The 45194-nt window shown below is 62.2% G+C and carries 46 protein-coding genes and 1 tRNA gene; 30 read left to right on the top strand and 17 right to left on the bottom strand.

Annotation, left to right across the window (positions count from 1 at the left end; translation table 11 throughout):
* Positions 1-117 precede the first annotated feature (117 nt).
* The 4 genes from MOD31_RS13575 (at position 118) to MOD31_RS13560 (ending at position 5960) form a co-directional block, all read left to right on the top strand.
* Positions 118-2136, top strand: a complete 2019-nt coding sequence (locus tag MOD31_RS13575) for a penicillin-binding transpeptidase domain-containing protein (protein WP_374206991.1) — start codon at positions 118-120, stop codon at positions 2134-2136.
* A 34-nt stretch (positions 2137-2170) separates the two neighbouring features.
* Positions 2171-3853, top strand: a complete 1683-nt coding sequence (locus tag MOD31_RS13570; protein WP_024818822.1) for an ABC-F family ATP-binding cassette domain-containing protein — start codon at positions 2171-2173, stop codon at positions 3851-3853.
* A 155-nt stretch (positions 3854-4008) separates the two neighbouring features.
* A complete protein-coding gene (locus MOD31_RS13565) occupies positions 4009-4776 on the top strand; it encodes a DeoR/GlpR family DNA-binding transcription regulator (RefSeq protein ID WP_142937327.1) in 768 nt (255 codons plus the stop codon).
* A complete protein-coding gene (locus MOD31_RS13560; protein WP_142937328.1) occupies positions 4773-5960 on the top strand; it encodes an MFS transporter in 1188 nt (395 codons plus the stop codon). The genes MOD31_RS13565 and MOD31_RS13560 overlap by 4 nt, the downstream gene beginning before the upstream one ends.
* Here MOD31_RS13560 and MOD31_RS13555 read toward each other — a convergent pair.
* Positions 5905-6609: a phosphatase PAP2 family protein gene (locus MOD31_RS13555; protein WP_166841981.1), complete on the bottom strand. Its 705-nt coding sequence runs from the start codon at positions 6607-6609 to the stop codon at positions 5905-5907. The genes MOD31_RS13560 and MOD31_RS13555 overlap by 56 nt on opposite strands.
* A 55-nt stretch (positions 6610-6664) precedes the next feature.
* Here MOD31_RS13555 and MOD31_RS13550 point away from each other — a divergent pair, with 55 nt between their 5' ends.
* From MOD31_RS13550 to MOD31_RS13515, 8 genes are all read left to right on the top strand, one after another.
* Positions 6665-8167, top strand: coding sequence for a bifunctional phosphatase PAP2/diacylglycerol kinase family protein (locus MOD31_RS13550; protein ID WP_250820907.1), 1503 nt, complete (start codon positions 6665-6667; stop codon positions 8165-8167).
* A 148-nt stretch (positions 8168-8315) separates the two neighbouring features.
* Positions 8316-9260 carry an ABC transporter ATP-binding protein gene (locus MOD31_RS13545; protein WP_142937331.1) on the top strand — a complete coding sequence of 315 codons (945 nt, stop codon included), beginning with the start codon at positions 8316-8318 and terminating at the stop codon, positions 9258-9260.
* Positions 9261-9262: 2 nt separating this feature from the next.
* Complete coding sequence (locus tag MOD31_RS13540; protein WP_142937332.1) at positions 9263-10114, top strand: ABC transporter permease; 852 nt, start codon at positions 9263-9265, stop codon at positions 10112-10114.
* A 26-nt stretch (positions 10115-10140) separates the two neighbouring features.
* The gene (locus MOD31_RS13535; protein ID WP_142937333.1) at positions 10141-11430 is read left to right on the top strand and encodes a histidine kinase; all 1290 of its coding nucleotides are present in this window, start codon (positions 10141-10143) and stop codon (positions 11428-11430) included.
* Positions 11427-12119, top strand: coding sequence for a response regulator transcription factor (locus tag MOD31_RS13530; RefSeq protein ID WP_250820906.1), 693 nt, complete (start codon positions 11427-11429; stop codon positions 12117-12119). Before MOD31_RS13535 ends, MOD31_RS13530 begins: the two co-directional genes overlap by 4 nt.
* 180 nt (positions 12120-12299) lie before the next feature.
* Positions 12300-13187 (top strand): intradiol ring-cleavage dioxygenase, encoded by an 888-nt coding sequence (locus MOD31_RS13525; RefSeq protein WP_142937335.1) that lies wholly within the window; start codon positions 12300-12302, stop codon positions 13185-13187.
* A gap of 38 nt (positions 13188-13225) precedes the next feature.
* Positions 13226-14533, top strand: a complete 1308-nt coding sequence (locus MOD31_RS13520; protein ID WP_250820905.1) for a M18 family aminopeptidase — start codon at positions 13226-13228, stop codon at positions 14531-14533.
* A gap of 222 nt (positions 14534-14755) precedes the next feature.
* A complete protein-coding gene (locus tag MOD31_RS13515) occupies positions 14756-16162 on the top strand; it encodes an amino acid permease (RefSeq protein WP_142937337.1) in 1407 nt (468 codons plus the stop codon).
* A gap of 86 nt (positions 16163-16248) precedes the next feature.
* On the opposite strand, the gene MOD31_RS13510 is transcribed toward MOD31_RS13515, so the two are convergent.
* Together MOD31_RS13510 and MOD31_RS13505 are read right to left on the bottom strand one after the other, a co-directional pair.
* Entirely contained in the window at positions 16249-16908 is a 660-nt protein-coding gene (locus MOD31_RS13510; RefSeq protein ID WP_250820904.1) for a DUF1345 domain-containing protein, read from the bottom strand.
* Positions 16909-16934: 26 nt separating this feature from the next.
* On the bottom strand, positions 16935-17105 hold the full coding sequence (locus MOD31_RS13505) for a hypothetical protein (RefSeq protein WP_165450151.1): 171 nt from the start codon (positions 17103-17105) through the stop codon (positions 16935-16937).
* A gap of 130 nt (positions 17106-17235) precedes the next feature.
* Between MOD31_RS13505 and MOD31_RS13500 the strand changes: the two genes are divergently transcribed.
* A tRNA-Leu gene (locus MOD31_RS13500) sits at positions 17236-17318 on the top strand.
* A gap of 106 nt (positions 17319-17424) precedes the next feature.
* On the opposite strand, the gene MOD31_RS13495 is transcribed toward MOD31_RS13500, so the two are convergent.
* A complete protein-coding gene (locus tag MOD31_RS13495) occupies positions 17425-17763 on the bottom strand; it encodes a YnfA family protein (protein ID WP_250820903.1) in 339 nt (112 codons plus the stop codon).
* A gap of 232 nt (positions 17764-17995) precedes the next feature.
* On the opposite strand from MOD31_RS13495, the gene rpsF reads away from it, so the two are divergent.
* The 4 genes from rpsF to rplI all read left to right on the top strand — a co-directional run bounded on the left by rpsF (position 17996) and on the right by rplI (position 19770).
* Positions 17996-18301 (top strand): 30S ribosomal protein S6, encoded by a 306-nt coding sequence (gene rpsF, locus MOD31_RS13490; RefSeq protein WP_011776755.1) that lies wholly within the window; start codon positions 17996-17998, stop codon positions 18299-18301.
* A 49-nt stretch (positions 18302-18350) separates the two neighbouring features.
* Entirely contained in the window at positions 18351-18932 is a 582-nt protein-coding gene (locus MOD31_RS13485; RefSeq protein ID WP_011776754.1) for a single-stranded DNA-binding protein, read from the top strand.
* 128 nt (positions 18933-19060) lie between these two features.
* The gene (rpsR, locus tag MOD31_RS13480; protein ID WP_003800144.1) at positions 19061-19300 is read left to right on the top strand and encodes a 30S ribosomal protein S18; all 240 of its coding nucleotides are present in this window, start codon (positions 19061-19063) and stop codon (positions 19298-19300) included.
* A 17-nt stretch (positions 19301-19317) separates the two neighbouring features.
* Positions 19318-19770 carry a 50S ribosomal protein L9 gene (gene rplI, locus MOD31_RS13475; protein WP_142937339.1) on the top strand — a complete coding sequence of 151 codons (453 nt, stop codon included), beginning with the start codon at positions 19318-19320 and terminating at the stop codon, positions 19768-19770.
* 77 nt (positions 19771-19847) lie between these two features.
* Here rplI and MOD31_RS13470 read toward each other — a convergent pair whose 3' ends face one another.
* A complete protein-coding gene (locus MOD31_RS13470) occupies positions 19848-20270 on the bottom strand; it encodes a DUF1801 domain-containing protein (RefSeq protein ID WP_250820902.1) in 423 nt (140 codons plus the stop codon).
* Positions 20271-20342: 72 nt separating this feature from the next.
* Here MOD31_RS13470 and MOD31_RS13465 point away from each other — a divergent pair, with 72 nt between their 5' ends.
* Entirely contained in the window at positions 20343-21194 is an 852-nt protein-coding gene (locus MOD31_RS13465; protein ID WP_250820901.1) for a PhzF family phenazine biosynthesis protein, read from the top strand.
* A 6-nt stretch (positions 21195-21200) separates the two neighbouring features.
* Here MOD31_RS13465 and MOD31_RS13460 read toward each other — a convergent pair whose 3' ends face one another.
* The 3 genes from MOD31_RS13460 to MOD31_RS13450 form a co-directional block, all read right to left on the bottom strand.
* Complete coding sequence (locus MOD31_RS13460) at positions 21201-22748, bottom strand: DUF6297 family protein (RefSeq protein WP_250820900.1); 1548 nt, start codon at positions 22746-22748, stop codon at positions 21201-21203.
* A complete protein-coding gene (locus MOD31_RS13455; RefSeq protein ID WP_250820899.1) occupies positions 22735-23412 on the bottom strand; it encodes an ABC transporter ATP-binding protein in 678 nt (225 codons plus the stop codon). Before MOD31_RS13455 ends, MOD31_RS13460 begins: the two co-directional genes overlap by 14 nt.
* Positions 23413-23497: 85 nt before the next feature.
* A complete protein-coding gene (locus MOD31_RS13450; RefSeq protein ID WP_274595828.1) occupies positions 23498-24589 on the bottom strand; it encodes an acyltransferase in 1092 nt (363 codons plus the stop codon).
* Between the two features lie 316 nt (positions 24590-24905).
* Here MOD31_RS13450 and MOD31_RS13445 point away from each other — a divergent pair, with 316 nt between their 5' ends.
* Complete coding sequence (locus MOD31_RS13445; RefSeq protein ID WP_142937347.1) at positions 24906-25805, top strand: diacylglycerol kinase family protein; 900 nt, start codon at positions 24906-24908, stop codon at positions 25803-25805.
* A gap of 6 nt (positions 25806-25811) precedes the next feature.
* Here the strand turns inward: MOD31_RS13445 and MOD31_RS13440 are convergent, their stop codons facing one another.
* Entirely contained in the window at positions 25812-26699 is an 888-nt protein-coding gene (locus tag MOD31_RS13440; protein ID WP_250820898.1) for a hypothetical protein, read from the bottom strand.
* 616 nt (positions 26700-27315) lie between these two features.
* Between MOD31_RS13440 and MOD31_RS13435 the strand changes: the two genes are divergently transcribed.
* Entirely contained in the window at positions 27316-27609 is a 294-nt protein-coding gene (locus MOD31_RS13435) for a DUF4287 domain-containing protein (protein WP_250820897.1), read from the top strand.
* A gap of 76 nt (positions 27610-27685) precedes the next feature.
* The gene (locus MOD31_RS13430; protein WP_250820896.1) at positions 27686-28129 is read left to right on the top strand and encodes an SRPBCC family protein; all 444 of its coding nucleotides are present in this window, start codon (positions 27686-27688) and stop codon (positions 28127-28129) included.
* Positions 28130-28131: 2 nt separating this feature from the next.
* On the opposite strand, the gene MOD31_RS13425 is transcribed toward MOD31_RS13430, so the two are convergent.
* Both MOD31_RS13425 and MOD31_RS13420 read right to left on the bottom strand, forming a co-directional pair.
* Positions 28132-29094, bottom strand: coding sequence for a hydroxymethylglutaryl-CoA lyase (locus MOD31_RS13425; RefSeq protein ID WP_250820895.1), 963 nt, complete (start codon positions 29092-29094; stop codon positions 28132-28134).
* Positions 29091-30341: a CaiB/BaiF CoA-transferase family protein gene (locus tag MOD31_RS13420; RefSeq protein WP_142937352.1), complete on the bottom strand. Its 1251-nt coding sequence runs from the start codon at positions 30339-30341 to the stop codon at positions 29091-29093. Before MOD31_RS13420 ends, MOD31_RS13425 begins: the two co-directional genes overlap by 4 nt.
* Positions 30342-30584: 243 nt before the next feature.
* Here MOD31_RS13420 and MOD31_RS13415 point away from each other — a divergent pair, with 243 nt between their 5' ends.
* The 4 genes from MOD31_RS13415 (at position 30585) to MOD31_RS13400 (ending at position 33804) form a co-directional block, all read left to right on the top strand.
* Positions 30585-31661: an alpha/beta hydrolase gene (locus tag MOD31_RS13415; protein ID WP_223941296.1), complete on the top strand. Its 1077-nt coding sequence runs from the start codon at positions 30585-30587 to the stop codon at positions 31659-31661.
* Between the two features lie 58 nt (positions 31662-31719).
* Complete coding sequence (locus MOD31_RS13410) at positions 31720-32676, top strand: alpha/beta hydrolase (protein WP_250820894.1); 957 nt, start codon at positions 31720-31722, stop codon at positions 32674-32676.
* 95 nt (positions 32677-32771) lie between these two features.
* Complete coding sequence (locus MOD31_RS13405) at positions 32772-33398, top strand: FMN reductase (protein ID WP_166842003.1); 627 nt, start codon at positions 32772-32774, stop codon at positions 33396-33398.
* A gap of 49 nt (positions 33399-33447) precedes the next feature.
* On the top strand, positions 33448-33804 hold the full coding sequence (locus MOD31_RS13400) for a zf-TFIIB domain-containing protein (protein ID WP_250820893.1): 357 nt from the start codon (positions 33448-33450) through the stop codon (positions 33802-33804).
* A gap of 3 nt (positions 33805-33807) precedes the next feature.
* Here the strand turns inward: MOD31_RS13400 and MOD31_RS13395 are convergent, their stop codons facing one another.
* Both MOD31_RS13395 and MOD31_RS13390 read right to left on the bottom strand, forming a co-directional pair.
* On the bottom strand, positions 33808-34383 hold the full coding sequence (locus MOD31_RS13395; RefSeq protein ID WP_166841964.1) for a hypothetical protein: 576 nt from the start codon (positions 34381-34383) through the stop codon (positions 33808-33810).
* Between the two features lie 7 nt (positions 34384-34390).
* On the bottom strand, positions 34391-34864 hold the full coding sequence (locus MOD31_RS13390; protein ID WP_142937382.1) for a hypothetical protein: 474 nt from the start codon (positions 34862-34864) through the stop codon (positions 34391-34393).
* Between the two features lie 591 nt (positions 34865-35455).
* On the opposite strand from MOD31_RS13390, the gene dnaB reads away from it, so the two are divergent.
* Positions 35456-36844: a replicative DNA helicase gene (gene dnaB / locus MOD31_RS13385; protein ID WP_017197290.1), complete on the top strand. Its 1389-nt coding sequence runs from the start codon at positions 35456-35458 to the stop codon at positions 36842-36844.
* Between the two features lie 29 nt (positions 36845-36873).
* Here the strand turns inward: dnaB and MOD31_RS13380 are convergent, their stop codons facing one another.
* The 4 genes from MOD31_RS13380 to MOD31_RS13365 are packed head-to-tail and all read right to left on the bottom strand — an operon-like array spanning position 36874 to position 40756.
* Positions 36874-37332, bottom strand: coding sequence for a ribose-5-phosphate isomerase (locus MOD31_RS13380; RefSeq protein ID WP_166841963.1), 459 nt, complete (start codon positions 37330-37332; stop codon positions 36874-36876).
* A 9-nt stretch (positions 37333-37341) separates the two neighbouring features.
* A complete protein-coding gene (locus MOD31_RS13375) occupies positions 37342-39078 on the bottom strand; it encodes a dihydroxyacetone kinase family protein (RefSeq protein ID WP_250820892.1) in 1737 nt (578 codons plus the stop codon).
* Positions 39079-39117: 39 nt separating this feature from the next.
* Positions 39118-39891, bottom strand: coding sequence for an SDR family NAD(P)-dependent oxidoreductase (locus MOD31_RS13370; RefSeq protein WP_250820891.1), 774 nt, complete (start codon positions 39889-39891; stop codon positions 39118-39120).
* 22 nt (positions 39892-39913) lie between these two features.
* Complete coding sequence (locus MOD31_RS13365; RefSeq protein ID WP_166842002.1) at positions 39914-40756, bottom strand: sugar phosphate isomerase/epimerase; 843 nt, start codon at positions 40754-40756, stop codon at positions 39914-39916.
* A 206-nt stretch (positions 40757-40962) separates the two neighbouring features.
* Between MOD31_RS13365 and MOD31_RS13360 the strand changes: the two genes are divergently transcribed.
* The 4 genes from MOD31_RS13360 (at position 40963) to MOD31_RS13345 (ending at position 45053) form a co-directional block, all read left to right on the top strand.
* Entirely contained in the window at positions 40963-42300 is a 1338-nt protein-coding gene (locus tag MOD31_RS13360; protein WP_250820890.1) for an MFS transporter, read from the top strand.
* Positions 42301-42362: 62 nt separating this feature from the next.
* Entirely contained in the window at positions 42363-43256 is an 894-nt protein-coding gene (locus MOD31_RS13355; protein ID WP_166841959.1) for a transketolase, read from the top strand.
* Positions 43253-44272 carry a transketolase family protein gene (locus tag MOD31_RS13350; protein WP_250820889.1) on the top strand — a complete coding sequence of 340 codons (1020 nt, stop codon included), beginning with the start codon at positions 43253-43255 and terminating at the stop codon, positions 44270-44272. The genes MOD31_RS13355 and MOD31_RS13350 overlap by 4 nt, the downstream gene beginning before the upstream one ends.
* 124 nt (positions 44273-44396) lie before the next feature.
* Positions 44397-45053 carry a GntR family transcriptional regulator gene (locus MOD31_RS13345; protein ID WP_223941290.1) on the top strand — a complete coding sequence of 219 codons (657 nt, stop codon included), beginning with the start codon at positions 44397-44399 and terminating at the stop codon, positions 45051-45053.
* The last annotated feature ends 141 nt before the right edge of the window (positions 45054-45194 follow it).

Here is a 45194-nt window from a genome sequence, read left to right as displayed (position 1 = left end):
GTGCGCTTCGTAGCCTGACGTGCAGACCGCCGTCGCCCGCTGCCTCCGTCCGGGGCAGCTGGCGACGGCCGTCCGTCTAACGGGCACAACAAGAAAGTGTCAGGGGAACGGGGCATAATGTCGCAAATGGGGAAACTGAAAAAACATCGTCTTGTTCTTGGTCTCGTAACGCTCGTGATGGCCGGCTCGCTAACCGCCTGTGATGACGGCCGCGCCGGTGCGGAAGGGGCAGCGAAGCAGCTCGCTTCCTCTCTGTCAGCGCTCGACGTCGGTTCGCTCACCGTGGAGGGCAAGGACGCCGCCGCGGCCAACGAACAACTCAAAGCCGTGTTCGAGGGACTCGACGCCAAACCGGCAGTAGAGTCAGGCGACGTTAAGCTCGACGGCGACACCGCAACGTTCCCCCTCAAGTACAGCTGGAACATCGGCTCGGCAAAGTGGGAGTACAGCTCCGAAGCCACACTGAAGAAGGCCGGTGACAAGTGGGCTGTCCAATGGGCACCTGCACTCCTCGCCCCGGAACTTTCCGAGGGTGAAACCTTGTCCGTCAAGACTGTTCCCGCCCAGCGTGGCCAGATCCTGGGTGCTGGAGATGCCCCCATTGTTGAGGACCGTCCCGTCTTCCGCGTGGGCATCGACAAAACAAAGGTTCCGGCGGAGCAAGCCGACGCTTCCGCGCGTGCCATGGCTGCACTCCTCGGGCTGGACCCTGAAGAGTACGCCAAGCAGGTTGCTGCCTCAGGTCCGCAGGCTTTCGTGGAGGGCCTTGTGCTGCGCGCCTACACGGCGGAAATCACTGAAGCTAAAATCGAGGCCATTCCCGGCGGATCGAGCATCCTGGACTCCATGGCTTTGGCTCCCACCCGGACTTTCGCGCGGGCATTGCTCGGCAGCGTTGGTCAAGCCAGTGCTGAACAGATTGAAAACTCCAATGGTGCGCTGCGCGCCGGAGACACCACGGGCACTGGCGGTCTGCAGCAGAAGTACGACTCGTTGCTGCGCGGTAAAGATGGCGTGGAAGTCCTGGCAACTCCCGAGGTTAAGTCCGAAGGTGAGACCCCGGGCACCAAAGTGTTCTTCTCGTCCCTCCCGTCCCCGGGCACCACGCTGAAAACCACGCTGGACCTGAAACTCCAGCAGCTGGCGGAGGAAACGTTGGCCGGTGTTGGGCCCGCGTCGGCCATTGTTGCCCTTAAGCCATCCACCGGCGCTGTACTAGCCGCAGCGTCCGGACCAGGCAGCAACGGCTACAACACGGCCATGCTTGGCCAATATGCGCCGGGTTCCACCTTCAAGATTGTTGATTCCCTGGCCATGTTCCGCAACGGCGCCACCCCCGATTCCAAGGTTGAATGCCCCTCAACGCTGACCGTGGACGGCCGCACGTTCAAGAACGCCGAAGGGTATCCGGAAAGCTCCCTCGGCTCGGTGGCCCTCCGCGACGCTTTTGCGCACTCCTGCAATACGGCCTTCATCAACGCCCGGGATGCCGTCAGCCAGGACCAGCTCGAATCCGCAGCTCAGGCTCTGGGCGTGGCGGTTGAAGCTCCCAAACTGGGGGCAGACGCGTTTTTGGGTTCTGTTCCGGGCGCTGCCGAAGGTACCGAGCACGCTGCTTCCATGATCGGCCAGGGCAAGGTGCTCTTTTCCCCGCTCTCAGCCGCGGTCATGGCAGCTTCCGTCGCCAACGGTGCGCCCGTCTCTCCGCAGCTCGTGCTGAACGCTGATGCCGCACAGGGCTCGGAGGCCACTCAGAACCCCAGCGCCGGTGCCACGCCCACCGAAAGTGGTGCCGCGTCGCCGTCGTCCGCGTCCGCTTCCGCTTCAGTGAGCGCCGTTCCTGTGTCACCGGCGTCCACCAAGCCGATCACCAAGGAAGAAGCCGCTGCACTGTCCGACATGATGCGGGCTGTAGTGACCTCAGGCCACGCTGGCTTCCTCGCCGAAGTTCCCGGTACGCCGGTCGGGGCCAAAACAGGCACCGCGGAATTCGGCAATGACAACCCGCCAAAGACCCATGCGTGGATCGTGGCGACGCATGGGGATCTGGCGGTTGCCGTGTTCGTGGAAGAGGGTGGCTTGGGTGCCACTACCAGCGGACCCCTGCTGAAGTCGTTCCTCACCGCAGCCGGCTGACACCGGAGGGGGACCGTCGTGGGAGGATTGAAACGTGGCCCATATTGACGTTTCAGGCATCGACTACTTCCTCTCCGACGGCACCCAGCTGCTCAACGGGGTGACCTTCAAGGTCCCCGATGGCACCAAGACGGCGCTTATCGGGCCCAACGGAACGGGCAAGACCACCCTGTTCAAGATCATTTCGGGAGATCTCACCCCCGACGAAGGTGTGGTGGGCCGCTCCGGAAACATGGGCATCATGCGGCAGTTCGTGGGCCAGGTGCGGGACGAATCCACTGTCCGGGATCTCCTCGTTTCCACGGCGCAGGCCAGCCTCGCGGCCGCTGCCAAGGCTGTGGAGGACGCCGAGCTGGCCATGATGGAGCACGACGACGAGCCCACGCAGATGAAGTATGCGCAGGCGATCGTGGACTGGGGAGACGCCGGCGGATACGACGTCGAGACCGTCTGGGACGAGGTCTGCATGGCAGCCCTCGGTATTTCCTTCGACAAGGCACAGTTCCGCCGCGCCTCCACGTTGTCAGGTGGCGAGCAGAAGCGCCTGGTGCTTGAAGCGCTGTTTGCCGGCCCTGACGAACTCCTGCTCCTCGACGAACCGGACAACTACCTTGACGTCCCTGGCAAGCGTTGGCTTGAGGGCAAGCTCAACGAGTCCAAGAAGACCGTCCTGTTCATCAGCCACGACCGCGAGCTGCTCAACAATGCTGCGGGTCGCATCGTGACGCTGGAGCCAGGCATTAATGGTGCCAGCGCGTGGATCCATGGTGGTGGTTTCGGCTCCTACGTTGAGGCGCGGGCGGACCGAAACGCCCGTTTCGAGGAACTCCGTAAGCGCTGGGATGAGGAGCATATAAAGCTCAAAGAACTCGTCAACATGTACAAGAACAAGGCCGCTTTCCGTTCCGATATGGCTAACCGGTACCAAGCAGCGCAAACCCGTCTGGCCAAGTTCCTGGAAGCCGGCCCACCCGAGGCCTTGCCGATCGAGCAGAACGTCAAGATGCGCCTCAAGGGTGGGCGAACAGCCAAGCGTGCCGTCGTGGCCGAGAAGCTGGAACTGACCGGTCTCATGAAGCCGTTCTCCACAGAGATCTGGTTCGGCGACCGCGTTGGTGTTCTTGGTTCCAACGGTTCGGGCAAGAGCCACTTCCTGCGCCTCCTGGCTACCGGCGGCACCGATCCGGAGCGTGAGCACCTGCCGGTGTCCGAGGTAGTGATTGCTGAAGTGCCGCATCAAGGCACCGTGAAGCTGGGTGCGCGCATCCGGCCAGGGTTCTTCGCACAGACGCATGTCCGGCCTGATCTGTTGGGACGGACGCTGCTCGAGATCCTGCACCGTGGCGACGAGCATCGTTCCGGACTCGCCCGTGAGGCCGCCGCCGGTGCCTTGGATTCGTACGGCTTGGCCGGTCAGTCCGAGCAGAAGTACGAGTCCTTGTCCGGTGGTCAGCAGGCACGGTTCCAGATCCTGCTCCTGCAACTCTCCGGCGCCACGTTGTTGCTGCTGGACGAGCCTACGGACAACCTTGACCTTCATTCGGGCGAGGCTCTGGAACGGGCCATCGACGCTTTCGAGGGCACTGTCCTTGCTGTCACGCACGACCGCTGGTTCGCAAAGTCCTTTGACCGTTTCATGATCTTCGGTTCCGACGGCAAGGTCTACGAGTCGGAGGAACCCGTGTGGGATGAGAAGCGGGTGGAGCGCGCCCGCTAAGCCCGAATGCTCTCTCACATAACAGCCGCTTTCGGCGAACGCTCTTGCACCTGCTGCGAGAGCGTTTCGCTTTAAGCCATGGGATGTGAGAGATGGATAGTGCTCAAATGATCATGCTATGTGATTATTTGAGCAAATGTTGCTACGGTTGAAGCATGGGAACTGCTGACCGCCACCGGCTCATTGGCGAGCTGTTGCGCACCCGCGAGCAAGCAACAGTGGAAGAGCTCGTCCAAGCAACAGGAGCTTCCGGCGCCACCGTCCGCCGCGACTTGGAAATCCTCGCCGCCAACGGAGTCCTGAAGCGCGTCCACGGCGGTGCACGCAGCCTGTTGGCGCGCGGAGACAACCCAGGTTACGGGCAACGCGAATTGGAACACCACGAAGCCAAGGTCCGTATTGCAAAGGTGGTGGACCAGCTGATCAGGGACCGCGAATACGTGTGGCTGGACAGCGGATCCACGGCAACGGAAATCGCGCGCCGCCTGGGTAACCGTGAAATCACGGTAATGCCCATGTCACTGCATGGCGTCGAGGCCCTCACTCACACCAAGGACGGCCGCGCGCCGGAGCTCATTCTTCCCGGCGGCCGTCTCATCCCGGGGGAACAGTCGTTCCGGGGACCCATGACCGAAGCCAACATTCGCTCACTGAGGTTCGACACCGCCGTCGTAACTCCCTGCGCACTTAACCTCAAGGACGGCCTGCTGGCCCACGATCTTGATGATGCCGCGGTGAAACGTGCCGGACTGGAATCCGCGGCGCGGGTCATCGCGGCATCCGCAGGCAGCAAGTGGAATGCCAGCGCAGTAGCTCTCGTGGCAGCCATGGAGGCTGTGGACGTCATCGTGACAGACCAAGAACCATCCCCCGACGATCTTGCCCGGCTCAACAAACTCTCCGTGGAAGTTGTGATTGCATGACCACCAACACCAGAAGCACCACCAACGTCAACGCCGCGGCCGTGGCGACGTTCCTGATCTTCGGCATGAACGGATTGGTCTTCGCCAGCTGGGCTGCGCGCATCCCTGCTGTGACGGAGGCGCTCAGCCTGACGTCCGGCCAGATGGGCACGCTATTGCTCTGCACCGCTGTGGGTTCTCTACTGGCGCTGCCATCGGCCGGATGGGTAGTGGGCAGGATCGGTACAGCCAACACGGTCCGGGTGGCCGGCATCGTGGCTGGCGCCGCAGGTGCAGCCATTGCCTTCTCACTGATGACCGCTTCCGTTCCGGGTACGGCGGTAGCCCTGTTCTTCTTCGGCATTGGCATCGGGCTATGGGACGTGGCTCAGAACATCGAAGGCGCTGACGTCGAGCACCGGCTCAAGCGCACCATCATGCCCCAATTCCACGCTGCCTTCAGTGGTGGGGCGTTCCTGGGCGCCCTGATCGGTGCCGGACTCTCCCAACTGGGTGTGGGCCTGCCGGAGCACTTGTTGGTTATCGCGGCGATCGCCATCGCCTTGGCGCTGACAGTTCCCAAGTACTTCCTGCCGCACGAGGTGGAAGAAATTCACGACGGCGGCGCGGTGGCTGAGAAGGGTCCCACAGCTTGGCGGGATGGCAGGACGCTGCTCATCGGTGTGGTGGTCCTCGGTGCCACGCTCACCGAAGGTGCGGGCAATGACTGGATCGCGAAGGCTGCGGTGGACGGCCTCGGAGCCTCGGAGTCCACCGGTGCGTTGCTCTTTGCGCTCTTTGTCCTGGCTATGACCGTCATGCGGTTCTTCGGCGGCAAGGCGATCGACAAGTTTGGACGAGTGAACGTCCTCCGGGCCAGCATGGCAGCAGCCGCCGCAGGGCTCGCACTGTTTGTCTTCGCAGGCAATGTGGTCCTGGCCGGCGTTGGTGCGGCACTGTGGGGCGTTGGAGCGGCCTTGGCCTTCCCCATGGGGATGTCGGCCGCAGCGGACGACCCCAAGCATGCAGCCGCCCGGGTATCCGTGGTTTCCACCATAGGCTACGTAGCCTTCCTGGCTGGTCCGCCACTGCTGGGCTACCTCGGCGACCACACCGGAATCCATATGGCTTTGCTTGCCATCGGTGCGCCTATTTTGCTTGCTCTGCTTCTTGCCGGCGTTGCGAAGCCTTTGCCGACCAAATAGTGCGCCCGTCTGCCAGCTCATTCTCCTTAATGCATGTGTCTCGGAAGTACCACCACATGAGGAGCACAGTGCCGGCGGCAAGGCACGCCCCGCCCAGGACATCACTGAGCCAGTGGGCCGAGAGGTAAGTGCGGCTCATCATCATGGCGATCACGCCAAGGGCGGCGATCACTGCCATCCACCAGCGTCCGATCAGCAACGTGGTCACCAGGAGGAACGCCGTGGTTGCAGATACATGCCCTGAGGGGTATGAACCTGTATCGGTGAGAACCCTGGCCCCCTCTGGCCGGTCCCTGCCCACCACGGCTTTCGCCAGCTGCGTCAGCGCCAGTACGGAAAGGCCGCTTGCAGCCGCGAAGATGGCTGCTTTGGGTCGGCGCCATATCAGGAGCGACGCAGCCAGCACCGCGTGGAAGAAAAGCATCCCGGCATACCCTGCCCAATTGAGGACTGCGTTCACCTGATCCCAGAACGGGGAGTGCAGGCTGAAGGCGTAGGATTGCCAGCCGGTGTCCGCACGGTTGAAGGCCGGCTCGCCTGGCCCTGCCATGATCAACACCCCGGGAACTGCAAAGGCGCACAGCAGGAGTACTCCGGGGGTGACCAGCTGCCAGCCGGGGCGCGGACGTGGATGGAGTACACGAATCATCCATTCATGGTAGCCATGGCAGATGGGTGGCACCGGCAGGCGTTAGTGTGAAGGCATGCGAGGCTTCTTGGGCAAAGGCCCCAAACGGGTTGCGAGGTTTGACCATTTCCTGGTGCGGGCAGTGTCCCGGCAACCCCAGGGCGATCACGATGTCTTTTTCCGGAGACTCTCCGCTGCGGCCACCAAAGGGAAGTTGTGGTTCGGAATAGCCGGAGTCATGGCCGCCTTTCCCGGAAAACCGCGCAGGGCGGCCCTTCACGGGGTGCTCGCGCTAGGTGTCGCGTCAGCGGTCACCAACCTCATCTTCAAGCGGCTGCTCCCTCGGGCCCGCCCCCTCCCGACGCACCTGCCGCTGTTCCGCTTCGTGAACCCGCAACCCACCAGTTCCTCCATGCCCTCGGGTCATTCCGCGTCCGCCGTGGCATTTGCTGTGGGCGCTGGGATTGTCTCCCCCGGCCTGGGTCTGGCCTTTGCTCCGATTGCTGCGGGAGTGGCCTACTCACGCGTGCACACGGGCGCCCACTGGCCCTCCGATGTGGTGTTCGGTTCCGCACTGGGCGCCGGAGCAGCCGTCCTGACCCGTAAGTGGTGGCCTGCCAGACCTGCTGAACCGACACCTCGCCGAACGCCTGCGAAGGCGCCGGCAATATCTGATGGCGACGGGCTGGGTATAGCGGTCAATGCCCTGGGTGGGTCCTACACCCCTGAAACCGCGGAACTTTTGCGGGGCATATTCCCTAAGGCACATATACGTGAAATTTCCGAGGGTGAAGACGTAGCGGCTGAAATCGAGGCGGTCGCAACCCGACCAGGCATCGTCGCCTTGGGCGTTTGGGGCGGCGACGGAACGGTGGGCACCGCGGCGGCTGCCGCCGTCGAACATTCACTGCCGCTCCTGGTCCTGCCAGGGGGAACCCTCAACCACTTCGCCCGCGACCTCGGTACCAGCTCCATAGACGATGCAATCGACGCCGTGACCCGAGGGCAGGCGGCTTCCGTCGATTTGGGCCATGTGGTGGTCCAGCGGGGCCTTCCCGAGGCGCCCGAGACCACCGAGTTGGCCATGCTGAATACTGCCAGCTTTGGCGTCTATCCGAATCTGGTGCGTCGCCGGGAGAGATTGCAGCCCGCTATGGGTAAGCCGTTGGCCGGCGTGGTGGCATCGCTCCGCACCTTCGGAGTGAACTCCCCCACCACACTCCTGGTTGATGGGGTGAAGCACAAGCTCTGGATTCTCTACATGGGCAGGGGCAGGTTCTACCCCAGCGACCATGCACCACTACGCAGGCCGGTACTGGATGACGGTGTTTTCGATCTGCGCATGATCACTGCGGACGAGCCGTTTGCCCGTGCAAGGCTGCTCTGGGCAGTCGTGACGGGTACGGTTGCCGCCTCCAAGGTCACCCACCTGACCGAGGCCACTACCGTTACCGTGGAAGCGATTGGGCAACCCTTGGTTCTGGCGGTTGACGGGGAGCCGAAGCCTGGCGTCCGCAAAGCCACCTTCACGGTGAAGCCGGGCGAGCTTACCGTCTACTCGCCGCTGTCGGAGGCCTAACGCGCGGGGGCATCATCCGCGAGGACTACCCTGACTGAACCCTGAATCATCCCTGAGACAGGCGATTTGTGTTCCTTCCGTGAGTAGCGTTGTAGCTACATTCGAAACTCACTTGCACGCACATGTGCTCCGAGGAGGGAACGCTTCCATGATCGAAGCAAAAGGCCTGACCAAGGTCTACGGCGAGAAGACCGCCGTGGGCGGCGTCAGTTTCACTGTCCAGGCCGGACGGGTGACGGGCTTCCTGGGTCCGAACGGTGCCGGCAAGTCAACCACCATGCGCATGATCATGGGGCTGGACGCTCCGACGTCGGGCTCTGTAACCGTCAACGGTGAGCCCTTCGCGCAACACAAGGCGCCGCTGCGGGAGATCGGTGCCCTGTTGGACGCCAAGGCTGTTCACACGAGCCGCACCGCATACAACCACCTGCTTGCCATGGCAGCAACGCACAGCATCCCCAAGAGCCGTGTCCGGGAAGTCATCGAGATGACCGGACTGGGAGACGTCGCCAAGAAGAAGGTCAAGGGATTCTCACTCGGAATGGGTCAGCGCCTTGGCATCGCCGCAGCGCTGCTGGGTGACCCGCAGACCATCATCCTCGATGAGCCGGTGAACGGTCTTGATCCTGAAGGCGTGGTGTGGGTTCGCAACCTCGTCAAGTACCTGGCTTCCGAAGGCCGCACGGTGTTCTTGTCCAGCCACCTCATGAGCGAAATGGCGCTGACTGCAGACCACCTGATCGTGATCGGCCGCGGCAGGATCATCGCCGACGCACCCATCGCCGAAATTATCACCGGCAAGGGCCATGCACGGACCCGCGTCCGCACGGACCAGCCTGAACGCCTCATGCAGCTCCTGGCCGGCACCGGCGTATCCGTGGAGGTCCACGAACGCGAACTGCTGGAAGTTTCAGGGCTTGATCCCCGCGGCATCGCCCGTACGGCTTTGGACAACCAAGTGATGGTCTACGAGCTCACACCGCTCCAGGCAAGCCTGGAAGAGGCTTACATGGAACTGACCAAGGACGAGGTCGAATACCACTCGCACATCACCACCGGGGCCTCGGTTCCCGCCCAGGCCGGAGGGAAATAGACATGAGCACCACCACTGTGGACCGCAAGTCCATCCGCAACTCCGTCGGTCCCGGACCGGCATTCCACCGCGTACTCAACTCCGAATTCATTAAGTTCCGCACGCTGATGTCCACGCTGATCCTCCTGGCTTCCACTGCCTTGGTGATGGTGGGCTTCGCGGCCCTCTCAGCATGGGGAACAGGACAGTTTGCAGAGCAGGTGGCCAACGACCCTGAGGCCGCTGCCGCCATGGCAGCGCAGGGTGGGGACCTCGCGGTGAGCATACCCACCTCGGGAATCTCGTTTGCCCAGCTCATCCTCGGGTCCTTGGGCGTCCTGCTCATGAGCTCCGAGTTCACCACCGGAATGGCACGCTCCACCTTTGCCGCCGTTCCCAAAAGGCTTTCGCCCTTCCTGGCAAAGCTGATTGTGGTGATGGTCAGCTCGTTCCTCCTGACCGCCGTGTCCATCTACATCGCCGGGCTGGTGTCGCTCCCTATCGTGGATAACTACGACCTCAAGCTGGATCTGGGCAGCTCACAGTCGGTCAAGCTCCTGGTGGTCAACAGCATCTACGTGGCAGCTGTAGCGGCCATTGGCATGGCCCTTGGAACGATCGTGCGGAACTCTGCCGGCGGCATCATGAGCTTGGTTGGACTGCTGTTTGTGGCACCCATCGCTTTCCAGCTCATCCCCGGTGATTTCTTCAAGGAAGCCAACAAGTACCTGCCCACCAGCACCATTAGTCCGTTGACCGCCGTCGAGCATGTTCCTGAAACGCTGGAAGCCTGGCAGGCAGGCTTGGTCCTGGGAGCTTGGGTAATTGTCCCGGTTGCGCTGGCCATGATTTTGCTCAAGAAGCGGGACGTCTAGGACGGAGTGCCGTCTAGGCTCGATTCATGACTGAAGCTCCACAGATGAAGGACGTATCGGCCACCACGGCCGATGCGTCCTTCGCTGAAATTGCCCAGCGACGCAGAGGCCGGATCCGGCGCTACTTCTTCAAGCGTCCCCGCGCCATGGATGCCGTGGTGATCCTCTGCTACGTTCTCCTGGCGCTGCCCACCATCATTCCGTCGGCCGTCGACGGTAAATGGCTCGTGGTGGTAATTCTGCTGTTGATCGCCTCGGCGTTGTTCTTCAGGCGACGGTTCCCGCTGCAGGTGGTTCTGGCAGTCGCGCTTCTTGAAATAGCGGCCACCATCCTGAACCCATGGGGCTCGAACGTTTCCGCTGGCCTGTGGTTCGCACTGTACGCGGTGGCGGCGCTCCGGAGGCGTGCGCTGACCCTGGTGGTGTTCGCCGCGGCCAGCCTCCCGTTGAGCCTTTTGTACTTGTTCATGTGGACCAGCCCCAGCCAGATGGACAATTTGCAGGACGTCCCGGAGAACTTCCACCTCATCAACAACATCGCCACCGCCGTGACCATCATGCTCTCCAACCTCCTCGCCACGGGCATCGGCATCTCGGTACGCCAGCGCAGGGAGCATGAGGCGGAGATCGCGGCCTGGGCTGCGCGGACAACGCAGCTGGGCAAGGTCACCGAACGGAACAGGATCGCCCGCGAAATGCACGACGTCGTTGCGCACTCGCTGACGGTAATGATCAGTCTCTCGGACGGCGCCGCCGTGGTGGTCAAGAAGGATCCGCAGCGGGCCGGCGACGTCCTCGGCGAACTGTCGCGCACGGGAAGGGCCGCCTTGGCAGATATGCGCCGGGTGCTCGGTGTCCTGCGCGACGATTCCGGGCGGCCAGCACCGCTGACACCCCTTGAATCCGGGCAGAACCTGGCGAAGCTCTTGGACGGTTTCCGAACTGCCGGACTGCCGCTGCACTATGCCCATACGGGACCTGGCCTCCCGGCTGACCCGGCTTTCGAACTGACGGTCTACAGGATTGTGCAGGAGTCGCTGACCAACGTTTTGAGGTACGGGCGCTCGCTCAGCCGGGTTGATGTCCAAGTGGCTCGCGACGGCGATTTGGTCACCATAGACGTGCTCGACGACGGCCGGGGAACCCGCGAAGGTGGCAGCGAGTCCGTGGGCAGCCTGGGGACAGGACAAGGCATTGCCGGAATGAATGAACGCGCCGGAATCTATGCTGGAATCGTTACTGCCGGTCCGGGAAAAAGGGGAGGCTGGGCGGTCCACGCCGAGCTCCGCTGGAACGGCGAAAAGGGGGAATCATGACCGAAGACATCATCAACGTGCTGCTGGTGGACGATCAGCCACTGCTGCGGATGGGCTTCCGGCTCATTCTTGAGGGCGAAGAGGACTTCCACGTTGTGGGCGAGGCGTCGGATGGGATTGAGGCCGTACGCCAGGTAGAGGCCCTGCAGCCGGACGTGGTCCTGATGGACGTGCGTATGCCAGGCATGGACGGCATCGAAGCAACACGACGGATCTCGGATTCAGGCTCCGATGCGCGGGTCATCATCCTGACCACTTTCGACCTTGATGAGTACGCTTTCAGCGGCTTGCAGGCCGGTGCTTCCGCGTTCCTACTAAAGGACGTTGCGCCATCTGAACTGGTTCATGCTGTGCGCCTGGTAGCCAGTGGCGATGCGGTGGTGGCGCCGCGAGTCACTCAACGCCTGCTGGAAACCTATGTTCGAGGCGGCGTGGTGCCCGGACATTCTCCGAGCCCGCACCGCGATCCCCTTTTGGACGAACTCACCCCGCGGGAAACCGAAATCCTCACCACTATCGCCGAGGGCCTTTCCAATGCTGAGATCGCCCATAAGTTCTTCCTCTCCGAGGCCACTGTAAAGACTCACGTGCGCCGGATCTTGAGCAAGCTCCAGTTGCGGGACAGGGTGCAGGTTGTGGTTTATGCCTATGAATCCGGACTCGTGGTGCCCAGCAACCCGGACTACTAGTCTTGTCTGTGGCTTCCTGACCTCCTTTAATGAGAAAAAGTCGAAATGACAACCTGTCTGGGTTGCTGTTGACGTACTTGTGCCTCAAAGGGGGTCAGGAAGCAACTCGACGATCGGGTGCACAGTCGCGGCACAGCTTTCCCATATACAACCCCTAGGCGCGGCGCGTTTCATGGATGCATGACTACTCCTCACCCCGACCACGACCGCGGCCTCGAGTTCGACCTCTCCACACTCCTGAGCCGGCGACACGGCCTGGGGATGCTCTTCGGCGCAGGCGCGGCAGCAGCCCTGGCGGCCTGCACGCCAAGTGCGGGCGGTGGCAGCGCATCGCCGTCGAGCACTGCCAGCGCTACTGCCGCCCCCACGGCAAGCACGACGGCGGCCGCGTCGCCTTCCGCATCGGCCACGAGCACGGTGACCCGTGCCTTCGCTGAATGTGGAGTGGAGATCCCGGAGGAGACGTTGGGGCCCTATCCGGGCGACGGTTCCAACGGCCCCAACGCGCTGGAGGCCTCCGGGGTGGTTCGTCGCGACATCAGGTCCAGTTTTGGCGGATCCACCACCAAAGCCGAAGGCGTACCCTTGACGGTTACGCTGACGCTCTTGGACAATTCCAACGGTTGCGCCCCCTTGGCCGGCGCCGCCGTCTACGCCTGGCATTGCGATCAGGATGGCAAATACTCGCTCTACGACTCAGGCCTTGAGAACGAGAACTACCTCCGCGGCGTTCAGGAAGCCGACGCCAATGGGCAACTTACTTTCAGCACCATCTACCCGGGTGCGTACAGCGGTCGCTGGCCTCATATTCACTTTGAGGTATTTGAATCCATGAGCAACGCGACGGCGGCCGGGCAGGTCCTCGCGGTCTCCCAAATCGCGCTTACCGAGTCTGCCTGCAAGGAGGTTTATGCGACCTCCGGCTATGAAGCCAGTGCCCGGAACTTCCCGAATACCACTTTGACCTCGGACAACGTCTTTGGGGACGATGGAGGAATATACCAACTGGCGACTATGTCCGGCTCGGTCTCGGGCGGATACACAGCCGCGCTGAACGTCACTGTATAGCCCGGTAAGCACGAGGAGCGGGGGCTAGACTCGGTGGCATGCCTTCGAATGCCTCCGCCGCAATTGACCACATCAAGGACCTCGGTGCGTACGTGTCGGCGTCCCCGTCCAGTTTCCACGCGGTGCACGAAGCCGCACGTCGACTGGATGCTGCAGGCTTCACCGGATTGGATGAACTGAAGCCGTGGAATGGTGGAGCGGGTAAGTTCTACGTAATCCGCGACGGTGCACTCATCGCTTGGGTCACACCCGAAGGCGCCGGACCAACCACTGGTTTCAATATCCTTGGTGCACACACGGATTCGCCGTCGTTCAAGCTGAAGCCGAAGCCCACCACCGGCAAATTCGGATGGCTGCAGGCGGGCGTCGAGGTCTACGGTGGACCGTTGCTCAATTCCTGGCTGGACCGGGAATTGCAGTTGGCCGGCCGATTGGTACTGCGTGACGGTACTGAGCACCTGACGGCGACAGGTCCGCTTCTTCGCTTCCCGCAGCTTGCCATTCACTTGGATCGCGGCGTCAATGACAACGGGCTCCACCTTTCCAAGCAGCAGCACATGAACCCCATCTTCGGTCAGGGCGATGCTGCCAGCGAGGACCTTCTGGGATTGCTCGCCGATCGTGTGGAAGGCGCCACTGTTGATGCCGCGGACATCGGCGGTTACGACGTCGTTGTGGCGGACACGCAGGCATCTGCGGTTTTCGGGGCCAAGGGTGAGTTCTTCGCCTCCGGCCGGCTGGATAACCTTTCCTCCACGCACGCGGGGCTTCTGGCGCTGATAGCCCACGCCTCCGCAGCGCCTGCGTCAGGCCCGATCGCCGTCCTCGCAGCGTTCGATCATGAGGAGATCGGTTCCAATTCCCGATCCGGCGCCTGCGGACCCATCCTTGAGGACATCCTGGTGCGCATCTCCGACGGCCTTGGCGCTTCGGTGAGTGAAAGGCGGCAGGCCATAGCGGCGTCGTTCTGTGTTTCTGCGGACGCCGGCCACGCAGTCCACCCGAACTACGCGGAAAAGCACGATCCCGCCAACAGGCCGGTGCTCAATGGTGGTCCACTACTGAAAATCAATGCCAACCAGCGCTACGCCACGGACGCTGCGGGAGCTGCTTTTTGGGCCAGGCTTTGCGCCGAGTCCGGCGTTCCTTATCAGGAGTACGTCTCCAACAACGATCTCCCGTGCGGTTCCACCATTGGGCCTCTCACTGCTACCCGCCTCGGGATCCGGACGGTGGACGTGGGTATCCCGCTGCTGTCCATGCACTCCGCGCGGGAACTGTGCGGAGTGGAGGATCCCAGGAGCCTGGCCGCTGTGGTGGAGCTCTTTTTCGCCACTTCGGTCTAGGCTGAAGCGTCAAGCACTCATTTCAGGGGTATTACAAAAGTTTCCTATAGGAAACTTTGGATGCTTTGAGGTTTACATTTTGTGCACGGTTTCTGTTTGGGCGTCTTCAAAATGTTTGGTTGCACAGTATTCAGCGCGGTGTAGCAGGTTAGCGTGATGTAGTCATGTGGCCCGTGGCACACCACTGTGGCCAACCCCAAACCCAAAGGACGGCGCAGAACCATGCACGCTGACCAACAGCTTTCCAAGTCCCTGAAGCCCCGACACCTCTCCATGATCGCTATTGCCGGCGTCATCGGAGCCGGACTGTTCGTTGGTTCCGGAGCCGCTATCCAGCAGGCCGGTCCGGGTATTCTTGTTGCCTACCTTGCTGCCGGACTGGTGGTCATCCTCGTCATGCGCATGCTGGGTGAGATGGCTGCGGCCAACCCTGAGACGGGCTCGTTCTCCACCTATGCGGACAAGGCACTCGGCCGCTGGGCCGGCTTCAGCATCGGCTGGCTGTACGCCTGGTTCTGGATCATCGTCCTTGGCATTGAAGCCACGGCCGGTGCGGCCATCATGCATCGCTGGGTTCCCGGAGTGGATCAGTGGATCTGGGCACTCATTCTGATGGTGCTCCTCACGCTGACGAACCTGGGATCCGTGAAGTCCTACGGCGAGTTCGAATTCTGGTTCGCGTCCATCAAGGTTGCGGCAATTGTCATCTTCCTGCTCGCTGGCATCGTTGCAATCCTCGGTCTCATGCCGGGTGTTTCCGCCCCCGGCGTCGCCAACCTCCTGGATCAGGGTGGCTTCATGCCAAACGGTCCGGGCGCAGTCCTGGCCGGCATCCTCGTAGTGGTCTTCTCGTTCTTCGGCGCCGAAATCGCCACCATCGCCGCCGGCGAGTCCGAAAACCCGGTGGACGCCGTCAAGAAGGCAGTGAAGTCCACCGTGTGGCGCATCCTGATCTTCTACATCGGCTCCATTGCCATTGTGGTGACCTTGCTGCCGTGGAACGATGCTTCCGTGGCCAAGAGCCCATACGTAGCCGTCATTGAGCTTTACGGAATTCCGGGTGCAGGCACCATCATGGACATCGTTGTCCTCACCTCGGTGCTCTCCTGCCTGAACTCTGGGCTGTACACGGCCAGCCGTATGCTCTTCTCCCTCTCGCAGCGTGGCGATGCTCCCCGGTCTTGGATGAAGATCTCCAAGCGTGGCGTTCCGGCTGCGGCAGTGCTCGCTTCCACCGTGGTGGGATTCCTCACCGTTGGTGCCAACTACATCGCGCCGGACTCCGTGTTCCTGTTCCTGGTGAATACCTCTGGTGCAATTGCGCTCTTCGTATGGTTGGTGATCGCAACTTCGCAGCTCATCCTGCGCAAACGAATGGGTGCAGCCGCCAAGGATCTCGATCTCAAGATGTGGTTCTTCCCGTACCTTACGTGGATCGCCATTGCGGCCATCGTGGCGCTGATCATCGGTATGGTCATCATCGAATCCACCCGCGAATCGTTGTTCCTTTCGCTGGCGCTGGCCGCGATCGTGGTGGGCATCGGTGTGCTTCGCTACCGCCGGAAGGGTGCCACACCTTCCAACCCGGTGCCCGCCGGGGAAGCTGAGGACGCCAAGATCGGTTCCTGACCGGGTTGGTTTTTTCATAGCGGGACAGCCGCCGTCAATACCCGACGGCGGCTGTCCTGTTTCGTTTTAAGGGCACCGGTGCGCGGCTACTGGGCCAAGCCGATGACCAGGTTGATGGTGACGGCCAGAATGACAGTGCCGAACATGTAGGACAGCAGGCTATGTTTGAGTGCCTCGGCGCGGATCGCGTGATTGCCGAGATTAGTGTCCGACACCTGATACGTCATGCCCAGGCTGGTGGCCAGGTAGGCAAAGTCCGTGTACTGCGGAGGGCGCTCTTGGTTGAAGCTGATGCCGCCCACTTCACCTCCGGCCCGTCCATCCTGGCTGTAATACAACTCGGCGTAGCGCAGCGTGAAGAGGGTTTGGACCAGCATCCAGGACAATCCCACGCATGCCAAGGCGAGTGCCGCAGAGGAAAGACGCGTGCCGGTTCCTTGCGTATGCGAATCGACGATGACAGCGGCGACGGCTGCAAGGCTGGCCAGGTTGGCAATCAGAATCAGCACGTCCGTGAGGCCGCGAGATGGGTCCTCGGAGGTCGCGTGCTGCTCGGTCTCTTCCGGATCCAGCCGTGCAATCACCAACCACACCCACGCCACATAGACCAGGGCGGCCACGGCCCAGCCAATTGCCGGAGCTTCCACCCAGTTGTCCAGGGCGCCGGCAACGGCAAAGGCCGAGGCGCCGGCCAGAACCATGACGACAAAGCGCAGCCGGCTCCGCTTCACCCTGACGTTGTGCATGTGCTCACCCTAACCAGCGGGAGAGCTCAAAAGTCCGTTTGCCGTGACGGGTCGCTGGCATCTTGTTCATTGCGCTTTTTGTCGGCCTGCAGGATGCCGTCCCTTACGCCGGAGCGGATCACGAAGTACAAGAAGTAGAGGGCGATCGCGGAGAAGACGACCGTCAGAACCAGGGCGTTCAGTGGTGTGGCATCCATGGCCCCAACCCTAGTGGCAGGCTGTCACGGCAGGCCAAGCCGGTAGGAATCCACGAATTTCCGTTCTTCGTGCTAATGTCTTTGACGCTGTCAAGGAGAAAAACGAAACACTGTTTCTCCTGATCACCTTGCGCGGGTGGCGGAATGGCAGACGCGCTAGCTTGAGGTGCTAGTCCTCGAAAGGGGGTGGGGGTTCAAGTCCCCCTCCGCGCACAAAGAAACCCCCGGAAGGTGATCTTCCGGGGGGTTTTGTCGTTTCTGGGCGCTAGGCCCGGCCTCGGACGCCCGGCCTTGCACGTCCGGCCTTGCACGTCCGGCCTCAGCCGCCCGGCCGGGGTGCGAACATGATGACGCCTACACCCACGATGCAGATGGCGGCGCCGATCACGTCCCAGCGATCCGGCCGGAAGCCGTCCATCAGCATTCCCCACGCAAGGGAACCGGCAATGAACACGCCGCCATAGGCCGCCAGGACCCGGCCGAAGTGAGCCTCGGGTTGGAAGGCCGCAAAGAAGCCATAGATTCCCAGCGCCACGACCCCGAGCCCTGCCCACCACCACGCTTTGCCTTCGCGCACGGATTGCCAGATGAGCCAAGCTCCGCCGATCTCTGCGACGGCTGCCAAAACGAAGAGAATGGTGGACTTCAGAATGGTCATAGCCCCAGTATTCCTTGCTGCCCCGCCGGGTTATCCACATACGCAACTTGGCCGGTTTCGGCCGGAGATTCCGCCGAATAGCTTTGAGTGCAGGAGATGCACTAAGATATTGAAGTCTGTGTTACGCCCTCTTGCCGTGTTTTAGGTCGGGGAGCGCCAATGCAGCATCGCAAATGAACCTCCTGTTACGGAAATACCGTAACCGCTTAGCCCAAAGGAGGTGGGTTCACATATGCGTCCTTACGAATTGATGGTAATCATCGACCCCGAGGTCGAAGAGCGTACCGTAGAGTCGTCGCTTCAGAAGTTCCTCAATGTCATCACCACCGATGGTGGAACCATCGAAAAGGTTGACATCTGGGGCCGTCGCCGTCTGGCGTACGACATCAAGAAGAAGTCCGAAGGTATCTACGCCGTGGTGAACTTCACCGCAGCGCCGGCTACCGCCAAGGAACTTGATCGCCAGCTGTCTCTCAACGAGACGATCATGCGCACCAAGATCATCCGCCCTGAAGACCAGAAGGTCGTTGCTGAGTAATCAGCCCCTTCCAATCTTTAACCCGCAGGAACGAACAAGGAGGCAGTAGATGGCAGGCGAAACCACTATTACGGTCATCGGTAATCTCACCAATGACCCCGAGCTGCGGTTCACCCCGTCTGGCTCAGCAGTAGCGAACTTCACCATCGCTTCTACTCCCCGGACCTTTGACCGCCAGTCCAATGAGTGGAAGGACGGGGAAACCCTGTTCCTCCGCGCATCGGTATGGCGCGAAGCAGCCGAGAACGTGGCCGAGTCCCTTACCAAGGGCATGCGCGTCATCGTTTCCGGCCGTTTGAAGAGCCGTTCTTACGAGACAAAAGAAGGCGAGAAGCGCACCGTAATCGAGCTTGAGGTCGATGAAATCGGCCCGAGCCTGCGTTACGCAAACGCCAAGGTCAACCGTACCCAGCGCTCCGGCGGTGGCCAGGGTGGCTTCGGTGGCGGTAACGCCGGTAATTCCGGTGGCTTCGGAGGAGGCGCTCCTGGTGGAAACCAGGGCGGCGGCAACTCCGGTGGAACCTGGGGCGGCAACCAGCCCGCACAACAGCAGGATGATCCTTGGGCGACGCCCGGTGTCAGCAATGCTGGCGGCTGGGGCAATGGCCCGGATTCCGAACCTCCCTTCTAAACACCAAATAAACGTCCGACGCCGGACACTCACCGTAAGTGCCGGAAGGCACCATGGTGACAACCGCCGTCGAACACCACCATCCCGTGGATCAATATCCACGGGCTCCATAGAAAAGGAGCTCCACGATGGCTAAGGCTGAACTCCGTAAGCCCAAACCAAAGTCCAACCCCTTGAAGGCCGCTGACATCACTGTCATCGACTACAAGGACGTAGCACTGCTGCGCAAGTTCATCTCCGATCGCGGAAAGATCCGCGCTCGTCGCGTCACTGGCGTTACCGTTCAGGAACAGCGCAAGATCGCCCAGGCAATCAAGAACGCCCGCGAAGTTGCTCTGCTGCCTTACTCCGGCGCTGGCCGCGGCTAAGGAAGGGATTAACTAACATGGCAAAGCTCATTCTGACCCACGAAGTAACCGGCCTCGGTGCTGCTGGCGACGTTGTGGAGGTCAAGGACGGTTACGCACGTAACTTCCTGCTCCCCCGCGGCTTCGCTCTGACCTGGACCAAGGGTGGCGAGAAGCAGGTTGAGACCATCAAGGCTGCCCGCGCCGCTCGTGCGCACGCTTCTGTTGAAGCTGCACAGGCACAGGCCCAGGCTCTGTCCTCCAAGAAGGTCAAGCTCGAGGTGAAGGCCGGCGAGTCCGGTCGTCTCTTCGGCACCGTCAAGCCTGCTGATGTCGCTGCTGCTGTTGAGGCCGCTGGCCTCGGCGCCATCGACAAGCGCAACGTTGAACTGCCGAACCACATCAAGTCTGTCGGTTCGTACACGGCCAACGTTCGCCTGCACGAGGATGTTTCTGCTGTCATCGACCTCGAGGTCGTTGCTAGCAAGTAGTCTCTGACTGCAAGGAAGGCCCCCGCTACCGAATTCCGGTGGTGGGGGTCTTTTGCTTCCCCCCAACTGGCGGGGGATTACGGTGTGTGGAGCTCCTCCATGACGTGCTTGTAGCCGGTTCGGATCATCTCTGCGAGCACACCCCGGTCCACGTCATCGAGCTTGTTGACGTAGAGGCAGGCGGCGCCGGTCTTGTGCTTGCCGAGTTCGGGTAGCAAACGGTCTGCATCGGGACCGTAAGTGAGTCCGTACAGCGCCAGGTTGGTCTTGCGCGGAGAGAACCCGACGGCGGCTGAGTCACCCTCGCGGCCGCTCTCGTACTTGTAGTGATAGCTACCGAAGCCGACGATTGACGGGCCCCACATGACGGCTTCCTGGCCGGTGATGTCGCGCATCATTTCCAGCAATTCAAAGCCGTCCTCGCGCCGCTTGGGGTGTTCCACCGCGGCCAGGAATTCTTCCACGGAGACGTCCGTGGGTTGGGTCTTGTTCTCTGCCATAGGGGTAGTGTGGCAGACGCGCCACGGGTGCGTCAGCATATCGGGTCAGCACCCCGGTGATAGCCTTCAGCGGTGACTTCAGAAGCCCTGCGTATTCGCCCGTTCCACCAAGTAGACGTCTTCTCTGAGGTCCCGTACCTTGGCAATCCGCTCGCGGTGGTGGTGGATGCCCTAGGCCTCAGCACGGAAGTGATGCAACACTTCGCCAACTGGACCAACCTCTCCGAGACGACGTTCCTGTTCCCTCCCACCCACCCCGAAGCGGACTATAAGGTGCGGATCTTCACGGGCAGCGAGGAGTTCCCTTTCGCTGGCCACCCCACGCTGGGCTCGGCGCACACGTGGCTGCATGCCGGGGGAGTGCCCAAGACTGGCGGCGTTGTGGTTCAGGAGTGCGGCGCGGGTTTGGTGCGAGTAAAGCACGACGCCGGTCGCTTGGCTTTCGCTGCGCCACCGCTGACCCGCTTCGGTCCGGTGGATGAGAATACGCGGGCGCAGCTCGCTGCCGGCCTGCAGCTGCCCGAGGATGCCCTGCTGGATGCGTCGTGGCTGGTCAACGGACCCACGTGGATCGGCGTGCTCCTCGGTTCGGCTGAGCAGGTCCTGGCCGTGGGGCCGGATCTCGCTGCCATGGGTGACCTGAAGGTCGGGATCATTGGCCCCCACAAGCCCGGGGCCGGCATCGACTTCGAGGTGCGTACGTTCATTCCCGGCGACGCCATGGTGGAGGACCCGGTCACGGGAAGTTTCAATGCCGGTGCGGCCCAGTGGCTGATCGGCAGCGGCCGGGCTCCCCGCGAGTATGTTGCCGCCCAAGGTACTGTCCTGGGCAGGGCTGGCCGTATTCACGTCAGGGCGGAGGATGGCGAAATCTGGGTGGGCGGTGCCTCAGTCACGTGCATCGAAGGCACGGTGCTGCTCTAAGCGCTGCTAGGAGCGCTTGGGGCGTGTCAGGACAACCAGCAGGAAGATGCCGGCACTGAAGGCCGCCTGGACAGCAACAACGGACGTCGGTACGTAGCCAAGGTACAGGGCCAGCAGCATCGGAACCATGGCCAGGACGGTCACGTCCAGCCCGCGCATCAGGGAGCCGAGTTGGGCCCGCGGTACCGGCCCGAAGGGGGTCTCCACCGGCGGGGCGGTCCAGTCGGGTGGGGTCCTGGTGGCTGCGCGGAGTGTCCCGGCACCCATCCCGACCCCGGCCAGGGCACCAACGCCTATCAAGGCAGGGTTCGCAGCCCCGAGCAGCACCAACAGACTGCAGAGCACAGCCATCCACACGGACATCGCCACGCACGGCATCAGTGTCCGGCTTGTTCGCACAAGTGCCGGATGCAGCGGAAGCATTGCGTCGAGTTCAGGGACCAATGCCGTTTTGCGGGCCACACCGCCCAGTCCGGAAGCCGTGGCACACCCTGCGATCACGATCACCGTCAACTGTGCGAACTCGGGTAGGCCACCCTTCACCAGCAGTATGGCGATGCAGGCGGTGAGCCACAGGACCGGCGGCGTCACCGGGGGATTGAGCCTGAGGAAGGCCACCGCGTCAGCACGGATCAGCGCCCTCAGTGGGCCCCGCGTGGGGCGGGCGTAGAAGCGGGCTGCCCTGCCGCCGTCGATCCTCTTACGATTGCCGCCCAGAGCTCTGAGCACCTCGTTGGAGTCCATCATGAACAGCGACGCACCGGCGTGCCCGGCAACGGCGCCGCCGCGTACCAGTTCGTCTCCCCGCACCTGGCCGGCGCGCGGCACCACCACGGCAAGGAGCCCGACGGCGGCAACGGTCGCCAGTGCTGTGGGCCACGGAGAGGATGAGAACGCCGGAAGGACAGAGCACGCAAGAACTCCCGCCGTCGCAATTGTCTTGCCAAGCCGCGGACTCAGTAGGGCAAGCTGCTGAAAGGCGGCTAGAGTCACCGCGATGGAACCCGCAGCTCCGAAGGTGAGTGCGGCAAGAACGTGTTCGCCAGGAGCACGGTCAACAGCGGTCACCATGCTGAAGGGCAGGTAGATGATGGTTGATCCGGCTGCGGTAAGGGCCACCCTGCGAATGAAGGGTGGCAGAACCATGGGCCGGCGGTCGACGGGGAGCGTGAGCCACCAAGTGCTCTCTGCTCCGTTCACTGATATCGGTCCAAGCTTCCGGGCAAGGTTGCTGATGACCAGGAGGGCCGCGAGTGTGATGGACGTCCACAGCAAGGACTCCGGCAGCACCACCCATTGGGCCCGGATGATGCTGTTCTGCGGTGATGTCCTCTCCGCGATTTCGTTGCGCAGCGCCAGGACGAACGAGGCCGCAATGGTCAGGGAAACACCTATGCCGAGTCCCCAGCTGTAGGCGTCAACGAAGCGGGTTCCCCACGAGATCCGGCTGCGTTTGTAGCGCCGGGCGGATTGGCGGGTGAAGCGGACAATGTCCGAGGCCAGCTCCCGGTATTGCGGGGAACGTTCAAGGGCAAGCACGTCAGGATCCGGCAATGATCGAGGCCCCCTGCTCGGGGTGAAACTCCTGGACTTCCTCGCCAATGACCAAACACGTGGTGGCCGTGGCGAGCAGCAGTTGCGGATCGTGGGTCACCAGGACCACGGCACCACCGTCTTGGGCATGCGCGGCGATTCGATCACCCAGGGCGTCGCGCATTGTGGGATCCAGCCGCTGTTCCGGCTCATCCAGGATAAGGAGCGACGACGGGCGGATGAGCCCGGCGGCAAGCAGTAACCTGCGGCGCTGGCCGGAGGACAACGCATCCGGAATGGCGTGGGCCCTGCCCAGGAGCCCAAAGAAGTCCAGTTCTTCTTCAACGCGAGCTTCGGGGTCATCCAGGGAGTGCCCACGGGCAATGAGGAGCAAATGCTCGCGGACTGTGAGGGACGGGAAGAAGAGATCGTCGTCGAAAACTGCGGAGACGTGCCGACGGAACGGTACCGCGTCCGGATCGATGAGGAGGCCGTGGACCTTGATGTCTCCGGCCAGGGCGCTCTGCCGTCCCGCAATGGTCCGGGCCACCGTGGACTTTCCGGCGCCGTTGACGCCTACCATTCCCCGGACTTCACCAGCGTCCACCGTCGCGGTCACTTCGCCGCAAACCGGAGACCCGGCATAGCCAACCAGCAGCCTTTCGGCCTCCAATACCTTCCCCATGGTGCAACCCTACCGGCGGGATTGCGTCACCCTCTGATAGCCAAAGTTGCTGCCCACTTCGCGGCGGAGAAGAAGAGATGCCTGTTTAGGCCTTGTTGGCGGGTACTGAGTACGGGGCAGTCGTGCGCCTCGAGGTGGATGTCAACCGCTTCCCTAACAGAATCAGCGGCTGTTCGACGGTACGGGCCAGTACCTCTGCAACACCGAATGACATGGCGGCGGCCAGGACCAGCCTGACAATAGCGAGCCCAAAATTTCGTTGGTCAGCAGGGATAGCCATGCTCACCACGTCGATGCAGAAAGGGTGGAAAAGGTAGATCGCATACGTCCTGGTCCCCAGGAAAGCGACAGGCTTCCAGCTCAGCAACCTTGTGAGGGGCGAGGTAGCAAGGATGAATGAAGGGAAAAGAAGCGCAACGGTGAAGGAGAACAGGACGTGCGCATTGCCGCTCTCGGCGCCGCCGGGGAGGACCGGGTCAAGAATGTAGGCGGTGATAGCTACAGGTATGAGCGCGGCAGCCACTCCGGGGTGCGCGAGCTTTGACACCATCTTGAATCCCCGGTGGGTGTGCATGGTGAGGCCAAGGACGCAACCGGCAAGAATGGCGGTGTAAATCCCGAAGTATCGCGCACCTTCACAGTAACTGGCCGCGGAGGCGAGGACGAGCAAAACGCTGGCCGTGGCCAGTCGATGCCTTCTTATCAGCGGTATGGCGAACATGAGGAACGGCCACACGATGTAGAACTTTTCCTCGATGCCAAGCGACCAACTGTGGACAAAGCTGCCACCGCTGGCGAGATCCCCATTGAACGTTGCCAGGAGCGGTAACCGCTCCGCAAATTTGACCGGACCCTCACCCAGGCCGAACACGAAGACGCCCACTGCGGCCGTTGAAAGCGCAATGTAATAAAGCGGCAGGATGCGAAAGGCCCTTCTTACATAGAACTGAAAGATCGACACCCGGCCACGTCGGCGTTCCTCGCGGATCAGGAGCGATGTGATCAGGAAACCGCTGATCACAAAGAAGAGAGTCACTCCCATTGACCCGTTGAGAAATCCCCAGATGTGGGGGTCGCTCATGTGAGAGACGAGGACTATTGCGATGCTGACGGTTCGGAGCCCGTCTAGCTGCGGCCAGTACCGGGCGGACAAGAAGGACGACTCAAGCTTTTCCACAGATCCCTTTTCAGGCTTCACTGCCTGCCTTGAGACATCGCGGCAGGTTCACGCCAATCGTCTAAATAGTGTGAACGGGCCAGGGGGTTTGGTCCGTTCACACCATCTATTTGGTCTACGCAGCGCGTTGTTGTGGACCTGCGTAAAGGCGTGTGGTTAGTGCCCGACTTCTCCGTGGCCGCCTATCGTGGCAAACTCAAAGAGCTGGACGGGCACATGAGGGCTGGCCGCCCCTACCTCACTCACTCCACCGGCACCTGATTGACGCCCAGCGCATTGGGTAGAAGTTAAGCGGGCGCATCTAGGAGGAGCACATATGGATACTGCACGGACCTTTGAGTCGATTGTCATCATCTTCAACCCCAACAGCACCGGGGACGCACCTGAGCTCGCGCAGCAGCTGCACGACAAGCTCAAGCAGCTGCTCACGTACCAGTCCGAAATTACACTTCAGCCCACTGAGCATGCCGGGCATGCTGTGGACCTGGCGCGTGAGGCGGCCTCAAAGGGCGGCGACGTCCTGGTGGTCTCCGTCAGCGGCGATGGGGGGTACAACGAGGTTGTCAACGGCGTCATGCAGGCGGAGAATCCGCGAGCCGTTTCCGCGGTTTTGGCTGCAGGCAACGCCAACGACCATAGCCGGATCATTGGCACCAAGCCGTTGGAAGAGGCCATTGTGGAGGGCCGCGTCCACAACATCGATCTTCTTCGGATTCACACGGGTCAGAATGATGATGCGCCCTATGAATACGCGCATTCCTACATCGGATTCGGCCTGACCCCGGTGGTGGCCACTGAACTGGAAAAGGGCAGTAAGGGCGCTCTCAAGGAAATGGTCACCGTGATCCAGACCTTTTCCAAGTTCGAGCCTTTCGGCATCCGCCTGGCGGATGGAAAGCGCCGGAAGTTCGACAGCCTGGTGTTCGCCAACATCAATGAAATGGCCAAGTACGCCACTTTGAGTGAGGCAGAGGATCACCCGTCCGACGGAAAGTTTGAAGTCATCACTTTTCCGCACATGCCCAAGTGGCGTGTTCTGCTGACCGCGCTAAAGGCCACCACCCAGGGCCTTGGTGATCAGCCGAGCGTGAGCAGCTATGAATTCACCACGCTCAAGCCGCTGCCGTATCAAATGGACGGCGAGGTCAAGTCCGTGGAGGCTAACGTCAAGGTCAGGGTGGAGTGTGCTCCCGGGGCGTTGGCTACCCTCGGCTAGGCACCTCTAGCCTGCCGGGGCACAGGCGGCCGTAACGAAGTCATAAATCCGGCCGCGCAGTTCATTCGAGGCCGCAATCTTCAGCACGCCCCTCCGGTCACCAACGGTCACCCTCAGCGGCAGGAGGGTGCCCACCTTGTCTTCAGCAACAGCGTGGGGATCGCAGCGGGCGGGCCGGATAGTAAGAGGTAGTTCCTGTTTGCGCGCGCCCACGGCGAGATGTGCCGGCCAGGGGTCTGCCGGAGATTGCGCCAGCAAGGTGGTCTCCTCAAATGACTCGATAGTGAGGCTTCCCGGGTCAGTCCCCGGCGTGGCCGGCGTGATGAGAAGGCGTACGACGGCGGTGCGGCCGTCAGCGGCCACCTCCAGCGCGGGGTCCAGGACCATGACAGCGACGGCGGCGGCCTCCGATGCCAGGCACAGCTCGCCGGCGTTTCTGGAAAGGACGCCGAAGGGATCGGAAGCGTTGGTGCTGGCCTCCACGGGCTCCTTGCCCGGTTCTGCGTAGGTAATCCTGGCGTTAAGTGCTGTTGTTGTGCCTTCTGATACTTCGCAGGCGGCCGCGGGCAGTATTGCGGGCAGGCTCTTCGGCTGACGGGGTGGCAGTTCGAGGCCGCCAGCAGAAGGCTTCCAGGCGATGTCACCTTGGAACAGCGGGGATTGCAGCTGCGCCACAGTCACAGTTATTGGCGAATCCGTGGTGTTGGTGAGCTGCAGCAGGATGGCCTGTTTTCCGTATTGGTCCCGGGACTGGTTAATCTCCACAGCCACGGGCTGGGTACTCCCGCTGCCGGAGGGAGAGCCGGTACTGCCGGAGCTGCAGGCGGCCAGAAATGGCATGGTCATGGCCAGAGCCAGACCCGTCGCAAGGAAAAGCCACCGCCGGCACGTCATGCGATCAGTGTAGGGGCGCGGACGAGTAGGAGGCTCCGGGCCAACCAGTTGGAGCCCTTCCGCGGTCCGCTCTTGCCCGGTATCCGCTTCGCGGCTAGTACTCTGAAATAAGAGGCGAATATGACAAGGAGATCCATAGCTTCCCCGCACTGCTATGGGCGATTCCGGTGCAGGTTTTTCTTAGAGTCCACAAGTTTGCTGCCCCGCAACGGTGCGAAGCCAGGCCCATTTCGGCTGCCAGGGATTCGGCAGTATGCGGTGCTTCGACCTCTACTGCCATTTCCCGCCAACAACCACCCGATCCACATTCAGTGGAAACAGCCCTTGGTTGACTGGGGCCGGGAATCGAGGGAAATGCTGAATCCGGTGGAACGGCGCCCTCGTCTATTCCTGTCCAGAGGATGGAGCACACCCATGCAAACAAGACCACTCCAATAAGGAGCACGGCAAAGCATCCTAAGCGCGGACGTGTTTGAGTTTTGCCCGGTTCAGCCACTGATTCCCCCATTTTGCCGATCCCAGCCTACATGGGCATGATCTGTTGCCTTGAGCTGGGTAAGATGACCGCACGCACGCAGAATTCTGCTCGTTGATTTCCGGACGAAAGGCCACCCTGATGTCATTCCAGGCTTACCTTGACGCTATTGAAGACAAGACCGGTCTCACTCCGCGTCAGTTGGTTGAAATAGCAGACACCAAGGGCTTCAAAGACCCTTCGGTGAAGGCCGGGGCGATTCTTGAATGGCTCAAAGCGGACTACGATCTTGGACGCGGTCACGGAATGGCGTTGGTGCATGTCATCAAGAAGGGGCCGCGGATTGACAGCAAGCATGTGGGATCGGACGGCACGCACCGCGACGAATCGTACACTCTCTGGTTGGATGGCAAGGCGGGCAAGCCCACTCCTTAATGCCCCTGTGACATGCTGACGCTAAGCATGCTTAGGTTAATCAAGCCATCCTGGTGAGCACGCAGAGAGGACCACCATGTCCATAGTGACCCAGTTGTTCAAAAGCCCCGCCGCGGACGTATGGAAAGTGATCGAGGATGGCTGGCTCTATACAGGCTGGGTGGTGGGTGCCTCCCGAATCCGCTCCGTGGACGCGGCATGGCCCCAGCCAGGAGCCAAGCTGCATCATTCCGTGGGCTCTTGGCCCTTCCTCATCGATGACAGCACCAGTGTCACCACCGTGGAGACCGGCCGTAAGCTGGAGCTGCTTGCCCGGGGATGGCCCATGGGTGAAGCAAAAATAGTGATCACCCTTGAAGATTTGGGTGGCCATCAGTGCCGTGTTTCCATTGCCGAAGACGCCGTGCGTGGGCCGGGAAAAGTGGTTCCCAAGGTCCTGCGGGATCCTGTCATCGGGGTCCGGAACCGGGAGACCTTGAAGCGCCTCGAACTGATGGCCGCTGGTGGGGCAGGCAGGTAGGACTAGGTGGTGTAGGGCGACGGCCTGACCCAGTCAAAGGCCGCTGCCTTGGACCTCGCGCCTTGGGCTGCCTTGGAGCGATTCGGTTCGCCCAGTTCGGCAAGCAGCTTCTCCGAAAGCACCACGAGCTCCCCGAAAACATCCGGGGTGAGCCACTCGGGCCGGGTTGCAAAGAGGATGTCTTCGCTGGAGGTGTTGCCGCTGGCGCCGGGTGCGAACGGGCAGCCGCCCAGTCCGCCGAGGGCCCCGTCCACCATTGCGGCACCGGCTTGGATGGCGGCAAGTGTGTTGGCCACGCCCAGGCCCCAAGTGTCGTGGCCGTGATAGACGATTCGCCGGGCGGGGGACTCGTCCCGGACCCGGGTGATCAGGCGGGCTACCTGCGCTGGAACGGCTTGCCCCAGGGTGTCGCAAATGACGATGTCCGTGGTGCCCTCGGCCCGGGGGTCGTTGGCGATCGAAAGAATGCGCTCCTCCGGAACGTAACCTTCGAACGGGCAGGTGAAGGACGTTGCGATGCACAGCTGGATCTGGCCGTTCACCGCGCGAGTGTACGCAACAGCTTCGGGCAGGGCGGCCAGGCTCTCATCAGTGGTCCGCCCGATGTTCGCCTTGTTGTGGGAGTCGGAGGCTGACAGGCAGTACTGGAAGTTCCGCGCACCAGCTGCTGATGCTTTGGCTACGTGGCCTGGTGTGGCTACCCAGATCCAGCATTTCTCCAGTTCTTCTGGGGTGAGGGCCCGGACTACTTCGAGTGTGTTGGCCATGGTGGGGACAAGGTCGGCGCGGGCCATGGAGCCGAGCTCGATGGCGGGAACGCCCAGCCGCAGCAGTTCCCGCACGGTTTCGATCTTCTGGTCCGTGGGCAGGAGTTTGCCGGTGAGTTGGAGTCCGTCGCGCAGGGTGACGTCCCTGAGGATGACGTTGCCCAGCGTGGATGCCAGGGGGCTTTCGAAGCGGTTCATGGTCGGAGGGCCTCCTCGCGGCCGGAAGCCGCATTGATCTGCGCTGCATCCATGGTGAGGAGTCCGCCAAGGATTTCCTGCGTGTTTTCGCCCAGGTCGGGGCCGAGGTTTCGGATGGGCAGGGACTGGTCTCCGATCACGGGAACAATGCCGGGGAATCCGACACCGGGGAGGATTTCCTCGCCGGTGGAAACGTCGAACTTCTGGATCATGTTGCGGGCGGCGTACTGGCTGTCCGTGCTGATGTCCGCCGCGGTGTAGATGGGACCGGCGGGAACACCGGCGGCTTCGAGGGCTTCGAGGGCCTCGGCGCCTGACAGCGTGGCTGCCCACTCGCCGATGGCCTGGTCCAACTCTTCACGCTTGGCCCAGCGCCCGGCGTTTGTCTGCAGGGAAGGGTCTTCTGCGAGGTCAGGGCGACCAATGGTCTGCATGTACCGCTGGTAGATCGAATCCCCGTTACCGGCCACCACAATGCTCGCGCCGTCCTTGCACACGTAGGCGTTGGACGGAGCGATGCCCTCCATGCGGCCACCGACGCGCTGCCGGTCCACGCCGTATGCCTGGTAGTCAGGGATCAGTGACTCCATCATGGAGAACATGGCCTCGTTCAACGCGACGTCGATGATGCGCTCGGTGAGCGGAACAGCGCCAGCCGAGTCCCGGCGTCGTGCTTCACGCTGGTACAGGCTCATCATGGAACCGAAGGCGGCGTACAGGCCCGCGATTGAGTCGCCGATGGAGACGCCCACCCGTACCGGCGCGCGGTCCGGGTCGCCTACCAGGTTGCGGAATCCTCCGTAGGCTTCGGCGACGGCGGCGAAACCAGGCCGCTGCGACAGCGGTCCCGTCTGCCCGAAGGCGGAAATGCGGGTGACGATGAGGTCCGGGTTCGCGTCGTTGAGAACCTCGGGCCCCAAACCCCACTTTTCCAGGGTGCCGGGACGGAAGTTCTCCAGAAGGATGTCGCATTTGGCTACGAGCTCCAGCACTGCCTGCTTGCCCGCATCCGTGCGGAGATCCAGGACCACTGACTTTTTGTTGCGGTTCAAGGTGCGGTACAACATGGAGGTGCTGCCCTTGTGAAGGCGCCAGTTGCGTAGTTCGTCGCCGGTCCCGGGCCGCTCCACCTTGATGACCTCAGCTCCGAAGTCGGCCAGCAGCCTGCCTGCCGTGGGCGCGGCGATGTAGTTGCCGAGCTCCAGAACCCGGACGCCGTCCAGAGGGGCGATTGTTTGGTGTGTCATGGTCTTCTTTCGTGCGGGGCGGATAGGCGGTGGGCGCGCCGATGAGAGTGCACCCCTACACTCTGGCTCAAAAGTGACCGCAGGCGCTAGAACGCGTCGTGGGTTACACGCGGTGGATGGTCGTTATGACGTTCGACGGCGGCGAGGGGTTCCGCTGGCGGCGGCGCGGCCGCTGTCCTGACCCTCGGGGACGACCCTCCGCCTTAGCATGGTCCAGAGGTACGCCGACCGGGGGAGTGTGTGATGGGGCCGTTGGAATCGAACCAAGCCAGTACGAGGCAGGATGAGCAGGCACGTACGGGCCTACGTTCCAGCACCAAGCGAAAGCGCTCCGCGCGGCGACGGAAGCTTGAGTTGGCGATCCTGCTGGTGTTGGTAGTCGCGCTGGCACTTTCGGCTACTCCGTGGCCCTCGGCGCTGCTGATCCGTGCTGTTTTTGAGCGCGGAGCACAGGCAACCATTGACGAAATGACTCCATACGTTCCGGATACGCCGCTGCAAACCCAAGAAGGGGTGGTCTACAAGCCCGGATCCACCTTTGATGTCTTTAGTCCTCAAGGCACCACGGCGGCACTTCCCACTGTGGTGTGGATTCACGGTGGCGCGTGGATTTCAGGAGCGCAGCGCGACGTGAATCCGTACCTGAAGATCATCGCCGCCGAGGGCTACACCACCATCGGCATGAGTTACCCCATTGCACCGGAGGCCACCTACCCCACGGCGGTGCGGGACATCAACGAAGCTCTCGCCTATATCAAGGCCAATGCCGCCGAGCTGAACGTGGACGCCAGCCGCATAGTTCTGGCCGGTGACTCCGCCGGCGCCCAGCTCGCCAGCCAGATGACCACGCTCACCGTAAACCCCGGGTATGCCAATCTGATGGGAATTGAGCCCGCGCTCCAGAAATCGGATCTGGCTGCCACCATCCTGCATTGCGGCGTGTACGACCTCAGGGCCATGGCGGATCTCAACGGGATTGTGGCCTGGGGATTCAAGACGTCACTGTGGGCCTACACGGGCACCAAGGACTGGTCCGCTACCTACGCCGGGGCCACCATGTCCACCATCGATTTCGTGACCGACGACTTCCCTCCCACGTTCATCAGCGGCGGCAATGGTGACGGGCTCACGTGGCTCCAGTCGGTTCCCTACAGCAACCGGCTGAAGGATGCGGGAGTTCCGGTGACCGAGCTGTTCTGGCCGGCCACTCACCAGCCCGAGCTACCTCATGAGTATCAGTTCCATTTGAACTTTGCCGAGGCCCGTGAGGCGCGGGACAAGACGTTCGACTTCCTGTCCGAGCACGCGCTGAGGCGTTGAGCACGGCAGAACCCTAGCGGACTTCAATTTATCTCCATGATGGAACTATTCTTGAGGAATGACTTCCTCTTTGCAGGTCACCGCAGACAAGCGCCTACCGGTTTTGTTCTGGGTTTCCGCCGTGTGCGTGGCCGCGTTGGTCCTAGTTCCGGGGTGGATGCTGCTGGGAAATCCGGCCGTACTGCGTGGTCATCCGCTCCTGCCGTCGCTCCTGGTGACGGCCGCCGTCGTCGGAGTTCTCTGGGGTATTTTGCTGTGGCGTCGACGCCGTAGCTCCTCGAAGCGGTCCTTGGCCAGGGCTGTGGGTGCGTGGGCCGCGCGCGTCGGCGTGCTGGCACTTGTGGCCATGCTGGCGTGGCTGAATCCCTTCGCATACCAGGCCTCCGAAGCGGCTGAAGCGGGATCGGTGGCCGGATCCATGGTGGAATCGTCCACAGCCATCACCATGAAGCCGGCCGGGGCAGCTGTCACCAAGGGGCTCGTTTTCTATCCGGGCGCTCGCGTTGAAGCGCGGGCGTATGCGGACATCCTCAAGCCAGCGGTGGACGCCGGGGTCCTCGTGGTGATTCTCAAGACGCCCCTGAATCTCAGCCTGCTGGACGGAAGCCAGGCACGTGGGGCCATGGCTGACCATCCTGAGATCTCCACATGGACGGTGGGTGGCCACTCGCTGGGAGGGGTGAGCGCGAGCTCTTTTGCTCTGGGAAACAAGGATGTGGATGGTCTGCTGCTTTACGCCTCCTACCCTTTGGACTCCTTGCGTGACCGGTCGGGACTGCAGGTTCTGTCCATTTCCGGCACCGAAGATGGCCTCAGCACGCCGGCGAAGATCGACGCCTCCCGTGAGTTGCTGCCCGCCGATGCCACCTTCGTTGAAATCCGAGGCGGGAATCACGCGTTCTTCGGAAGCTACGGTGCGCAGCCCGGCGACGGCGAACCCTCTGTGGATCGGGGCGTTGCCCAAGAGCAGATTTCCGCGGCAACCGTGGCGTTTCTGATGCAGCTCAAGGAGTAGCCAAGACGCCGCGGGAATACTTCTGACTCATCACCCGTTCAGTGATTTAGATGCAAATGCATGTAAGCTGGATGAACGAGCAACAGGAGAATGCCATGGAAACCCGCCGCATCACCGTACTTTCCGCCGGACTCGGCGTCCCGTCGTCGAGCCGCTTGCTGGCCGACCAGCTGGCCGCCTCCACCGAGCGGCAACTGCGCGCGGCCGGGTACGACGCGAAGATTGACGTCGTTGAACTGCGCGACCTCGCAGTGGACATCGCCAACAACTTCGTCACCGGCTATGCCGCACCGCGCCTGGCGGACGTGATTGCCGGCGTCGAGGATTCTGACGCCATCATCGCCGTCAGCCCCGTCTTCAGCGCCTCTTACAGCGGCCTGTTCAAGTCGTTCATCGACGTCCTGGACCCGAAGTCGTTGGACGGCAAAGCCGTGCTGCTGGGCGCCACAGGCGGCACCGACCGCCACCAGATGGTCCTCGACTACGCAATGCGTCCCCTGTTCAGCTACCTGCGCACCAGGATTGCGGCCACCGGCGTCTTCGCGGGGCCGCAGGACTGGGGAAACACCGACGACGGCGCCTCGCCCCTGTCGGTGCGCGTAGACCGAGCGGCCGGTGAACTCGTGCAACTATTGAGCGGTTCCCAGCCGCACCGGAAGAACGATGCACTTGAGTCGCTGCCGTTTGAACAGTTGCTTGCCGGAATCTCAGCAGGCAGATAGGACGAACTAATTGCCAGGGCCGATCGTTGGGGCAAACATGAAATGTCCTGTGGATTCCATTGACCTGGTGATGAGCGAACGAAGCGGCGTGGAGATCGACTACTGCCCGCAGTGCAGGGGCGTGTGGCTGGATCGCGGGGAGCTGGACAAGATCATTGACCGGGTCGCTGCGGAGACCATTCCAGCCCCTGCCCGGCCTGCCGCCGCACCGTCCCAGCCGCCGATCGCGCCCCCGCCCATCTACAACCCCTTCGAGTCCCGGCCACAGCAGCCGCGGTACGACGATAGGGATAGGCGCGACTACGACCGGAGGGATGACGACCGACGCGACGGCTATGGTCGCGACCAGTACGGCCGCAAGCGCAAGAAGAAGGAAGGTTTCCTGGGGGACTTGTTCGACTTCTAGCTTTTAGTCGTCCAACAGCTCAATGAACTCGCGGGCCTGCTTGATGTTGATGTCTGAGTGGCGCGTCAAAGCAAGTGCCGCGCCCTCAACATCGCCGCTCTTTGCCAGCGTGCGGATACGACCGTAAATCTCGTCGTTGAGCATGTTGCTGCTCACTTCCCGGGTGACATCGCCCTTACTGACGATTGCCCTGTACCTGTAGGGGAAACGTTCAGGCTCGTCGTCGTCGTCGGCAATCAAATCTTTGGGTGTGGCTTCCGGAGTGAACGGCTGGGGGTGCGCCGCCAGTGCGCCGACGGCGTCACGCGAGGCCCGCAGGCCCTCTCCAGTCGCCTGCAGGTAAAGCTTGATGGCCGCCATGCCCTGTCCCTGGGCAATGAGCGAGTAGAGCTGCCTGTGCTGCTCTTGATTCAGCTTCGCTGCAGACTCTCTGGCCAACTCAACCGCGTCCTTGGGTGCATTCGCCGCTGCGAAGTCGGCCTTGCTTTCGACGGAGCGCTTGGTGAAAGAGCGAATAAGCAGGAGCACTCCCGCAATGACCGCAACGAGGATCAGGAGCGGGATGAGGATGGAATCCATGGCGTCGTCATAGCCGATCTACGTAGTTCTTGGCAGTAAGCAAATCTGAATGGGTGGCCTGGCGGAGGACTTTGATGGCCTCGATCTTTTTACCGCTGCGGACCAGGTTTTGTAACTCGAAGGCCAGTTGAGGGTTCAGTTGACCGTTGGGGAGCACTGCTGGTTGGTGTCCCGTTTGTCCGGCAGCGTGAGACCGCGCAGCCTGTGCCTGAATGGCCGTCCTGCTGTTCTCCACCTGCTCGCGATGGCTGGCCTCGTTCTGGCTCGGCTTGGTAGTGGCATCTATGCGGGCGCGAAGGGCCAGTGCCTCCCGCACTTGGGACGCTTGGTGGGCAGCGGAACGTGCCGCCAGTTCGCGTTGATACCTCTCGGCGTCGGAAAGGCCGGTATCGCGCGGCTTGAAGGCTGCCGTGAGCGCCCACAGCAGGCCCACGAGGACAAGAAGCGGAAGGACAATCGTCAGTACGTCACCAAAGTTCATCCCCATGCCTAGAGCTTATGCCAGAACTTGGTTATCCACAGCACATTCCACTTCCGGCATAGGCTTCTGAGAGATCTCTGTCAAATTAAAGACGGTTTTGTAAGATGCATCACATTTCGAGTATGTATCACCGGATTTTCCGTCCTTGGATGACCCCCGGAGCTGTAGTGTCTGTGGATTAATTGCTGGCAAAACTTTCTCGCGTCCACAGCGTGTGGGGAGTGTTTCCGCAGGTCAGAGCGTTATTTCCCGTGAAAGAAATTCTCTATCCACAGGGTAACGCACAGTCTGTGCACAACCTCTGGCTGGTATTCCACAGGTTATCCACAGGGGGTGTGAAGCACCTGCTGTAACGTGTCTGGAGTGTCCATTTTGGGCACGAATATCCCGCGAAAGTGTTTCCTGGGCTTCCAAAAAGTCACCACTTGAGAAGAGCCCATGGAAGCCACTGTGGATAACCTGTGGACGCGGCTATTCTGTCGGGCCTGCGTGACATCGTGAGATGCACCAGGCGGACACTTGGCCACGCACTGCGCTTTACGGGCCGCCAGGGAGTTCAGCTCTACAGCGGCACACAAATGGAGGACGGCTTTGTCAGTAACGCACTTGGACTCAATCGAGGGCTCACGCGCTTCGGACTCGAGCCGGAAACCTCCCCAGGACATCCCCGCTGAACAGTCGGTGCTCGGTGGAATGATGCTGTCCAAGGACGCAATTGCCGACGTCGTGGAGATCGTTCGCGGACACGACTTCTACCGTCCCGCCCACGAGACCATCTATGAGTCCATCATTGACCTCTACGGCCGCGGTGAACCCGCTGACGCCGTCACCGTCTCGGATGAACTGACCAAGCGTGGTGAGATCAACCGTATCGGCGGCCCCGCCTACCTCCACGAGCTCATTCAGACCGTGCCAACGGCGGCCAACGCAGGCTACTACGCTGAGATCGTTGCAGAGCGTGCGGTGCTACGGCGCCTTGTTAACGCCGGCACCAAAATCGTCCAGATGGGCTACGGCCAGGACGGCGAGGTGGAAGACCTCGTCAACCAGGCGCAGGCCGAGGTGTACGCGGTGGCGGAAAAGCGTACTGCCGAGGATTACGTGGCGTTGAAGGACGTCATGGAGTCCACCGTGGACGAGATCGAAGCTTCGGGTCACCGCGGCGAGGGCATGACCGGCGTTCCCACCGGCTTCTACGAGCTGGACGAACTGACGCACGGACTCCACCCGGGCCAGATGATCGTTATCGCCGCCCGTCCTGCCGTGGGTAAGTCCACGTTCGCGCTGGACTTTGCCCGCTCCGCTGCCATCAAGAACAACCTGGCCACGGTCATGTTCTCCTTGGAAATGGGCCGGAACGAAATTGCGATGCGTCTTCTCTCAGCAGAAGCGACCATTGGCCTGCAGGATCTCCGCAAGGGCACCATCAAGGACGAGCAATGGTCCAAGATCGCCACCACCATGGGCCGCATGAACGATGCTCCGTTGTTCATTGATGACAGCCCCAACATGTCCCTCATGGAAATCCGCGCCAAGTGCCGCCGCCTCAAGCAACAGCACGACCTCAAGCTCGTGATCCTCGACTACCTCCAGCTCATGAGCTCCGGCAAAAAGGTGGAATCGCGCCAGCAGGAAGTTTCCGAGTTCTCGCGTGCGCTCAAGCTGCTCGCCAAGGAGCTTCAGGTTCCCGTCATTGCCCTGTCGCAGCTGAACCGTGGTTCCGAGCAGCGCCAGGACAAGCGCCCCATGGTGTCCGACCTCCGTGAATCCGGCTCCATTGAGCAGGACGCCGATATGGTGATCCTGCTCCACCGTGAGGACGTCTACGACAAAGAGTCACCGCGCGCAGGCGAAGCTGACATCCTCATCGCCAAGCACCGTAACGGTCCCACCAAGGACATCGTGGTGGCATTCCAGGGCCATTACTCCCGCTTTGCCAACATGGCCGGTGAAACCGGGGCGGGTGGCGGCGGCTTCTAGCCCCTACTGCCCGGCCTGGGAAGAGCTGTTCAGCAGCCCTCGAAGTCCATGAGTACCTTCACCTTGGCGGCCGACCCGGATTCGGGATCGAACGCGTAGCCGATCCATTCCTTGGCCAAGCGACGGGCCAGTTCCACGCCCACAACGCGTTGGCCCATGGTGAGGACCTGGCAGTCGTTGGACAGGATGGACCTCTCCACGGAGAACGAATCATGGGCAGCCGTGGCACGGATACCCGGGACCTTGTTGGCTGCGATCGCCACACCAATGCCTGTGCCGCAGAAAAGGATGGCCCTGTCAGCCTTGCCGTCCCGGATCATTTCACCGGCGGCGATGCCCACGTAGGGGTAGGGCCTGGTGAAGTCCTCGTCCGCGCGGTTCACTCCGATGTCGATCACTTCGGTGATCCTGGAGTCGGCCTCAAGATCGGCCATGATTCGGTCTTTGTAATCAACGCCGGCTTCGTCGGCGCCCACAATGATGCGCATGAAATTCTCCTAGTGGGTTGCTGCAACGGGAACGGCTGTGAAATGGGGCCCGACGGCGGCGAACACCATGGCGAGCGACGTCGCCCCGGGATCCGGCGTGCCGATGCTCTTTTCGGCCAGTGGCCGGGCCCGACCCTTGAGGGGGCGAAGTTCCGCGGTGGACGCAGCAGCCGCTGTAGCGTCGGCTGCGGCAGCTGCCCAAGCGTCCTCCGCAACAGCGCCGGAGGAGATGCGGTCCTCCAGTGAGGACGCGAACGGAAGCAGGGCATCCATCATGGTCTTGTCGCCGATGTCGGCTTTCCCGAGGCTCGCGATGCGGTCCGCGAAAGCTCGAACAGACTGGGCTAGGACGTCCGGCGTCGGGGTTTCTGCGTCCCCCAACCGTTCGCCTAAGGCGCGCAGTCCGGCACCCCAGAGGACGCCCGACGTGCCGCCGGCCTTATCTGCCCACGCGTCGCCGGCAGCGGCCAGTAGCGAGCCGGCACCTGCGCCACGCTCAAGGGCCACGGTTGCTGCTTCCAGGGCGGCTGCTGATCCGCGAACCATGCCACGGCCGTGATCGCCGTCGCCGGCGATTGCGTCCATGTCCCCGAGGATTGATTCGGAATCGCGGAGCAGCGTGGCCGTCGTGTCCAAGGCTCGAAGGCACTGGGCAGCGTATGCGCGGGACTCGGCTGTGGAGGAGTAGTCCGCAGCGGCAACGTTGTCCGTCTCAGCTTCCGCGGTGTCAGAGGAAGCGGCAGCGAACCCCACCGCACCGCGACGGTATGCAGGTGTTAGCGCTGGAGCGGTCCAGTACTCCTCCAGTTCGTCATCCAGCCACGTCAGCGTCAACGAGGCACCGGCCATGTCCAGGCTCGTCACCAGCTCGCCCACCTCCGGCATGACCAGCGTGTAACCGGCCTCGCGCAGCAAGGGAGCCACGGTCCGCCAGAGGACAAAGAGTTCTTCGTGCTTGGTGGAGCCCAGGCCGTTGAGGAGCACGGCCAGGCGGGTGGAAGCGCCCACAGGCGTCTCGGCCAGCACGCGTCGCGCCAGTTCCCGGCCAAGCTCGACGGCGGACGGCAGCTCGGTATCGAAGAGCCCAGGCTCGCCGTGGATACCAAGCCCCAGGCCCATCTGTCCCTCGGGAAGGCGGAACAAAGGCTGCTCGGCGCCGGGGAAGGTGCAGCCGCTGAATGCCGTGCCAATGGTTCGAGTGAACTCATTCGCCTTGCGCCCCAAGCGAACCACGGAGTGCAGGTCCAGTCCGGCTTCGGCAGCAGCTCCCATGACTTTGAACACCACGAAGTCCCCGGCGATGCCCCGGCGCTTCTCAACTTCGTCGAGTGATGCGCTGGCAATGTCATCGGTCACCAGAACGTTGTGGGTGGGGATACCCTCGGCGTTCAGGCGCTCGGTCGCCATGCCGAAATTCATCACGTCGCCGGCGTAGTTCCCGTAAGTGAACACCACTCCCGCTCCGGAATTGGCTGCCTTCGCCACCGAGTAAGCCTGCTGGGCGGAAGGCGAGGTGAAGATGTTTCCCACCACGGCGCCGTCGGCGAATCCCGGACCGATGATGCCGGCAAAGGCAGGGTAGTGCCCGGAGCCGCCACCGGTGATGACGGCAACCTTGGGCGCTGAGGGGCGGCTGCGGCGCACTGCGCCACCTTCCACCTGGCGGACGAGGTCCGAGTGGGCATCGCAGAAGCCAGCGAGGGCTTCGTCGGCGAAGTCGGCGGGATCGTTGAAGATTCTGGTCATGGTGGGTCCTGGTTCTGGATTTCGGACTGGGGGAGGGGCTTAGTGGATGTGGCTGCCGCCGTTGATGTCGATGGTGGTTCCGGTAAGGTACGCGGAGTCTTCCGAGGAGAGGAACGTGATGACGGCGGCTACTTCCTCCGTGGTGGCGTTGCGGCCCAGCGGGATGCCGGCGTTGATGGCGGCTTCCTGCTCATCGGTGCTGCCGACGCGGATGTTCGTGTCCACTGCACCGGGGGTGATGGCGTTGACGGTCACGCCGGTCTCCCCGATTTCGCGGGCGAGTGCCTTGGTGAAGCCCAGGATGGCGGCCTTGGCTGCGGAGTAGGGAACCTTGCCGAACACGCCGCCGCCGCGCTGGGCGGAGACCGAGGACATGTTCACGATCCGGCCCCAGCCGTTGGCAATCATGTCCGGCAGGAAGGCCTTGGTAACCAGGTAGGTTCCCGTGGCGTTGACGTCCATGACTTTGTGCCACAGCTCAAGTGTGGTTTCCAGGAAGGGAACGGGAGAGGTGATGCCGGCAATGTTGGCCAGTGCGCCCACGGGCGGGAGGTTCCCGGCGGCAACCTCTGCGGCAACGGCGGCCTGGGCAGCGATGACGGACGCCTCATTGGCGACGTCGATTTCATAGCCGAAGGCGGGGACGTTGAATTCGTTGGCGACCTCCGCAGCAACCTTGGCGGACTTCTCGCCGTCGAGGTCCAGGATGACTACGCCCCAGCCCTGGTTGGCGTAGCGGCGGGCGGTGGTCAGGCCGATGCCGCGATCGGAGGTAGCTCCGGTGAGGACGGCGGTGCGCTGGATGGTGGTCATGGTGCTCCTTGGGTGGTGGTTGTTAGATGAGGTCTGTGATGAAGCTGGCTGCCTTGGCGGCAGCGGCCGGGCGCTCGCCGTGGGTGACGTCCCGGGTTTCGAGTTCCAGCGAGAAGTGGCCGGAGTAACCGGCGCCTCTCAATGCCGCCAACCCTGCGGCAAAGTTGGCCGCTCCGTTACCGATGCTGAGGTTGATGTTTCCCGGCTGGTCCCCGGAGGCAGGCTTGGCATCCCGGAGGTGGACGTGTTTGACCCGTGATGCGAAGCGGTCAACGAAGTCCACGGGGTCCCCTCCGGAGGCCACGATGTGGCTGAAGTCCATCACCAGGCCAACCTCCGAGCCAGTCAGCCGGTCGGCCAGGAGTTGGGCGCGTTCGGCGTTCCAGCACAGCCGGTAGAAGTGCAGGGATTCAGTCCACAGCTCGATGCCGAACTCTTTAGCGCGAACAGAGGCATGAATCAGCTGTTCAGCTACAACGTCGATGTCTTCTTCCAAGCTCCGCAGCGGCTCGTGATCGATCGCCCCACACGGCAGGACCAAGGCTTTCGCGCCAGTCTTGGCTGCCAAGGCGAGCAGCATCTCGAGGTGCCTCTCGCGCGCCGCTTGGGCGCCGGCGTCGAGCGTTGCGTTCAGGTCGCCGACGTCGCCGTTCACCGAGCGGACGCGCAGGTCCGATTCACGCACGACGGCGGCAACCGCCTTCACTGCCTCGGCGTCAAGCACGTACGGCACATGATCGCAGACGCCCGGAAGCGCGCCCAGATCGATCTCCTCGAAGCCGAGCCCCTGCATGGTGTGGAGTGCCGCACCCAGTTCCTGGTGGCGGAAGCTGATGGACGAGCAGCCCAGTCGTTGATGAAACATCGTCATTGATCCTCTACGTCGAAGCCTCATCGGTGAGGACTCCTTAGTGATGCAAGCCACTTTAGTTGCGTTAACTGTCAACAGTCAACCTTCAGGGTTGACTGTTGACATTGCTGGTGCGCTGCGTCACAGTTGTCGTATTATGTTGACTGTCGACAGTGAGGTCGCCGAAGAAGCGCCGCACTCTTCGAAAGGGAAAAAGACAGATGAGCAATGAAGCTCTGACCATGCGTGGTCCGGTTCATGGAACCAAGGATGCAAAGCGTGTCGCCGTCGGCTCCGGCGTTGGCGCAGTGATCGAAACTTACGACTTCATCGGCTTCGGCACGGCCGCCGCGCTGTACTTCGGCACGGCGTTCTTCCCGGGCGCTGACCCGGTAACAGGCACCTTGGCCTCCTTCGCGACCCTCGGCGTCGGCTTCGCTGCCCGTCCCCTGGGTGGCATCATTGGCGGCCACCTCGGCGACAAGCTCGGACGTAAGCCCGTCCTGGTGGCCTCGCTGATCCTCATGGGCCTGGCCACCTTCGCAATCGGCCTGCTCCCCACCTACCAGCAAGTGGGTCTTTTGGCCCCAGCGCTGTTGGTACTGGTCCGCGTGATCCAAGGCCTCGCCTTCGGCGCCGAATGGGGTGGCGCCATCCTGATGAGCTACGAGCACGCACCATGGCGCAAGAAGGGTCAGTTCACCGGAATCGTGCAGGCCGGCTTCCCAGTGGGGCTGCTCCTGGCCAACCTGGTGTTCCTGAGCAGCGTGGGCCTGGGCTCCGAATGGGCCTGGCGCGTACCGTTCCTGGCCAGTATTGTCCTGGTGGCCGTGGGCCTGATCATCCGTTCCAAGGTTCCGGAATCCCCGGTATTCGAGGACGTCAAATCCAAGGGCGACATCGTCAAATCCCCCATCGTGGAGGTCATCAAGACGGACTGGCGCAACATTGTCCGCGGCATCGGCCTGCGCATCGCTGAAACAGCAGGCTACGCAGTGTCCGTCACGTACATGATTTCCTACCTCCACACCAACAAGCTGGCGGACAAAACCGAGACCCTGGTGGCGCTCTGTGTCGCCGCCGGCATTGGCATCTTTGCCACCTACTTCTGGGGCAAGCTGACGGATAAGGTGGGCCGCCGCCCCGTCTACATCTGGTCCACAGCGTTCGCCGTGCTCTTCGGAATCCCCATGTTCATGCTGGTCAACACCGGCTTGTTCTTCCTGATCATTGCCACGATCGTGATCGCCTACGCCGTCTGCCAGAACTCCCTGGCCGGCGCACAGGGTGCCTGGTTCCCGGAACTCTTCCAAGCCAAGACCCGTTCCTCAGGTGCTTCATTGGCCTACCAGATCTCGGCCATGGTCTCCGGCTTCACCCCGTTCATCACCACCCTGCTGTTTGTCAGCATGGGTTGGATGGGACCGGCCCTGTTGTTCAGCGTCTACGCAGCGATCGGCCTGTGGGCGGCGCTCATCACCAAAGAAACCTGGGGCAAGCGGGAGCGTCAGCTTGCCGAAGAAGCCGCCAGCAAAACTCCCCAGACCATAAACGCCTAAGCACCCCTCGACGTCGGGCGCGTTCTCCCCATCGGTGCGCGCCCGACTCCGGAAGGAAACCTGTGACTCTCTCATCAATCGAAGCGGCGCCCGTAGCCGCTCCCACGGCAGAGCGCGTTGACCGTATCCGCGCCGCCGCGTACCGCATGCGCCACCACGCCCTGAATATGGGCGAGGTCCAGGGCCAGGGCTACGTTGGCCAGGCGCTCGGCGCCGCCGACATGCTGGCCGCCGTCTACGCCGATCAGCTCAGCTACCGTGCCGAAGACCCGCACTGGGAGGGCCGCGACAGGTTCCTCCTCTCTACGGGGCACTACGCGATCGGGCACTACGCTGCGCTGGCCGAAGCCGGAATCGTTCCGCTGGCCGAGCTGGAAACGTACGGTTCCGACGATTCCCGCCTGCCGATGTCCGGCATGTCCACGTACACCCCGGGCATGGAAATCTCCGGAGGCTCATTGGGCCACGGACTCACCATCGCCGTGGGAATGGCCTTGGGCCTGCGCTTGCAGGGTTCCGCATCCCGCGTGATCAACTTCCTTTCCGACGGCGAGCTTGACGAAGGTTCCACGTGGGAGGCTGCCATGGGTGCGCACCACCACCAATTGGGCAACCTGATAGCCATGGTGGACATCAATGCCCTCCAGGCTGACGGTGCCACCAACACCGTTCTGCGGACCGAGCCGGTCACCGAAAAGTGGGAATCGTTCGGTTGGTACACCCAGCGGGTGGACGGGAACGACGTCGGTGCGTTGCTGGCAGCGTTCGACAACATCGCCACGCGCTCAGCTGCTTCGGGCCAGCCGTCGGTGATTCTCTGCGACACCAAGGTGGGGCGGGGTGTACCGCTGCTGGAAAACCGCGAAAAAGCACACTTCATGCGAATCGAAGAAAACGAGTGGCAGATCTGCCGTGAGCAGCTGACTGCAGGATACGAAGGGAAGGCTGCCTCATGAGCGCCACCACCGAAGCCCCCAGCACCACGGCTGCCGTGAAGCCGAAACTCAAGACCTCGGCAATGATTGCGTCCTTCGCCGATCCCGGCCAGAAGACCGCCTCCGCCCCTTTCGGCCATGCGCTGGTCAAAGCCGCCGAAGCCGATTCCCGCATTGTTGGCCTCACCGCCGATCTGGGCAAATACACGGATATGCACATCTTCGCCAAGGCCTACCCGGACCGCTTCTTCCAGATGGGCATGGCCGAGCAGCTCCTTTTCGGTGCGGCAGCGGGCATGGCTGAGACCGGTCTTATCCCGTTCGCTTCCACGTACTCGGTGTTCGCGGCCCGGCGTGCGTATGACTTCCTGTGCCTGGACATCGCCGAACCGAACCTCAACGTCAACATCATTGGCGGACTCCCCGGCCTCACCACCGGGTACGGTCCCAGCCACCAGGCCACCGAAGATATGGCGATTTTCCGCGGCATGCCCAACCTGACAATCGTGGATCCCTGCGATTCCGTGGACATAGACCAGGCAGTGCCGCAGCTTGCAGCCTCCGACGGTCCCACGTACCTGCGCTTGCTTCGCGGCAACGTGCCCACGGTCCTGGATGAATACGGCTACACCTTCGAGCTCGGCAAAGCCAAGGTCCTTCGCGGCGGCAACGATGTTGTCTTCGTATCCTCGGGCCTCATGACCATGCGGGCACTCCAGGCGGCGGACGCCCTGGCCAAACACAACGTGGACGTTGCCGTGGTGCACACCCCCACCATCAAGCCGTTCGATTCGGAGACCGTCCTCGCTGAACTGAACACGGATCGGCTGGCCGTCACATTGGAGAACCACACCGTTGTTGGCGGCCTGTTCGAAACTGTTGCCTCCGCCGTCGTTACCGCCGGCCTGGGCAAGCGCGTGGTTCCCATCGGACTGCCGGACCAGTTCCTCGACGCCGGTGCGCTGCCAACGCTGCACGAACGCTACGGACTGTCCGTCGACAGGATTGTGGCCAAGGTCCTGGCCGAACTCGGCTAGGCTTCCGCGAGTTTTGTGCAGCTAATGCCCTTAAAACCCGCTCTAAAGGGCGTTAGCTGTACAAAAACCCACGCGCCCGTAGTATCGACTGTTAACAGTCGCCCATTGACACCGAGGAATCACTATGGCCCTAAGCGCCTCCCTGCTGGGACTGGAAAAGAAAAGCCTGCGCGAACAGGCGCTGGCCGCCCTGCGCACTGCCATCACCAGCGGCGAGCTGGAACCAGGCAAGCATCTTGTGGAGACCGAACTGTCCGAGATGCTCCAGATCAGCCGTGGGACACTGCGCGAAGCCCTGCGCCAACTGGAGCAGGAAGGCCTGATCTCCGCCGGAGCGCGTGGCCGGATGTCCGTGCGTCACCTGGACGTGAAGGAAATCCGGGACATTTTTGCCGTCCGGGGCGTACTGGAGTCCCTGGCTGCCAGGACCCTGAGCGCCATGGCCAATAAGGAAGCCGCGCTCGCCGAGCTGCGTGCCGCCGTCGATGCCATGGACAAAGCTGCGAAGTCGTCGTTGGAAGAGCGGATTGAGGCGGACCTGGAATTCCATCGGACTCTCTGCCGCCTGTCCGGCAACGAGACGTTGCTGCACTCGTGGGAGTCGTTGGAAGGTTCCATCCGCATGTCCATCATGTTTGCCGGCCTGGAACGTGCCACGCGCAATATGAGTGTGGGGCGTCATCACGACATTGTGGCCGCTATTGAAACCGGCAATGCAGCGAAAGCGCGCGAAACCATCATTGAGCACATGAATGGTGCTGCCGAAAACCTGGTGGGCTAGATTTACTCCAGAGTTCATTCAAATTTACAACCGCGAATCTCTGCGATCTCCCTAGAGTACTTTCCGGCCTGCGGCAAATAAGCTTGAAATAGCTTTCTGCGCGGTTGAACCCCCGAGCCTGACTATATATTCTCCATGCGG

The organism is Paenarthrobacter sp. TYUT067, assembly GCF_023656375.1.
In the GTDB taxonomy this organism is placed as follows: domain Bacteria; phylum Actinomycetota; class Actinomycetes; order Actinomycetales; family Micrococcaceae; genus Arthrobacter.
This window is presented reverse-complemented; position numbering and strand designations above follow the sequence as displayed.

Excerpts from the sequence above, each read along its gene's own strand:
- MOD31_RS13575 (WP_374206991.1), top strand. The coding sequence starts at position 118 with ATGTCGCAAATGGGGAAACTGAAAAAACATCGTCTTGTTCTTGGTCTC.
- MOD31_RS13565 (WP_142937327.1), top strand. The coding sequence starts at position 4,009 with ATGGGAACTGCTGACCGCCACCGGCTCATTGGCGAGCTGTTGCGCACC.
- MOD31_RS13560 (WP_142937328.1), top strand. The coding sequence starts at position 4,773 with ATGACCACCAACACCAGAAGCACCACCAACGTCAACGCCGCGGCCGTG.
- MOD31_RS13555 (WP_166841981.1), bottom strand. The coding sequence starts at position 6,609 with ATGATTCGTGTACTCCATCCACGTCCGCGCCCCGGCTGGCAGCTGGTC.
- MOD31_RS13550 (WP_250820907.1), top strand. The coding sequence starts at position 6,665 with ATGCGAGGCTTCTTGGGCAAAGGCCCCAAACGGGTTGCGAGGTTTGAC.
- MOD31_RS13545 (WP_142937331.1), top strand. The coding sequence starts at position 8,316 with ATGATCGAAGCAAAAGGCCTGACCAAGGTCTACGGCGAGAAGACCGCC.
- MOD31_RS13540 (WP_142937332.1), top strand. The coding sequence starts at position 9,263 with ATGAGCACCACCACTGTGGACCGCAAGTCCATCCGCAACTCCGTCGGT.
- MOD31_RS13535 (WP_142937333.1), top strand. The coding sequence starts at position 10,141 with ATGACTGAAGCTCCACAGATGAAGGACGTATCGGCCACCACGGCCGAT.
- MOD31_RS13530 (WP_250820906.1), top strand. The coding sequence starts at position 11,427 with ATGACCGAAGACATCATCAACGTGCTGCTGGTGGACGATCAGCCACTG.
- MOD31_RS13525 (WP_142937335.1), top strand. The coding sequence starts at position 12,300 with ATGACTACTCCTCACCCCGACCACGACCGCGGCCTCGAGTTCGACCTC.
- MOD31_RS13520 (WP_250820905.1), top strand. The coding sequence starts at position 13,226 with ATGCCTTCGAATGCCTCCGCCGCAATTGACCACATCAAGGACCTCGGT.
- MOD31_RS13515 (WP_142937337.1), top strand. The coding sequence starts at position 14,756 with ATGCACGCTGACCAACAGCTTTCCAAGTCCCTGAAGCCCCGACACCTC.
- MOD31_RS13510 (WP_250820904.1), bottom strand. The coding sequence starts at position 16,908 with ATGCACAACGTCAGGGTGAAGCGGAGCCGGCTGCGCTTTGTCGTCATG.
- MOD31_RS13505 (WP_165450151.1), bottom strand. The coding sequence starts at position 17,105 with ATGGATGCCACACCACTGAACGCCCTGGTTCTGACGGTCGTCTTCTCC.
- MOD31_RS13495 (WP_250820903.1), bottom strand. The coding sequence starts at position 17,763 with ATGACCATTCTGAAGTCCACCATTCTCTTCGTTTTGGCAGCCGTCGCA.
- rpsF (WP_011776755.1), top strand. The coding sequence starts at position 17,996 with ATGCGTCCTTACGAATTGATGGTAATCATCGACCCCGAGGTCGAAGAG.
- MOD31_RS13485 (WP_011776754.1), top strand. The coding sequence starts at position 18,351 with ATGGCAGGCGAAACCACTATTACGGTCATCGGTAATCTCACCAATGAC.
- rpsR (WP_003800144.1), top strand. The coding sequence starts at position 19,061 with ATGGCTAAGGCTGAACTCCGTAAGCCCAAACCAAAGTCCAACCCCTTG.
- rplI (WP_142937339.1), top strand. The coding sequence starts at position 19,318 with ATGGCAAAGCTCATTCTGACCCACGAAGTAACCGGCCTCGGTGCTGCT.
- MOD31_RS13470 (WP_250820902.1), bottom strand. The coding sequence starts at position 20,270 with ATGGCAGAGAACAAGACCCAACCCACGGACGTCTCCGTGGAAGAATTC.
- MOD31_RS13455 (WP_250820899.1), bottom strand. The coding sequence starts at position 23,412 with ATGGGGAAGGTATTGGAGGCCGAAAGGCTGCTGGTTGGCTATGCCGGG.
- MOD31_RS13445 (WP_142937347.1), top strand. The coding sequence starts at position 24,906 with ATGGATACTGCACGGACCTTTGAGTCGATTGTCATCATCTTCAACCCC.
- MOD31_RS13440 (WP_250820898.1), bottom strand. The coding sequence starts at position 26,699 with ATGACGTGCCGGCGGTGGCTTTTCCTTGCGACGGGTCTGGCTCTGGCC.
- MOD31_RS13435 (WP_250820897.1), top strand. The coding sequence starts at position 27,316 with ATGTCATTCCAGGCTTACCTTGACGCTATTGAAGACAAGACCGGTCTC.
- MOD31_RS13430 (WP_250820896.1), top strand. The coding sequence starts at position 27,686 with ATGTCCATAGTGACCCAGTTGTTCAAAAGCCCCGCCGCGGACGTATGG.
- MOD31_RS13425 (WP_250820895.1), bottom strand. The coding sequence starts at position 29,094 with ATGAACCGCTTCGAAAGCCCCCTGGCATCCACGCTGGGCAACGTCATC.
- MOD31_RS13420 (WP_142937352.1), bottom strand. The coding sequence starts at position 30,341 with ATGACACACCAAACAATCGCCCCTCTGGACGGCGTCCGGGTTCTGGAG.
- MOD31_RS13415 (WP_223941296.1), top strand. The coding sequence starts at position 30,585 with ATGGGGCCGTTGGAATCGAACCAAGCCAGTACGAGGCAGGATGAGCAG.
- MOD31_RS13410 (WP_250820894.1), top strand. The coding sequence starts at position 31,720 with ATGACTTCCTCTTTGCAGGTCACCGCAGACAAGCGCCTACCGGTTTTG.
- MOD31_RS13405 (WP_166842003.1), top strand. The coding sequence starts at position 32,772 with ATGGAAACCCGCCGCATCACCGTACTTTCCGCCGGACTCGGCGTCCCG.
- MOD31_RS13395 (WP_166841964.1), bottom strand. The coding sequence starts at position 34,383 with ATGGATTCCATCCTCATCCCGCTCCTGATCCTCGTTGCGGTCATTGCG.
- MOD31_RS13390 (WP_142937382.1), bottom strand. The coding sequence starts at position 34,864 with ATGAACTTTGGTGACGTACTGACGATTGTCCTTCCGCTTCTTGTCCTC.
- MOD31_RS13380 (WP_166841963.1), bottom strand. The coding sequence starts at position 37,332 with ATGCGCATCATTGTGGGCGCCGACGAAGCCGGCGTTGATTACAAAGAC.
- MOD31_RS13375 (WP_250820892.1), bottom strand. The coding sequence starts at position 39,078 with ATGACCAGAATCTTCAACGATCCCGCCGACTTCGCCGACGAAGCCCTC.
- MOD31_RS13370 (WP_250820891.1), bottom strand. The coding sequence starts at position 39,891 with ATGACCACCATCCAGCGCACCGCCGTCCTCACCGGAGCTACCTCCGAT.
- MOD31_RS13365 (WP_166842002.1), bottom strand. The coding sequence starts at position 40,756 with ATGTTTCATCAACGACTGGGCTGCTCGTCCATCAGCTTCCGCCACCAG.
- MOD31_RS13360 (WP_250820890.1), top strand. The coding sequence starts at position 40,963 with ATGAGCAATGAAGCTCTGACCATGCGTGGTCCGGTTCATGGAACCAAG.
- MOD31_RS13350 (WP_250820889.1), top strand. The coding sequence starts at position 43,253 with ATGAGCGCCACCACCGAAGCCCCCAGCACCACGGCTGCCGTGAAGCCG.
- MOD31_RS13345 (WP_223941290.1), top strand. The coding sequence starts at position 44,397 with ATGGCCCTAAGCGCCTCCCTGCTGGGACTGGAAAAGAAAAGCCTGCGC.